The sequence below is a fragment of the Pseudomonas kitaguniensis genome (assembly GCF_009296165.1).
Classification (GTDB): domain Bacteria; phylum Pseudomonadota; class Gammaproteobacteria; order Pseudomonadales; family Pseudomonadaceae; genus Aquipseudomonas; species Aquipseudomonas kitaguniensis.
The window spans coordinates 1-55216 of record NZ_VUAZ01000014.1 but is presented as its reverse complement, the minus strand read 5'-3'; the positions used below and the strand labels follow the sequence as shown (position 1 = coordinate 55216).

Annotated in this window: 52 protein-coding genes, 5 tRNA genes and 3 pseudogenes; 42 read left to right on the top strand and 18 right to left on the bottom strand. The window is 59.6% G+C overall.

Annotation, left to right across the window (positions count from 1 at the left end; all coding sequences use genetic code 11):
* Window positions 1-146 precede the first annotated feature (146 nt).
* The 7 genes and pseudogenes from F0169_RS03160 (at window position 147) to F0169_RS03130 (ending at window position 4858) form a co-directional block, all read left to right on the top strand.
* On the top strand, window positions 147-704 hold the full coding sequence (locus tag F0169_RS03160; protein ID WP_003192538.1) for a CvpA family protein: 558 nt from the start codon (window positions 147-149) through the stop codon (window positions 702-704).
* 41 nt (window positions 705-745) lie between these two features.
* Window positions 746-2251, top strand: coding sequence for an amidophosphoribosyltransferase (gene purF, locus F0169_RS03155; RefSeq protein ID WP_058412139.1), 1506 nt, complete (start codon window positions 746-748; stop codon window positions 2249-2251).
* 63 nt (window positions 2252-2314) lie between these two features.
* On the top strand, window positions 2315-3526 hold the full coding sequence (locus F0169_RS03150) for an O-succinylhomoserine sulfhydrylase (RefSeq protein WP_058412138.1): 1212 nt from the start codon (window positions 2315-2317) through the stop codon (window positions 3524-3526).
* Between the two features lie 11 nt (window positions 3527-3537).
* A pseudogene (locus tag F0169_RS03145) lies at window positions 3538-4301 on the top strand (SDR family oxidoreductase).
* 168 nt (window positions 4302-4469) lie between these two features.
* A tRNA-Val gene (locus F0169_RS03140) sits at window positions 4470-4545 on the top strand.
* A gap of 56 nt (window positions 4546-4601) precedes the next feature.
* Window positions 4602-4678, top strand: a tRNA-Asp gene (locus F0169_RS03135).
* A gap of 103 nt (window positions 4679-4781) precedes the next feature.
* A tRNA-Asp gene (locus tag F0169_RS03130) sits at window positions 4782-4858 on the top strand.
* 220 nt (window positions 4859-5078) lie between these two features.
* Here F0169_RS03130 and F0169_RS03125 read toward each other — a convergent pair.
* Entirely contained in the window at window positions 5079-6362 is a 1284-nt protein-coding gene (locus F0169_RS03125) for an NAD(P)/FAD-dependent oxidoreductase (protein WP_152745475.1), read from the bottom strand.
* A 184-nt stretch (window positions 6363-6546) separates the two neighbouring features.
* Between F0169_RS03125 and F0169_RS03120 the strand changes: the two genes are divergently transcribed.
* The 6 genes from F0169_RS03120 to pcp all read left to right on the top strand — a co-directional run bounded on the left by F0169_RS03120 (window position 6547) and on the right by pcp (window position 10683).
* A tRNA-Val gene (locus tag F0169_RS03120) sits at window positions 6547-6623 on the top strand.
* 158 nt (window positions 6624-6781) lie between these two features.
* Window positions 6782-7219 carry a hypothetical protein gene (locus tag F0169_RS03115; protein WP_152745472.1) on the top strand — a complete coding sequence of 146 codons (438 nt, stop codon included), beginning with the start codon at window positions 6782-6784 and terminating at the stop codon, window positions 7217-7219.
* A 487-nt stretch (window positions 7220-7706) separates the two neighbouring features.
* Window positions 7707-8132, top strand: a complete 426-nt coding sequence (locus F0169_RS03105; RefSeq protein WP_152745468.1) for a GNAT family N-acetyltransferase — start codon at window positions 7707-7709, stop codon at window positions 8130-8132.
* A 241-nt stretch (window positions 8133-8373) separates the two neighbouring features.
* A complete protein-coding gene (locus tag F0169_RS03100; protein ID WP_122250437.1) occupies window positions 8374-9087 on the top strand; it encodes a DUF969 domain-containing protein in 714 nt (237 codons plus the stop codon).
* On the top strand, window positions 9084-10034 hold the full coding sequence (locus tag F0169_RS03095; protein WP_152745466.1) for a DUF979 domain-containing protein: 951 nt from the start codon (window positions 9084-9086) through the stop codon (window positions 10032-10034). Before F0169_RS03100 ends, F0169_RS03095 begins: the two co-directional genes overlap by 4 nt.
* A 7-nt stretch (window positions 10035-10041) precedes the next feature.
* On the top strand, window positions 10042-10683 hold the full coding sequence (gene pcp / locus F0169_RS03090) for a pyroglutamyl-peptidase I (RefSeq protein WP_058412132.1): 642 nt from the start codon (window positions 10042-10044) through the stop codon (window positions 10681-10683).
* 15 nt (window positions 10684-10698) lie between these two features.
* On the opposite strand, the gene F0169_RS03085 is transcribed toward pcp, so the two are convergent.
* The 3 genes from F0169_RS03085 to F0169_RS03075 form a co-directional block, all read right to left on the bottom strand.
* Entirely contained in the window at window positions 10699-10944 is a 246-nt protein-coding gene (locus F0169_RS03085; RefSeq protein ID WP_058412131.1) for a hypothetical protein, read from the bottom strand.
* A 212-nt stretch (window positions 10945-11156) separates the two neighbouring features.
* Window positions 11157-12557 carry a heavy metal sensor histidine kinase gene (locus tag F0169_RS03080; protein ID WP_152745464.1) on the bottom strand — a complete coding sequence of 467 codons (1401 nt, stop codon included), beginning with the start codon at window positions 12555-12557 and terminating at the stop codon, window positions 11157-11159.
* The gene (locus tag F0169_RS03075; RefSeq protein ID WP_058412129.1) at window positions 12554-13225 is read right to left on the bottom strand and encodes a heavy metal response regulator transcription factor; all 672 of its coding nucleotides are present in this window, start codon (window positions 13223-13225) and stop codon (window positions 12554-12556) included. Before F0169_RS03075 ends, F0169_RS03080 begins: the two co-directional genes overlap by 4 nt.
* A gap of 163 nt (window positions 13226-13388) precedes the next feature.
* Here F0169_RS03075 and F0169_RS03070 point away from each other — a divergent pair, with 163 nt between their 5' ends.
* Window positions 13389-14063: an HAD-IA family hydrolase gene (locus tag F0169_RS03070; RefSeq protein WP_172979312.1), complete on the top strand. Its 675-nt coding sequence runs from the start codon at window positions 13389-13391 to the stop codon at window positions 14061-14063.
* Here F0169_RS03070 and F0169_RS03065 read toward each other — a convergent pair.
* Both F0169_RS03065 and csrA read right to left on the bottom strand, forming a co-directional pair.
* Window positions 14055-14318: a hypothetical protein gene (locus F0169_RS03065; protein WP_058412127.1), complete on the bottom strand. Its 264-nt coding sequence runs from the start codon at window positions 14316-14318 to the stop codon at window positions 14055-14057. The genes F0169_RS03070 and F0169_RS03065 overlap by 9 nt on opposite strands.
* A 199-nt stretch (window positions 14319-14517) precedes the next feature.
* Entirely contained in the window at window positions 14518-14712 is a 195-nt protein-coding gene (gene csrA / locus F0169_RS03060) for a carbon storage regulator CsrA (protein WP_003192511.1), read from the bottom strand.
* Between the two features lie 247 nt (window positions 14713-14959).
* Between csrA and F0169_RS03055 the strand changes: the two genes are divergently transcribed.
* A complete protein-coding gene (locus F0169_RS03055; protein ID WP_082649002.1) occupies window positions 14960-15340 on the top strand; it encodes a penicillin-binding protein activator LpoB in 381 nt (126 codons plus the stop codon).
* A 47-nt stretch (window positions 15341-15387) separates the two neighbouring features.
* On the opposite strand, the gene F0169_RS03050 is transcribed toward F0169_RS03055, so the two are convergent.
* The 4 genes from F0169_RS03050 to F0169_RS03035 form a co-directional block, all read right to left on the bottom strand.
* Window positions 15388-18477 carry an efflux RND transporter permease subunit gene (locus F0169_RS03050; RefSeq protein ID WP_122250420.1) on the bottom strand — a complete coding sequence of 1030 codons (3090 nt, stop codon included), beginning with the start codon at window positions 18475-18477 and terminating at the stop codon, window positions 15388-15390.
* A 3-nt stretch (window positions 18478-18480) separates the two neighbouring features.
* Window positions 18481-19530 carry an efflux RND transporter periplasmic adaptor subunit gene (locus F0169_RS03045; RefSeq protein WP_241679038.1) on the bottom strand — a complete coding sequence of 350 codons (1050 nt, stop codon included), beginning with the start codon at window positions 19528-19530 and terminating at the stop codon, window positions 18481-18483.
* A gap of 37 nt (window positions 19531-19567) precedes the next feature.
* Window positions 19568-20956, bottom strand: coding sequence for an efflux transporter outer membrane subunit (locus tag F0169_RS03040; RefSeq protein WP_241679037.1), 1389 nt, complete (start codon window positions 20954-20956; stop codon window positions 19568-19570).
* A 197-nt stretch (window positions 20957-21153) separates the two neighbouring features.
* Window positions 21154-21879, bottom strand: a complete 726-nt coding sequence (locus F0169_RS03035; RefSeq protein WP_058412123.1) for a nitroreductase family protein — start codon at window positions 21877-21879, stop codon at window positions 21154-21156.
* Window positions 21880-21977: 98 nt separating this feature from the next.
* Here F0169_RS03035 and F0169_RS03030 point away from each other — a divergent pair, with 98 nt between their 5' ends.
* A complete protein-coding gene (locus F0169_RS03030) occupies window positions 21978-22601 on the top strand; it encodes a TetR/AcrR family transcriptional regulator (protein WP_058412122.1) in 624 nt (207 codons plus the stop codon).
* A gap of 131 nt (window positions 22602-22732) precedes the next feature.
* Window positions 22733-23098, top strand: a complete 366-nt coding sequence (locus tag F0169_RS03025; protein WP_058412121.1) for a histone-like nucleoid-structuring protein, MvaT/MvaU family — start codon at window positions 22733-22735, stop codon at window positions 23096-23098.
* 76 nt (window positions 23099-23174) lie between these two features.
* On the opposite strand, the gene F0169_RS03020 is transcribed toward F0169_RS03025, so the two are convergent.
* Window positions 23175-23426 (bottom strand): DUF1654 domain-containing protein, encoded by a 252-nt coding sequence (locus F0169_RS03020; protein ID WP_058412120.1) that lies wholly within the window; start codon window positions 23424-23426, stop codon window positions 23175-23177.
* A 125-nt stretch (window positions 23427-23551) separates the two neighbouring features.
* Window positions 23552-24639, bottom strand: a pseudogene (locus F0169_RS03015) (asparaginase).
* A 491-nt stretch (window positions 24640-25130) separates the two neighbouring features.
* On the opposite strand from F0169_RS03015, the gene F0169_RS03010 reads away from it, so the two are divergent.
* The 7 genes from F0169_RS03010 to F0169_RS02980 all read left to right on the top strand — a co-directional run bounded on the left by F0169_RS03010 (window position 25131) and on the right by F0169_RS02980 (window position 32096).
* Complete coding sequence (locus tag F0169_RS03010; RefSeq protein ID WP_152745456.1) at window positions 25131-26090, top strand: sugar ABC transporter substrate-binding protein; 960 nt, start codon at window positions 25131-25133, stop codon at window positions 26088-26090.
* A gap of 61 nt (window positions 26091-26151) precedes the next feature.
* On the top strand, window positions 26152-27699 hold the full coding sequence (locus F0169_RS03005) for an ATP-binding cassette domain-containing protein (RefSeq protein WP_172979314.1): 1548 nt from the start codon (window positions 26152-26154) through the stop codon (window positions 27697-27699).
* A complete protein-coding gene (locus F0169_RS03000; protein ID WP_058412116.1) occupies window positions 27696-28673 on the top strand; it encodes an ABC transporter permease in 978 nt (325 codons plus the stop codon). Before F0169_RS03005 ends, F0169_RS03000 begins: the two co-directional genes overlap by 4 nt.
* A 3-nt stretch (window positions 28674-28676) precedes the next feature.
* On the top strand, window positions 28677-29699 hold the full coding sequence (locus tag F0169_RS02995) for a LacI family DNA-binding transcriptional regulator (protein ID WP_058412115.1): 1023 nt from the start codon (window positions 28677-28679) through the stop codon (window positions 29697-29699).
* Between the two features lie 23 nt (window positions 29700-29722).
* A complete protein-coding gene (rbsK, locus tag F0169_RS02990; RefSeq protein ID WP_152745454.1) occupies window positions 29723-30640 on the top strand; it encodes a ribokinase in 918 nt (305 codons plus the stop codon).
* Window positions 30637-31041, top strand: coding sequence for a D-ribose pyranase (gene rbsD, locus F0169_RS02985; protein WP_122250427.1), 405 nt, complete (start codon window positions 30637-30639; stop codon window positions 31039-31041). The genes rbsK and rbsD overlap by 4 nt, the downstream gene beginning before the upstream one ends.
* Window positions 31042-31067: 26 nt before the next feature.
* A complete protein-coding gene (locus tag F0169_RS02980; protein ID WP_058412112.1) occupies window positions 31068-32096 on the top strand; it encodes a nucleoside hydrolase in 1029 nt (342 codons plus the stop codon).
* A gap of 33 nt (window positions 32097-32129) precedes the next feature.
* Here the strand turns inward: F0169_RS02980 and F0169_RS02975 are convergent, their stop codons facing one another.
* Window positions 32130-32342 carry a hypothetical protein gene (locus F0169_RS02975; RefSeq protein ID WP_058412111.1) on the bottom strand — a complete coding sequence of 71 codons (213 nt, stop codon included), beginning with the start codon at window positions 32340-32342 and terminating at the stop codon, window positions 32130-32132.
* Window positions 32343-32515: 173 nt separating this feature from the next.
* On the opposite strand from F0169_RS02975, the gene F0169_RS02970 reads away from it, so the two are divergent.
* Together F0169_RS02970 and F0169_RS02965 are read left to right on the top strand one after the other, a co-directional pair.
* On the top strand, window positions 32516-32824 hold the full coding sequence (locus tag F0169_RS02970) for a hypothetical protein (RefSeq protein ID WP_172979311.1): 309 nt from the start codon (window positions 32516-32518) through the stop codon (window positions 32822-32824).
* A gap of 144 nt (window positions 32825-32968) precedes the next feature.
* Window positions 32969-33289, top strand: a complete 321-nt coding sequence (locus tag F0169_RS02965) for an I78 family peptidase inhibitor (RefSeq protein ID WP_152745450.1) — start codon at window positions 32969-32971, stop codon at window positions 33287-33289.
* A gap of 73 nt (window positions 33290-33362) precedes the next feature.
* Here the strand turns inward: F0169_RS02965 and F0169_RS02960 are convergent, their stop codons facing one another.
* Together F0169_RS02960 and F0169_RS02955 are read right to left on the bottom strand one after the other, a co-directional pair.
* The gene (locus F0169_RS02960; protein ID WP_058412108.1) at window positions 33363-33575 is read right to left on the bottom strand and encodes a cold-shock protein; all 213 of its coding nucleotides are present in this window, start codon (window positions 33573-33575) and stop codon (window positions 33363-33365) included.
* Between the two features lie 289 nt (window positions 33576-33864).
* The gene (locus F0169_RS02955; protein WP_082649000.1) at window positions 33865-34179 is read right to left on the bottom strand and encodes a hypothetical protein; all 315 of its coding nucleotides are present in this window, start codon (window positions 34177-34179) and stop codon (window positions 33865-33867) included.
* Window positions 34180-34544: 365 nt separating this feature from the next.
* Between F0169_RS02955 and thrS the strand changes: the two genes are divergently transcribed.
* The 14 genes and pseudogenes from thrS (at window position 34545) to fecE (ending at window position 48540) form a co-directional block, all read left to right on the top strand.
* Window positions 34545-36467, top strand: a complete 1923-nt coding sequence (thrS, locus tag F0169_RS02950) for a threonine--tRNA ligase (protein ID WP_152745448.1) — start codon at window positions 34545-34547, stop codon at window positions 36465-36467.
* On the top strand, window positions 36467-37018 hold the full coding sequence (gene infC, locus F0169_RS02945) for a translation initiation factor IF-3 (RefSeq protein ID WP_172979313.1): 552 nt from the start codon (window positions 36467-36469) through the stop codon (window positions 37016-37018). Before thrS ends, infC begins: the two co-directional genes overlap by 1 nt.
* Before the next feature lie 60 nt (window positions 37019-37078).
* A complete protein-coding gene (gene rpmI, locus F0169_RS02940) occupies window positions 37079-37273 on the top strand; it encodes a 50S ribosomal protein L35 (RefSeq protein WP_002553160.1) in 195 nt (64 codons plus the stop codon).
* Window positions 37274-37302: 29 nt separating this feature from the next.
* A complete protein-coding gene (gene rplT / locus F0169_RS02935; protein ID WP_053257052.1) occupies window positions 37303-37659 on the top strand; it encodes a 50S ribosomal protein L20 in 357 nt (118 codons plus the stop codon).
* Window positions 37660-37768: 109 nt separating this feature from the next.
* Window positions 37769-38785 carry a phenylalanine--tRNA ligase subunit alpha gene (pheS, locus tag F0169_RS02930; protein WP_152745446.1) on the top strand — a complete coding sequence of 339 codons (1017 nt, stop codon included), beginning with the start codon at window positions 37769-37771 and terminating at the stop codon, window positions 38783-38785.
* A 26-nt stretch (window positions 38786-38811) separates the two neighbouring features.
* Window positions 38812-41189 (top strand): annotated as a pseudogene (gene pheT / locus F0169_RS02925) (phenylalanine--tRNA ligase subunit beta).
* A 3-nt stretch (window positions 41190-41192) separates the two neighbouring features.
* Complete coding sequence (gene ihfA / locus F0169_RS02920) at window positions 41193-41495, top strand: integration host factor subunit alpha (protein WP_002553164.1); 303 nt, start codon at window positions 41193-41195, stop codon at window positions 41493-41495.
* A complete protein-coding gene (locus F0169_RS02915; protein WP_003219935.1) occupies window positions 41476-41832 on the top strand; it encodes a MerR family transcriptional regulator in 357 nt (118 codons plus the stop codon). Before ihfA ends, F0169_RS02915 begins: the two co-directional genes overlap by 20 nt.
* 90 nt (window positions 41833-41922) lie before the next feature.
* Window positions 41923-41999: transfer RNA gene (locus tag F0169_RS02910), tRNA-Pro, on the top strand.
* Between the two features lie 242 nt (window positions 42000-42241).
* Window positions 42242-44647, top strand: coding sequence for a TonB-dependent receptor (locus F0169_RS02905; protein WP_152745444.1), 2406 nt, complete (start codon window positions 42242-42244; stop codon window positions 44645-44647).
* A 216-nt stretch (window positions 44648-44863) separates the two neighbouring features.
* Window positions 44864-45778: a Fe(3+) dicitrate ABC transporter substrate-binding protein FecB gene (locus F0169_RS02900; RefSeq protein WP_421555291.1), complete on the top strand. Its 915-nt coding sequence runs from the start codon at window positions 44864-44866 to the stop codon at window positions 45776-45778.
* Between the two features lie 2 nt (window positions 45779-45780).
* Complete coding sequence (gene fecC / locus F0169_RS02895; protein ID WP_172979310.1) at window positions 45781-46770, top strand: iron-dicitrate ABC transporter permease FecC; 990 nt, start codon at window positions 45781-45783, stop codon at window positions 46768-46770.
* A complete protein-coding gene (locus F0169_RS02890) occupies window positions 46767-47735 on the top strand; it encodes a FecCD family ABC transporter permease (protein WP_152745439.1) in 969 nt (322 codons plus the stop codon). The genes fecC and F0169_RS02890 overlap by 4 nt, the downstream gene beginning before the upstream one ends.
* A gap of 4 nt (window positions 47736-47739) precedes the next feature.
* On the top strand, window positions 47740-48540 hold the full coding sequence (fecE, locus tag F0169_RS02885; RefSeq protein WP_152745437.1) for a Fe(3+) dicitrate ABC transporter ATP-binding protein FecE: 801 nt from the start codon (window positions 47740-47742) through the stop codon (window positions 48538-48540).
* Window positions 48541-48660: 120 nt separating this feature from the next.
* Here fecE and F0169_RS02875 read toward each other — a convergent pair whose 3' ends face one another.
* The 3 genes from F0169_RS02875 to F0169_RS02865 are packed head-to-tail and all read right to left on the bottom strand — an operon-like array spanning window position 48661 to window position 53116.
* Window positions 48661-49593 carry a sulfonate ABC transporter substrate-binding protein gene (locus F0169_RS02875; protein WP_152745433.1) on the bottom strand — a complete coding sequence of 311 codons (933 nt, stop codon included), beginning with the start codon at window positions 49591-49593 and terminating at the stop codon, window positions 48661-48663.
* Window positions 49590-50921: an LLM class flavin-dependent oxidoreductase gene (locus F0169_RS02870; protein WP_152745431.1), complete on the bottom strand. Its 1332-nt coding sequence runs from the start codon at window positions 50919-50921 to the stop codon at window positions 49590-49592. The genes F0169_RS02875 and F0169_RS02870 overlap by 4 nt, the downstream gene beginning before the upstream one ends.
* A 2-nt stretch (window positions 50922-50923) precedes the next feature.
* A complete protein-coding gene (locus tag F0169_RS02865) occupies window positions 50924-53116 on the bottom strand; it encodes a TonB-dependent receptor (protein ID WP_152745429.1) in 2193 nt (730 codons plus the stop codon).
* 206 nt (window positions 53117-53322) lie between these two features.
* On the opposite strand from F0169_RS02865, the gene F0169_RS02860 reads away from it, so the two are divergent.
* Both F0169_RS02860 and F0169_RS02855 read left to right on the top strand, forming a co-directional pair.
* Window positions 53323-54363: a LacI family DNA-binding transcriptional regulator gene (locus F0169_RS02860; protein ID WP_152745427.1), complete on the top strand. Its 1041-nt coding sequence runs from the start codon at window positions 53323-53325 to the stop codon at window positions 54361-54363.
* A 65-nt stretch (window positions 54364-54428) separates the two neighbouring features.
* Complete coding sequence (locus tag F0169_RS02855) at window positions 54429-55079, top strand: TetR/AcrR family transcriptional regulator (RefSeq protein WP_058412095.1); 651 nt, start codon at window positions 54429-54431, stop codon at window positions 55077-55079.
* Window positions 55080-55216 lie beyond the last annotated feature (137 nt).

Sequence of the window (55216 nt, the reverse complement as noted above, 5' to 3'; positions counted from 1 at the left end):
TCGCTGACAGGCCGCTATCGGGAGCAAGCCCCCTCCCACATTAACGTGCTACAACCGATTGATTTGCAAAGCACCCACAAACACAGCTTACCGACAGCCCGACGCTCTGCTAAAATGCGCCGCCTTATCCGACCGTAGGCTGCACTGTGCCATTTACCTGGGTTGATTGGGCGATCGTTGCAATTGTCGCCATCTCCGCTTTGATCAGTCTAAGCCGCGGCTTCGTAAAAGAAGCACTGTCGTTGCTGACCTGGATCATCGCAGGGGTCGTCGCCTGGATGTTTGGGGGTTCACTCTCGGTTTACCTGGCCGGGTACATCGAAACACCTTCGGCTCGCGTTATCGCAGGCTGCGCCATCATGTTCATTGCCACGCTGCTGGTGGGCGCAATGGTCAATTATCTTATTGGCGAGTTGATACGTGTCACCGGCCTCTCCGGGACCGATCGATTTCTTGGCATGGCCTTCGGCGCCGCACGCGGTGCGTTGCTGGTGGTCGTGGCGGTCGGGCTGTTGAGCCTGGGGCCGGTACAGCAGGATTCGTGGTGGCAAGAGTCGGTACTCGTGCCAAAATTTCTATTGGTTGCCGACTGGTCCAAAAACCTCATTTTGGGGTGGAGCAGTCAGTGGCTGGCCAGCGGAATCAGCGTACCCGCTGATCTTCCGTTCAAGGAACACCTCTTGCCGGCCAAAACGCCTCAGTAAGTCGTGTTCAGTCAAGATTCATTAAGTAGGGGTTGCGTCGCATGTGTGGCATCGTCGGTATCGTCGGTAAGTCGAACGTGAATCAGGCGCTGTATGACGCGCTAACCGTCCTCCAGCACCGCGGCCAGGACGCTGCCGGTATTGTGACCAGCCATGATGGCCGGTTATTCCTGCGCAAGGACAATGGTCTGGTGCGTGACGTGTTCCATCAGCGTCACATGCAGCGCCTGGTCGGGCACATGGGCATTGGCCATGTACGTTACCCGACTGCCGGTAGCTCGACCTCGGCCGAAGCTCAACCGTTTTACGTCAACTCGCCTTACGGCATTACCCTGGCGCACAACGGTAACCTGACCAACGTTGAACAGCTGGCCAAGGAGATTTACGAATCCGACCTGCGCCACGTCAACACCAATTCCGATTCGGAAGTGCTGCTCAACGTGTTCGCTCACGAGCTGGCCCAGCGCGGCAAGCTGCAGCCGACCGAAGAAGATGTGTTCGCTGCCGTGACTGACGTGCACAACCGTTGCGTCGGTGGCTACGCGGTCGTGGCCATGATCACCGGTTATGGCATCGTCGGTTTCCGCGACCCGCATGGCATTCGCCCGATCGTGTTCGGCCAGCGTCACACCGACGAGGGCGTCGAGTACATGATTGCCTCCGAAAGCGTGTCGTTGGACGTGCTGGGCTTCACCCTTATTCGCGACCTGGCGCCAGGCGAAGCGGTCTACATCACTGAAGACGGCAAGCTGCACACGCGTCAATGCGCGGTTGCCCCGAAGCTCACCCCGTGCATCTTCGAACACGTCTACCTGGCGCGTCCGGATTCGATCATCGACGGCGTTTCGGTGTACAAGGCGCGTCTGCGCATGGGTGAGAAGCTCGCTGACAAGATCCTGCGCGAGCGCCCTGAGCATGATATCGACGTGGTCATTCCGATTCCGGACACCAGCCGTACCGCTGCGCTGGAACTGGCCAACCACTTGGGTGTGAAGTTTCGCGAAGGTTTCGTCAAGAACCGCTACATCGGCCGCACCTTTATCATGCCGGGCCAGGCGGCCCGCAAGAAGTCGGTACGCCAGAAGCTGAATGCCATCGAGCTGGAATTTCGCGGCAAGAACGTAATGCTGGTGGATGACTCCATCGTGCGCGGCACTACGTGCAAGCAGATCATTCAGATGGCCCGCGAAGCCGGTGCGAAGAACGTGTACTTCTGCTCCGCTGCGCCTGCCGTGCGGTACCCGAACGTGTACGGTATCGACATGCCGAGCGCCCACGAACTGATCGCCCACAACCGTTCGACCCAGGATGTGGCTGACCTGATCGGCGCCGACTGGCTGATCTATCAGGACCTGCCGGACCTGATCGAAGCGGTTGGCGGTGGCAAGATCAAGATCGAGCAGTTCGACTGTGCGGTATTCGACGGCAAGTACGTGACCGGTGACGTTGACGATGCCTACCTGAACAAGATCGAGCAGGCGCGCAACGACTCGTCGAAGATCAAGACCCAGGCGGTCAGCGCGATCATCGATCTGTACAACAACTGAGTAAACACCGGCCCTGAGGGGCGTTTTGTATCTTAAATAAAGCATTGAGTAAGGAGTCGCAGCATGAGTCAGGAATGGGATGCCGGTCGGTTGGACAGCGACCTCGATGGCGTAGCGTTCGATACCCTGGCCGTGCGCGCCGGGCAGCACCGTACCCCGGAAGGTGAGCACGGTGACCCGATGTTTTTCACCTCAAGCTATGTGTTCCGCACTGCCGCCGACGCCGCCGCGCGCTTTGCCGGTGAAGTGCCGGGCAACGTTTATTCGCGCTACACCAACCCGACCGTGCGCGCGTTCGAAGAGCGTATTGCGGCCCTGGAAGGTGCTGAGCAAGCGGTGGCCACGGCGACCGGCATGGCCGCCATCCTGGCCGTGGTGATGAGCCTGTGCAGCGCCGGCGACCACGTGCTGGTGTCGCGCAGCGTGTTCGGTTCGACCATCAGCCTGTTTGAGAAGTACTTCAAGCGCTTCGGTATCGAAGTCGACTACGTGCCCCTGGCGGACCTCTCCGGTTGGGATGCAGCGATCAAGGCCAACACCAAATTGTTGTTTGTCGAGTCGCCGTCCAACCCGCTGGCCGAGTTGGTGGACATCGCTGCGCTGGCCGGCGTGGCGCACGCCAAGGGCGCCATGTTGATCGTCGACAACTGCTTCTGCACGCCTGCGTTGCAGCAGCCGTTGAAGCTGGGCGCGGACATTGTGGTGCACTCGGCTACCAAGTTCATCGACGGCCAGGGCCGTTGCATGGGCGGGGTGGTTGCCGGGCGCAGCGAGCAGATGAAAGAAGTCGTGGGTTTCCTGCGCACCGCCGGGCCGACCCTGAGCCCGTTCAATGCATGGATCTTCCTCAAGGGCCTGGAGACACTCAGCCTGCGGATGAAGGCCCACTGCGCGAATGCCCAAACCCTGGCCGAATGGCTGGAGCAGCAGGACGGCATCGAGAAGGTGCATTACGCCGGCCTCAAGAGCCACCCGCAGCACGCGTTGGCTCAGCGCCAACAGCGCGGTTTCGGCGCCGTGGTGAGCTTCGAAGTGAAGGGCGGCAAAGAGGGCGCCTGGCGCTTTATCGATGCAACGCGGCTGATTTCCATCACTGCCAACCTGGGTGACAGCAAAACCACGATCACCCACCCGGCCACTACGTCCCACGGTCGCTTGGCACCGCAGGAGCGCGAAGCTGCCGGTATCCGTGACAGCCTGATCCGCGTTGCGGTGGGGCTTGAAGATGTGGCCGACTTGCAGGCTGACCTGGCCCGCGGGCTGGCGGCCTTGTGATCGAGTGGTCCATGGACGCTGCGCCCGCCGGTAACGGGCGCGTCGCGCTGGTCACCGGTGCCGCGCGCGGCATAGGCCTGGGGATTGCCGCGTGGCTGATCAGCGAAGGCTGGCAGGTGGTGTTGACCGACCTGGACCGCGAGCGCGGTTCCAAGGTGTCCAAGGTGCTGGGCGACAACGCCTGGTTTATCAGCATGGACGTGGCTGACGAGAAGCAAGTCGCGCAGGGCGTTGCCGAGGTGCTGGGGCAGTTCGGGCGCCTGGACGCGTTGGTGTGCAACGCGCAGTCGCTGACCCGCACAACATCACCCTGGAAAGCCTCGACCTGGCTCACTGGAATCGCGTGCTGGCGGTGAACCTCAGTGGGCCGATGTTACTGGCCAAGCACTGTGCGCCTTACCTGCGCGCCCACGGCGGTGCAATCGTCAACCTGGCGTCGACCCGGGCGCGTCAGTCAGAGCCGAACACCGAAGCCTATGCGGCGAGCAAGGGTGGCCTGCTGGCGCTGACACACGCGTTGGCCATCAGCCTGGGGCCGGAGGTGCGGGTCAATGCCGTCAGCCCTGGCTGGATCGATGCGCGTGACCCTGCGGCACGCCGTGCAGAGCCTCTGACCGACGCCGATCATGCGCAGCATCCGGCGGGCAGGGTGGGGGCGGTTGAAGATGTGGCGGCGATGGTGGCGTGGTTGCTGTCGCGCCAGGCGGGTTTTGTCACCGGGCAAGAGTTTGTCGTGGATGGCGGCATGAGCAAGAAGATGATTTACGAGCAGTGAGAGGCAGCTTCAAGCTTCAAGCTATAAGCTACAAGTGAAGGCGGATGGTGGTGGCTTTTCACTTGCGGCTTGGCGCTTGTAGCTTGTGGCTGTTTTTGAAAAAAACTCAATCCTGCTATTGACTTAGGTTCGCTACCTGCGTAAATTTCGCGGCCTCAACGAAGCAAAGGGTGATTAGCTCAGCTGGGAGAGCATCTGCCTTACAAGCAGAGGGTCGGCGGTTCGATCCCGTCATCACCCACCACTTCTTGAGAGTTTTGCCTTGGGGCAAGACGCAACGTTTAAAGGTTGCACCGACGCGCAGCGGTAGTTCAGTCGGTTAGAATACCGGCCTGTCACGCCGGGGGTCGCGGGTTCGAGTCCCGTCCGCTGCGCCATATTTTCCAGGTACGACGTGTCGGGCTTGAGATTGAACAGCCAAGGCTGATCGGTCAGATGTTTAAAGACGGTTGGGTTTAGGCTCCGCCGGTCAAGCGATACGCAGCGGTAGTTCAGTCGGTTAGAATACCGGCCTGTCACGCCGGGGGTCGCGGGTTCGAGTCCCGTCCGCTGCGCCATATCTGCCTCAAGGCCCACTGAACGCCTTGAAGCACAAAGAAAGCCCTGGGCTTCTTTGAACCGATAGCAAACAACCCTGGTCGAGAGACCGGGGTTTTTTGTGTCTGCAATTTGGCTTTATGTGGGAGCGGGCTTGCTCGCGAATGCGGTGGTTCAGTGAAAAGTGCTCTCGCTGACACACCGCATTCGCGAGCAAGCCCGCCACACAGTTGTATTGCCTCAGAACCCCAGCTTATCCCGCAGCCCGTAATACCAGGCGCCCAACGCCGCAAACGGCGTGCGTAATAGTTGCCCGCCCGGGAACGGATAATGCGGCAAGTCGGCAAACGCATCAAAACGCTCTGCCTGGCCTCGAAGGGCTTCCGCCAATACCTTGCCTGCCAGGTGCGTGTACGTCACGCCATGGCCGCTGCAACCTTGGGAATAATAGATGTTGTCGCCCAGGCGACCTACCTGTGGCAGGCGCGAAAGGGTCAGCAGGAAATTGCCGGTCCAGGCGTAATCGATTTTCACATCTTTGAGCTGCGGGAAGGCCTTGAGCATTTTAGGGCGGATGATCGCCTCGATATTGGCCGGGTCGCGCGCGCCATACACCACGCCGCCGCCGAAGATCAGGCGCTTGTCGCGGGTGAGGCGGTAGTAGTCCAGCAGGTAGTTGCAGTCTTCCACGCAGTAATCTTGCGGCAGTAATGTCTTGGCCAGTTCATCGCCAAGCGGCGCGGTGGTGATGACCTGAGTGCCGCACGGCATCGATTTGGCTGCCAGCTCCGGCACCAGGTTGCCGAGGTAGGCATTGCCTGCAACGATGATGAACTTGGCCCTGACCTTGCCCTCAGCGGTGTGTACCACGGGGTTGGGGCCGCGCTCGATACGCACCGCCGCCGACTGCTCGTAGATCGTGCCGCCAAGGGATTCCACCGCAGCCGCTTCACCCAGCGCCAAGTTGAGTGGGTGAATATGGCCGCCACTCATGTCCAGCAGGCCGCCTACATAGTTTTCACAGCCCACGACTTCGCGGATTCGACGCTGATCCAGCAACTCCAGTTGCGTATGGCCATAGCGCTCCCACAGGCGCTGCTGCGATTCCAGGTGGCCCATGTGCTTGCTGTTAAGCGCAGCGAACACACCGCCGTCTTTCAAGTCGCACTGGATCTGGTACTTGGCCACGCGCTCGCGAATAATCCTGCTGCCTTCGAACGCCATTTGCCCGAGCAACTGCGCCTGCTTGGGGCCGACGCTGCGCTCTATCACATCAATGTCGCGGCTGTAGCTGTTGACGATCTGCCCGCCATTGCGGCCCGACGCACCAAACCCGACTTTGGCGGCCTCCAGCACGGTGACGCGAAAACCGTTTTCCAGCAGAAACAGTGCGCTGGAGAGGCCGGTATAGCCGGCACCGATCACACAGACATCAGTGTCGACTTCACCTTGCAGCGCCGGTCGGGGCGGAACCGCGTTCGCGGACGCTGCATAATACGACTGGGGGTACGCGGTGTTCGCCATCCTGGAACCTCTGTTTTATATTTTTTACGAGTGCTCCGATCCTACCTGAGTTGAAAATTGCCTGCCAGCCAAGCGAAAACTACGCGAGCACTCTGCGCAAATAAATAATTCGCATATTCATAGGGTTAGCTGCAAAAAAGATGTTGACAGCCCTGCGCAATTCCGTAGAATGCCGCCTCACAGCAGGCACGTAGCTCAGTTGGTTAGAGCACCACCTTGACATGGTGGGGGTCGTTGGTTCGAGTCCAATCGCGCCTACCAAACAAAATCCGCTCTGCTGGGCGGTCTGGAAGGGCTCACCGAAAGGTGAGCCCTTTTTTGTTGTCTTGAATTATTCATTAATAAAAGTACACAGACGCCTAAAGTAATCGAATCAATGGCCGATGCCTCCTTTACCCCTTATTCATCGGACATCTGACATGCTTATCAATGTTAGCAATTCCACTGCCGTACCCAGCACTAAGGCCACTGCTGTAGCGGCTGATGCCACTGCAACTGAAAGCAAAAGTGCCATCAGCGCCTCTGCGGTCAATCCGAACGCTGACGCTAAAGCGGCTGGCGGGGCAGGTGACAGTGGTGGTTCGACGTCATCGAGCGCGAAGGAATCGGATAACGTCAAGCAGTTGAAAAAGCAGATCGCGCTGTTGCAAAAGCAGCTTGAACAGCAGCAGCAAGCCTTGCAAAAAGCCCAATCGAGCAACCAGAGCGCAGACGCCAAGGCTGCGGCTGTTGCGGCAGCTCAAGCGCAAGTGATGTCGACGTCGGCTGCATTGCAAACGACCACGTCGGCGCTGTTGCAAGCGGTTACCGAGGAAGGTAACAGCTCGTCCGGTTCACTCGTCAGCACCACGGCTTGAAATAGGCCCAACACATGGTTGGAGTGTGTAGGTGTGGCGCCTGAAATTCGGGCAAGTGTCAGCCTTGGCAATCAAGGCTGACATTCAGGGCGCAGGCGTTACTGATGAGTCAGCAGAACAGTGAAGCCACCGATAAAAAGCAGATGATCTGAACCACCCTCTGGCAGCGTATTTCACCGTTCGTTGTCGTCATACCCATTTGTCCGGGGTACATGGCGGCTAACCTCTTCGTCGGCACGGGTGCCGTGAGCGATGCGCAAAGCGCGCAACGACTGCCTGCAGTGTAGGCGCTCAACAGGATTCTTCACGGTCGAGCCGGCTGGGGCGATTGAGCACACTTTCTCCTGCGCCCCAAGCAGCGCGACCCGCGCGAACGCTGTCCTAAAACGCCCAGCGCAGTGAACGCTTTCATCACGTTGAGCGCTGCTTTAGCCGCAGTGGCCAAGGCATACTGACGGGCGACGGAACTCAACCGAGGGAGCAGGCGATGGAATTAGCAATTGAGGTGTCGTTCGACGTGACGGCGCAGGAGCGTGAGGCCATCCTTAAACCGTTGAGGGCGTATAACCTCAGCCATACGGGTGACATGGCGTTTGAAACGGTCGGGATTTTACTGCGCGATCCAGGCACTCAGGAGGTTGTCGGTGGCCTCTACGGAAAAATTTCCTACGGGTGGCTGTTCGTTGAACTCTTGAGCATTCCGGACTTGATGCGCACCCAAGGTACCGGCACACGGTTGATGCGTGCCGCTGAAGACTTGGCGCGCGAAAAGGGCTGCCAGGGGATCTGGCTGGACACCTTCAGCTTCCAGGCGCCGGGTTTTTATCGAAAGCTGGGGTTCAGTGAGTTTGGTCATATCGACGATTACCCGCCGGGGCACCAGCGGCACTTTTTCCAGAAACGCCTGGGTTAAATCCTCGTACAGCGCCGGATCAGCCGGCGCCCATCACCGACAAAGTTTATTGGTTTGCAGCAACAATTTTTCTTGTTGGACACCTCCCGCCCCCAAGCAGCAAAGTTGCCGCCACTGACGCTCGACCTTTAAGGTCAACAATAAAAACCGCGCCGGGCTGCACGTCACTTTCATGCTGTGGGCCGTTTGTTCACATCCTGCTGTAATGGCGCCGCAGCGCGCATTCAAGGACCTCATCGTCATGCAAACTGTTGTGAACCTATGGCCGTTGATCGGCGTACTTGTCATCGTGGTTGGCTTCGTCTTGCGCTTCAATCCGCTGCTGGTGGTCACCGCTGCCGCCATCGCCACCGGTTTGGCCGCAAACTTTCCGTTGGAAAAAATTCTCGCCAGCATGGGCGATGGTTTCCTCCAGACCCGCGCCCTGCAACTGATCCTGTTATTGCCCTTGGCGGTCATCGGCCTGCTGGAGCGCCATGGCTTGCGCTTGCATGCGCAGAACTGGATCGCGCGTTTCGAGCGTGCCACGGTCGGGCGCTTGTTGATCATGTACTTGTTTGTACGCGAGTCCACCGCGGCCATGGGCCTGACCAGCCTGGGCGGGCACCCGCAGATGGTGCGGCCGCTACTGGCGCCGATGGCCGAGGGTGCGGCGGAAAAACGCTACGGCAAGCTGCCGGACAAACTGCGTCACAAGGTATTAGCCATGTGTGCGGCGACCGACAATGTGGGGCTGTTTTTCGGCGAGGACATCTTTGTCGCCTTTGGCGCGATTGCGCTGATGCACACCTTCCTGCTCGGCTCGGGCATTGATGTGGAACCGCTGCATATTGCGGTGTGGGGCATCCCTACGGCCATCTGCGCGTTTATCATCCATGCCATTCGCTTGCATCGATTTGATCGAAAGCTAACCCGCGATATGACAGCCGCCGCCCAAGTGGAGGCTGCGCAATGATCATCTCGATTCAATACCTTTACTGGCTGGCCGGTGTGCTGTTGTTGATCACCGCCGGCATGATCCTGTTTGACCGAAGCCATCCCAAACGCTGGTCCAGCGCCTTGTTCTGGTTGTTGTTTGCTATCCCGTTCCTGATTGGAGAACGCCTGCCGTCGGTGGTTATCGGTGCGGGCGTGGTGGTGATGGCGCTGATTGCAGGCTTGGGTGGCGTTGGCCGTGGCAAGCATGCCGAGTTGCATGACAAGGAGTCGCGCGCTAGCGCCGGCCGTTTGGGGCATAAGTTATTTATACCGGCGCTGGCGATTCCGCTGACTACCGTGATCGGTTCGGTGCTGCTCAAGCACACCGAAATTGGCGGCGTGCCGCTGCTGGACCCGAAAAACACCACCTTCGTCTCCCTCGGCATTGGCTGCCTGATCGCACTCGGCCTGGCCTGTTGGCTGACCCGTGATACGCCGGTGCAAGCCTTGCGCGAATCGCGACGCCTGACCGAAGCGCTGGGCTGGGCCATGGTGTTGCCGCAGATGCTGGCAATGCTCGGGCTGTTGTTCAATGAAGCCGGGGTGGGCACGGCGGTTGCCCATGTGGTCACCACCTACATCAACCTGGATTTCAAGTGGGTGGCAGTGGTGGTCTATGTGCTGGGCATGGCGCTGTTTACGGTAATCATGGGCAACGGCTTCGCCGCGTTCCCGGTCATGACCGGCGGTGTCGGCGTGCCGGTGCTGGTCGGCATCTACGGCGCTAACCCGGCCGTGATGGCGGCGATCGGTATGTTCTCTGGTTATTGCGGCACGCTGATGACGCCCATGGCCGCCAACTTCAATATCGTCCCCGCCGCGTTGCTGGAGTTGCCGGACAAACACGCGGTGATCAAGGCTCAGTTTCCGACCGCGCTGATGATGCTGGCGGTCAATATTGTGCTGCTCTACGTGTTGATGTGAGGCTGAGATGCAAACTGTGCTGCTGACGGGCTTTGAGCCCTTTGACCACGACGTCATAAACCCCTCTTGGGAAGCCGTACGCCGTTTGGAGGGCGTGCAGTTGGGCGAGGGCGTGCAGATTGTTGCGCGTCGGCTGCCCTGTACGTTCGCCACGGCGGGGGAATGCCTTACCCGACTGATCGCCGAGCTGAACCCGGCGATGGTGATCGCCACAGGCCTTGCGCCCGGGCGCGGGGATATTTCGATTGAGCGGGTGGCGATCAACGTGAACGATGCACGCATCCCCGACAACCTTGGGGAGCAACCTATTGATAAACCGGTGGTGGCCGATGGCCCGGCGGCTTACTTCACCACGCTGCCGATCAAGGCGATGGTCAAGGCTGTGCGCGAGGCCGGTATAGCGGCTGCGGTCTCGCAGACAGCGGGTACGTTTGTGTGTAATCAGGTGTTTTACCTGTTGCAGCATGCGCTTGCGGGCACACCTGTTCGCAGTGGCTTTATTCACGTACCCAACCTGCCGGAGCAGGTGGCTGATACGCGGCAAGCGTCGATGCCGCTGGAAACGCTGGTTGAGGGCCTGCGCGTGGCAGTGCTCGCAGCATGGGTAACCAAGGTGGATGTGGTGCAAAGCGGCGGGCAGGTCAGCTGACCTGCCCGGGCTGCCTTAGCCACTCATCAGCCGGGTCAGGCCGAACGTTATGGCGCACACCAGGCCTGTCATCGCGAACGCCGTTGCTACGTACCATTTGATCAGGTTCAGCTCTGTGGTCGCCAGGTCTGCCCGGGTGGCGAAGTGCTTTTCAATGGTGGTGGAATGCCGTTCAATCGAGTCTGCTCTGCTCGAAACGACAAATAGCTTCTCTTTCATATCAGCCAGCCCCTTTTCCAGTAAACCCAAGCGTCTTTCCATACCAGAACCTCCGTCATTACCGCCACCGGCTCTGCCTTGAGCCGGGATGTTCACTGTGCTCGCTGCGCCGAATCGATACTGTCTTCTCTCCAAAGCATGACACCCGTTTCAAACAATGTGAGTGAATGATGAGGGGCAGAGTAGCGTTAGTCTGGCCTAGCCGTGACGTACAAACGTTTGCAAAATAACTCCAAGGCTCCGGCTTGCGATGCTCAGTGTTCCGCCCGGGGAAAGAACAGCTCAAAACAGGTCACACCCGCCATGCTGCTCACGCTGCAGCGCCCGTCATGCAATTGCATGATGGTCGCGACAATCGACAGCCCCAGCCCATTCGATTGCGCCGAACGTTCGCGCGATTGATCTACCCGGTAAAACCGTTCGAACAACCTGGGCAGATGCTCGGCGGGAATGGTTTCACCCTGGCTGCTCACGCTCAGGTTGATGCCGTCGGCACACGGCACCGCCTGAATCACCAACTGCGAACTCGGCGCAGCGTATTTGATGGCGTTGGCGCACAGGTTGGCCAGTGCCCGGCGCAGCAGCATCGGTTCTGCCCAGATCACGCCGTCACCCTGTGCGATAATGCGCATATCCACATCACTGGCCAGCCCTTCGAAGTAGTCTGCGATGCGCGCCACTTCATCCGCCGCACTCAGCTGTTGGCGTTGGCGCAGGGCGCTGGCCGGGTCGGTGCGGGCGAGGAACAGCATGTTGTCGAGCATCCGTGCCAGGCGTTCGAGTTCTTCGACATTGGAGGCCAGCAATTGCTGATAGCTCTCGATGCTGCGGCTCTGTTGCAACGCTACCTGGGTTTCCCCCAGCAGGTTGTTGATCGGGGTGCGCAGTTCGTGGGCCATGTCGGTGGATACTTGGCCCAGTTGCACAAAGCCCTTGGCCAGCCGCTCAAGCATGGTGTTGAACGACTCGATCAGCGGCAGCAGCTCTTTTGGCGCACCGTGGCTGTCGAGGCGTTCGGCCAGGTTGCCCACGTCGATACCTTGGGCGTGGTTGGCCAGGCGCCTTAAGGGCAGCAGCCCTCTGCGCACTAACAGGTAGCCGACCAGGGCGAGGATGATCGCGGCGAGGCTGGCCAGGATGTAAACACTTAAACGGTAGCTGGCGAGCACGGCGCTACGTTCGGTCATCAGGCGCCCGGTGGTGATGTGCAGGCTGCCGATGTCGCCGGAATCGATGGTGGCGGCCACGGTGGCGAAGGGCACGCCATTGATACCGGGCAAATGCTGCACGTCGGCGAGGCTCAACGTGTGGCCCTTTGGAACCGGCGGCACGGGTGGCAAGTCGATGTTGCCAGGGTTAACCAGCAGCAACGGCTTGTGCCCCGGCGCAGCGATGCTCAACACCGACTCGCGGTTACCCAGCATGTTCTGAAACAGCTCTGGTTTGGTCTTGATCAGGTCCAGGGTATTGCTGTCGTTCAGCAGGTTGCGCAGTTGCTCGACGCGGCCGATCAGCGCGGTGTCATCGCGCAGGATCAGTTCGCGCTCCAGCTCGCGGTACAGCGCAACCCCCAGCGTGGCCAGCAGGGCAAATGCGAGCAGGGCGAAGATCAACGCCAGGCGCAGCGTCAGTGAGTAAGGGCGGCGCGGGTTCATGGCTGGGTGTCGAAGCGGTAGCCGATGCCCCGCACGCTGTGGATCAACTTGAGCTGGAACGGGTCGTCGATTTTCAGGCGCAGGCGCCGCACGGCGACATCGACCACGTTGGTATCACTGTCGAAATTCATGTCCCACACCCGTGAGGCAATCATCGAGCGTGACAGCGCCTGGTCCTGGTGGGTGGCGAACAGGTGCAGCAGGGCGAATTCTTTATTGGTCAGGTTGATGCGCGTACCAGCACGGCTGACGCGGCGCTTGAGTACGTCGATTTGCAGGTCGGCGATCTGCAGTTGCGCCTCGTCACGGCTCGGGCCGCGGCGGGTCAGGGTGCGCAAACGTGCGACCAGTTCAGCGAAGGAAAACGGTTTGATCAAGTAATCATCGGCGCCCAGTTCCAGGCCCTTGATGCGGTCGGCAATATCATCGCGGGCGGTGAGGAACAGCACCGGCGTGTCGGCCTCTTTGCGCAGACGGCGCAGCACTTCCCAACCGTCCATTTTCGGCATCATTACGTCCAGCACAATCACGTCGAAAGGCGTTTCCAGCGCTTGGTGCAGGCCGTCTACCCCGTCACGCGCAAGGCTTACGGAGTAACCCAGCTCCTGCAGGCCGTTGAGCAGGTAATTGCCGGCCTTGGGTTCGTCTTCGACTACGAGGATGTTCATGGGAATTGCCTTGGTTCCATACGTGGCGCAAGTGTAGCCGGATCAAGGGTCATCGCTTGATTACAAACCTGTAATGCAATGGCGCGGGTAGCCGTGCGTAACGTTTACAAGCGGTGGGCTGATCCGTAGATTGCATCCGACCGATTAAAAGGAAAGCCCAGACGTGTCTATTTCAGGTTCAGCCGTATTCAATCAACGTTACCGCGCCTTCCTCTTCGATATGGACGGAACCCTGCTCAACTCGATTGCCGCCGCCGAGCGTGTATGGGGCATCTGGGCTGAACGCCACGGCCTGGATGTGGCGGCGTTCCTGAGCACTATTCACGGCGCGCGTGCGATTGACACCATCACGCGCCAAGCATTACCAGGCGTAGACCCCGAGGTTGAAGCGCAATGGATTACCCAAGCGGAGCTCGACGATGTTGAGGGCGTTGTGGCGATCTCCGGCGCCGTTGAGTTCTTGCGCAGCCTGCCCGGCGATCAATGGGCACTGGTTACGTCGGCACCCAAAGCGTTGGCGCTGCGCCGTCTGCAGGCTGCGGGCATCGCACCGCCTGCCGTGTTGGTAACGGCCGAAGATGTCGCCAATGGCAAACCCGATCCAGCGTGTTACGTGCTGGGTGCCCAGCGTTTGGGCGTGCCGGTAGAGGACTGCCTGGTGTTCGAGGATGCGACGGTGGGTATTCGAGCGGGGGAGGCGGCCGGGGCTGATGTGCTGGTCGTAACCGCCACGCACCTGACGCCTATGGTAACAACGCATGCCGCCATCGATGGGTATGAGCGGTTGCAGGTGCAGCGCGATGCTGACGGCTTGCTCGGTCTGCAACGCTTATCGTGAGGTATGCCGGCGTGAGCGCTGAGCGGCGTGTTGGCACAGTTTGCGCAAGACGACTTTTTGGATCGGCTTGATGCAGAATGCAAAAAGGTAGCCGAACAGAACGAGCGCCAGTTCCAGCGACGAACGTACGCCCGGATCGCCAATGCCTTCAACTTCGAACCCTAGCCCATACTCCAGCGCCAGGAAGGCCAGCCCTATCAGCACGGCTATTTTCCAGGATCTGGAAACAAGTGGCTTAGTTGCAGTAGGCCTCATCGACGTGCTCCTGAATGCACTCGGACGCGGGAGGGTATTCAGGGAATTCGGCTGCGAATGACGCAACAAGTTCCAGGCATCTGGGCAGTTTTCATCTGGCAATGAAGCTGAGGGCGCTGGTGGCGCGAAGGACGCGGGCAGACCGAAAACTCTTCGCCAGCCGTTACAGTGAACGAAAGGGCTGGCTACTGAGGGCGCTTCAAGGCGTCTGGTTTTTGTCCGGCGCAGTCAGCCCAGCCTGGATGCGCTGGTAAATTTCCTCGCGATGCACCGCAACATCTTTGGGCGCGTTGATACCGATTCGTACTTGCTGGCCGCTAACGCCCAGAATGGTGATCGTAATGTCATCACCGATGTTTATGCTTTCACCAACTTTGCGGGTGAGTATAAGCATGGACTTCTCCTTGATTACTTTTAAGGACACATGTTTCAGACAGGGCAGGTGTCAGATGTGTGTAGCTTACTGCTAAGCGCTTCCCTGTGACTGCCTCTTTTAGGACGCATAGAGGCGACATTAATTCCCATGGCGGCATCATACAGGTCTGCGATACATCATTCGCATTGTTTAAGCCAATGTTTATGACGGCCAGAATAGACAGTGAATGATAAAGTTGCCTCTTTATCCTTAAAGGAGCAGGGCTGTGCGTAAAGTAGCGATGGCAATTGCGGTGTTGGCATTGGCCGGCTGCGGTGAAGGTAAACCGGTCGAAGCCCCCAAGGCCAAGCCTTCCGTGATCGAAAGCCAGCCACAGCCCGGCGCGTTGGCCGCCCAGGAATGGGACGTGTGGGTCGGCCCGCCGGACCACAAGCTGCAGGCGCTCACCGACCTGACCGCCTGGTTGCTGGAACACGGTTTTAATTTTTATATCGTCAAAGAGGACGGCAAGGACCAGGTGTTGCTCGGGCCGTTCGCTACGCAGGCTGAAGCCGAAGCCAAGCAGGCACTGTTGACCGAAAAACTGGCGCGCGCCAAGAAAGGCGACACCGTGTCGCAGGTCATCGAACACAAGGCTGCGCAGTAACTTGCAGAATGGGCGGGAATACCGCCCATTTTTACCCACAGGCTTGTCTACCGGGCAGTGAGGTGTTTGGCGGCAGGTGCCTGCGGCTTCGACGAAAACCTTCGATGAAGCATGCGCTCAACGTCGTTGATGTAAGTGAACGCCACAGGCACCACCAGCAAGCTCAATGCAGTTGAGGTCACCAGCCCACCGATAACCGCGATGGCCATCGGCTGACGGAAACTCGCATCGGCCCCCAGGCCCAGCGCAATCGGCATCATCCCGGCGATCATCGCCAGGGTCGTCATGATGATCGGGCGTACCCGCTTATGGCAGGCGTTAATCAACGCCTCAACCACCGACAGCCCCTGTTTCTGGATACCCATCAACGCGTACTCGACGAGCAAGATCGAGTTTTTGGTGACGATGCCCATCAGCATCACCAAGCCAATCATCGACGGGAGGCTCAGCATGCCGCGTGTCATCAGCAATGCCACAAAGGCGCCGCCTACCGACAGGGGGATGGCAAACAAGATTGTCAGCGGCTGAAAAAAGTCGTGAAACAGCAGCACCAATACGCAATACACACAGACCAGGCCGATGACGATTGCCATGCTGAACCCGGTCATAAGCTCTGCCATGGTTTCTGCGTCGCCGGATTCGATCAGCTCGACACTCGACGGCATGGACTGGATGGCGGGCAGCGCTCTGGCTTTGGCGAGTGCTTGCCCAAGCGGTGTGTGCCCGAGGTCCGCGGTGACCGTCGCATAGCGGCGTCGATCGTAACGGTCAATCTGGGTCGGCCCGCTCTCGATCGCCAACTGCGCGACAGTCGATAGCGGAATCAGCCCGTCACGCCCGCGAACCCTTAAATTAGCCAATGTTTCAAAGTCCTGGCGCGAAGCGTCCGGTATGCGCACCTGAATGGCTATTTGCCGGTTGTCGAGGTTGAGCTTGCCCATCTTTGCATCGAAGTCGCCGTTGGTGGCAATGCGCACTGTTTCGCCAATAGTCTCGGTGCTCACGCCACGCTCGGCTGCCTGCCTGGCGTCAGGACGCACCACGATTTCCGGCCGCTCGATACTGGCAGTTGAGGTGATGTTGGCCAGGCCGGCGACTTCCCTCAACTGCCGCTCCAGCGCCTGAGCCGTCGCTTTGAGCGCGGCCTTGTCGTCACTCGCTAGAATCAGCGACAGCTTCTCGCCGAGCCCGCCGGAGCCCAACGAAAACCGTGCGCCTGGCACTTCCTTCAAGGCAACACGTACCTGGTTTTCGATGTCGGTTTGCCCTGGGCGCTCACCGCGCGCCGACAGCACGAGCGTCATGGTGGCCCGGCGTAGCTCTGCTGCCTGGGTTTGCCCGCGCCCGGCAGGCTGAGCGACGCCCACGGTGCTGAACACATGCTCGATGCCTGGCAGGTGGTTGATGGCGCGGCTAACCGCCTCGGTTGTCGCCCGTGTAGCCGACAAACTGCTGCCGGGTGGCAGCTCAAGGTTGATGTTGCTGTAGCCTTTGTCTGACGCTGGCATCAGTCCGGTTTCAAGCAGCGGAACCACCGCTACCGAAGCAGCGAAAACCACAGCCGTGCCCAACATCGTCAGGCGGCGATGGCTGAGGCACCAGGCCACGCTGTGCAAATACAGCTTCATCAGCCTGCCATCCGGCGTTTCCTTGCCCTCGGTATGCGTTTTGAGCAAGTAGGTGGCCATCATCGGAGTCAGAACCCGCGCCACCAACAGGGAAGAAAGCACCGCCACCACGGCCGTCCAGCCAAACTGCTTGAAGAACAGCCCTGGAACCCCGCTCATCATTGCCGTGGGCAGAAACACTACAACCAGCGTCAGGGTGGTGGCCATCACCGCCAAGGCGATTTCGGTCACCGCGTCGCCGGCTGCCTGATGGATCGGCTTGCCCATGCGGCGGTGGCGTTCAATGTTCTCGATCTCGACAATCGCGTCGTCTACAAGAATGCCGACGATCACCGCCAGCGCCAGAAGCGTCAGGGTGTTGAGGGAGTAACCGAGCCAGTTCATCACAAGAAAGGTAGGCAGTATCGACAGCGGTAAAGCCGAGGCGGAGATCAATGTGGCGCGCCAGTCGCGCAAGAACCACCAGACCACCAGCACCGCCAGTAACGCGCCTTCATAAAGCATGTGCATTGAGCCCTCATACTGCTCATGCGTGTAATCCACGGTACCGGAAACTTTTGTAAAGTTCAGGCTTGCGTCCGCCGCGTGAAGCTTGTCGAGCACCTGCTGCACACCTGCGGCGACACGCGTTTCGTCGAAACCCTTGGCCCGATAGATCCTGAAACCGACCACCGGCTGACCATCCAGCGTGGCGAGCTGCGTGCGGTCTGCATAGGTATCCTTGATCAAGGCAACCTGGTCCAGGTTCACGCGTCGACCATTGCTGAGCACCACGGGGAGATTTTTCAGCTCGTCGGCAGTGCGCACTGTAGCAATAGTGCGCACTGCCTGCTCCGCGCCATTCACCTGGCCACGTCCCCCGGAGGACTCTTGCTCGACACTCTTGAGCGCCCTGGACACTTCGGCGGCCGTGGTGCCTTGCGCCTCCAGGCTGGCCGGGTCGACTTCCACCACTACCTGGCGGCTAACCCCACCGACGCGCTCAAACTTGCCAATACCGGGCACGCCCAATATGGCCTTGTTGACCGCATCATCGACGAACCACGAGAGCGCCTCTTCATCCATTTTCGAAGAGGCAGCGGCGTAGATTAATGTTGCGTCGTCGCTGCCTACACGAATCGCGCTGATCGAAGGCTGCTCCAGATCGCTGGGTAAATCGGAGCGAACTTTATCGACGGCATCTTTGGATTCAATCAGCGCATCAGATAACTTCTTTTCAAGGATGAACTCGACGTTAATGGTTACGCGCCCATCAACAATCGAGGTGCTCATGTGTTTTATCCCGGACAGCGTGGCGAGGGAGTTCTCTACCTTGCGTGCTACCTCCGTCTCTAACTGCGCCGGGGAAGCACCGGGTTGCGTCAGCGAAATAACCACTGAGGGCAGATCGATGTCCGGCATGTTGGCGATCGGCAACGCCCGAAAGCTTAGTATTCCGGCCATGGACAACAGTACGAAAAGCAGGATGGAAGGGATTGGGTTGCGGATCGACCAGGTGGCGAAGTTCATGGCTTACTCCTTCGCTTCAGCAGGTGCTGTTACGATGTGTACCCGATCACCGTCATTCAAAAAGGCGGCACCTTGCTCTACCACGCTGTCTGCAACGTTGATACCCGAAACAATTTCGACCTGGTTGTTCTGCCGGCGCCCCACCGTCACCGCTTGTAAGCTGATTCGGTCGTTGTCGACCACGCGGGGCACGTAGCTACGCCCATCACGTATGACCACACTCGCGGCCGGTATCACCACGGCGGCGCGCACAGCCAAATTAACCAGCCCTTTGGCATACATGCCGGCCCGTGCCGTGCTGCCGGGTTCGATGTCAGCGTAGGCGATGCCCAAACGCGTCTCGGTGTTCAGGTCCGGCGCGAGTTCACGCACCACTGCAACGGCTGAAGAGTCGTCAGGTAACGCCAGTGTGATGCGTTGGCCGGGTGTGACGTGGGCCAACTGCAGCGCGTTCAATTCGCCGCGCCATTCCAGCCGGCCTTGCCGGATCATGCGGAACAACTCTTGGCCGTTACCGTAAACCGCGCCGACGGTTGCAGAGCGAGCGCTGATCAAACCGTCATCTGGCGCGATGACTTTGGCATAACGCAGTTGCAGTTGAGTGCCGGTGAGCAACGCTTTGGCCACGTCGGCTTGCGTCTCATACTGAAGCACGTCCTGATCACTGATGCCGCCCGTGCCCTTCAATTGCAATGCGCGCTTGCGGTTGGACTCCGCTTGCAACCAGTTTGCGTTAAGGCGCGTGGCGTCGGCTTCGAGCAAGGCCGCGTCGAACGAGGCGAGCAGTTGCCCTCGCTTCACCGCGTCACCGATGTTCACATAGAGCTGAACCAAGCGCAGGTTTGAAACCTGGGACCCGATGACCGCTTCTTCCCAAGGCGCGATTGAGCCACTTGCCTCAAGTTTGACGGGCCAACTCAAGGTGGTCGCGGTCGCGACCGTCACCGTCAGGGCGGAGGCCGGCTGGGTGTCTGTTTGAGTGGCTGAGCGGGTGGGCGCAGACATGAAAATGGCGGCGATAACCAAGCCGGCGACCAGCGCAACGACGGCCATTGACCGGCCGCCAACTATCATCCGCAAGCACAATAATTTATTCATGGGAGGTGTTATCCGGAGTTAGGGCGATAGCTCCGCCGGTGGCTTTTACCAGCGAGATCCAGGCCTGTGCCTGATCGCGGCGTGCAGAGATTTCGGCATCCTTTGCTGAAGCGAATTGCCGGCGGCTGTCTTCCAGCTCAAACAGGCTGACAGCGCCCGCCTTCCATTGCGCGTCTGAGGCTTGGAAGGTGGTGCGGGCGGCGGCTACGCCTTCCTTGGTAGAGGTCAGCCGGGATTTTGCCGATGCCTGATCCGCCAGCGCGTTTTCGACGTCTTGAACGGTGGTTCTCAGCGTGCTTTTCAAGGTGGCGGCGGCGCGCACGTAGCGGGCTTTTGCAGCCTCGACTTTGGCCTTGCCTGCACCGCCATCGAACAGCGTGCCACTGAGGCTCGGGCCGATAGACCAGGTGTCGAAGTTAATGCTGGAACCGGCCATGCGAATCCACTGCCCGGTCAGCGCTGCGGCGAGATCGATACGCGGCAAGCGATCTGCACGCGCTACCGCGATGTCGGCCCAAGCGGCTGCAGTCTCACGTTCAGCTGAAACAACGTCGGGATGCGAGGCCAATACCGTTGCGGGTAGTTGAGGCACCGCAGCGGGCGCCTGCGGCATGTAGGCCAGTTCGCTCTCAGAGGCTGACGGTTGTGTACCCACAAGGTGTGTGACGCTGCCTGCCTCTGCGCCGGTCAACGCCACCAGCGCATTAACCAGGCGCGCGCATTGGTCTGCTTGAGTGGCAAGATTGGTCTGCGAGGTCGCTAAGCCGGACAGGATGCGTGCTTCGTCAACCGGTGCAGCAAAACCTGAGTTCAGCCGCAGTTGCGTCAATGCCAGGGTCTTTTCCCGGGAGGCAATGTCATCGATTAAAACGCGTCGCGAACTTTCACAGGCACGCAGGGAAAGCACGTCATTGGCAACATCGGCGGCCAAGGTCAGGCGCGTGGACGCCGCGTCTGCGGTACGCGCATCCAGGTGGTTTTGGGCGGCTTCTACTGACTGGCGAACCCGCCCGAACAGGTCCAGTTCCCAACTGAAAGTCGGCCCGACAGCGGCGGAGGTACTCTGTACCGTCACCCCTGATCCGGCGGCGGAAGTATCGCGACTTTTTTGCCGTGTGAAGCTGGCGTCGACGCCGACGCCAGGCATCGTTGCCGCTGTATCAGCAGTCAGCGTCGCCTTGGCCTCGTCAACCCGTGTCACTGCCTGCAGCAAGGTCGGGTTGCCTGCGAATGCGGCCTCTACCAGGGTATCAATAGCCTTGTCACCCAAAGGCTGCCACCAGGCATCGCCCGGCAAGGGCGCATGGCGTTTAGCACTGGCGGCGTCTACAGACCAGGTTGTGGGTGTCGGCGGGGTCGGCGTCACATAGGCCGGTTGCAACGCGCACCCTGCGCATACCAGTAAAGCCGCCACAACAAGTGGGGGCGCTATCCATCGCGATTGCCTGCAGCCCTGTTCGCAGGGCTCAGAGAGGCCTGCTCGACATTCGATCTGAGAAGTCATCTTGGATTACCGAAGAAGGTAATAGCGCTCTGAAAAGCTTTGCCGCAGCCCTGAACGGGCCACGCAAAAGTGGTTCAGTGTGAAATAACGATGTTTTCCATCGGGTTGCGCCAGCGTTCTTCGATCCTGGCGTCGGGCGCGCGGTACCCGAGTGCGATCACCAGCGGGATCACAGACCCGCGCTGTATGCCTAGAAGTTTTGCAACTTTTGTTGCCGAAAACCCTTCCATCGGGCATGAATCGATGCCTTTGGCCGCAGCCCCGAGCATGATGGTTTGAGCCGCAAATATGGCGTTGCGCGCAGCCCATTGACGACCTCCGATCAGGCCCACAGGCAACAGCGAAAGCGTGGGGCGTACCAACGCCGCAAGGAACACCAGCGGCGACCACGCTGCGCTGGAACCCAACCCCAATACTTTTTTGAACATCGCAATCTGCTTGCGGTTATAGGCCTTTGAATCAGCGCTCAAGGCAGAGTGTTCGAGATGCTCAAGTTGCGCTTGGGCGGTACGTATCCCAAGTGCGGGGCTGGCCACGATCACCACGAACTCGGATGCCGATGCCGCTGCTTTTTGCCCATTGCAGGCTGCCGCCATGCTGGCTTTAAGCGCTGGGTCGCGGACGCGGTGAAACTCATAGGGCTGCATGTTTCCGCTTGACGGAGCGTGAGCGGCCTCCACCAGTAGCTCGTAGACGTCGCCATCCGGCAACGCTGCTGAACTGAATTTTCGGATGGCCCTGCGAAAGCGGTTCGCGGCCCGGAAGCTGTCCCAGCGTTGTTCCAAATCATGCGTATTCATGGCTGCAATAGTCTCGGTACGTGAGCAACGTTGTGTTCTCACGTCCAAAATAGTAAGTTAAAGCTTAGTTTTTAAAAGCTCATGTTCTTGAGGTGACCTTGAACAAAAGCCGTATGCCCGTCAGCCCCAGGAAAATGCCGTCCCAAGCACGTTCGCGGGCGACGGTCGATGCGATTATTCAAGCAGCGACTTACATTTTGACCCAGGTAGGTTGGGAGGGGCTGACCACCAACGCGATTGCAGAGCGTGCAGGCGTCAACATTGGGTCGCTTTACCAGTTTTTTCCTAATAAAGAGGCGATCATTGCGGAGCTGCAGCGGCGTCATGCCGATGCAACGCAAACTGATTTATTCAAGGTGTTGGAGGTTCTACCGAACCAGCGCTCTCTTCGGGAGGCGCTGACCATGATCGTGGAGATGATTGTTGCCGAACACCGCGTCGCGCCCGCGCTGCACAAAGCCATCCACGAGGAGCTACCCAGTACCGTCAGGCACATGGGTGACAATAACGATCAATTACAGCATCAGTTTGCAGAGGTACTCAGGCCGTTCATGAAGAACGTGCCGGACCCGGATCTTTCGATCTATTTGATGGGCATCGCCGTGCACGCCATCATTCACACCGTGACGGCTGACCGTCCTGCATTACTTGGCCAGCCAAGCTTCACCGTGGAGGTCGTGACGTTGCTGGAGAATTATCTGCACAGGCAAAATATTAATTAACGCAAAGAAATTACCGCCGTTTCACATTCAACTCGACGGCACTTCTGGGCAGGGGCTATTGTCCGATCAAGCAATCTAGCTAAATCTTGATTTGGCACAGATTTCACTGCTTACTCTAAGAGAGATTACCCATGTCCAAACTCGCAGAATTCCGCCAGCTCGAAAAACATCTTGCTGAACAACTCAAGGCACTCGAAGCGCTGAAGGGCGATGCCGGCCTTAAGAAAGAAATTGAATTTGAAACCAAGCTGCGTGATTTGCTCGCAAAATATGGCTACAGCCTCAAGGACGTGGTCAATCTGCTTGATCCACAGGCGGGTCGTCGTGCTCCCGTGGCCGCACCGAAGTCCGGCACCCGTAAAGCTCGCCAAGTGAAGGTTTACAAGAACCCGCACACCGGTGAAGTCATTGAAACGAAGGGTGGTAATCACAAAGGCTTGAAAGAGTGGAAAGCTGAACACGGTTCAGACACCGTCGAGTCCTGGCTGAACAAGTAAGCTTAAGTTGACTATAAAGGGCCAGTATTGGCCCTTTTTTATGGGTGTTGTTTTTGTTGCGCCGGCAGCGTTCAGGTCAATCTTCCTTCGGTACAACCCAGAAAATCTGCACACCGCCGTCATCCCGATAGGCGAGGGTGACGTTGTCGTTCTCTGCAATTTCTTCCAGCAAGCGTGCCCAGTCTTCCTCCGGCTCGTCCGGCAGACGGAAAATCAACGCTGTTTTGGATTTCTGGGCGTTGGTTGAATTGATGATTTTTTGCACACGAACGCCGAGGCGTGCGTAAGCATCCGGCGGAGTAGGCGCTGCGGAAGAAGACTTTGCCACGGAATATTCCTTAGTTTGCTGTACGTGCATACAGTATTTAACTGTAAGCAATTTCGCAACTGCTTAAAATTCACGTGCCGGCAGGCAGAGGCGGGTAACCCGCCTCTGCCCAGCGTTGTCAGGAATTAATATTCCCAGAAGATCCGTTGCAGCTCTTTGCTGTCCTGAGTCTTCGTCAGGGCAACCATGGCCAGGATTCGTGCTTTCTGCGGGTTCAGGTCATGCGCCGCAACCCAGTCATACTTGTCGTCCGGCTGTTCGGCATTGCGCAGAACGAAGCCGCCGGCATTCACGTGGGAAGACCGAATGATCTGCACGCCTTGCTTGCGCAGTTCTTGCAGGGCAGGCACGACCTTGGAGGACACCGAACCATTGCCGGTACCGGCATAGACGATTGCCTTGGCGCCAGCCTGGGCCAGCGCCTTGACGCTGGTGTCGCCGACGTTGCCATAACCGTAGGCGATTTCCACGTCCGGCAGGCTTTTGATGGTCTTGATGTCGAACTCTGAATCCTGAGTGTGGCGCTTGGCAGGCAGGCGGAACCAATAGGATTTGCCTTCAACCACCATGCCCAGCGGGCCCCATGCGCTCTTGAACGCTTCAGTCTTGATGTTGATCATCTTGCTGACGTCGCGGCCCGATTGGATTTCGTCGTTCATGGTGACCAGCACGCCTTTGCCGCGTGCTTCCTGACTGCTGGCCACCGCAACCGCGTTGTACAGGTTGAGCATACCGTCTGCCGACATCGCGGTGCCTGGGCGCATGGAGCCGACCACCACGATTGGCTTGTCGGTTTTTTCCACCAGGTTCAGGAAGTAAGCGGTTTCTTCAAGGGTGTCGGTGCCGTGGGTGATCACGATGCCGTCCACGTCCTTACTGTCGGCCAGTTCGGCAACGCGGCGCCCCAATTGCAGCAGGTTTTCGTTGTTGATGCTTTCGGAGGCGATTTGCAGGACTTGCTCGCCGCGTACATGGGCGATCTGGCCAAGCTCGGGAACGCCTGCGATCAGTTGCTCGATGCCGACTTTGGCTGCCTGATAGGTAGCGCTGTTGGCGCGCTCGCGCCAGCACCGGCAATGGTGCCGCCGGTGGCGAGAATGACTACGTTGGACAGTTTGGTCTTGGGTTCAGCGTCCTTTGCCTGGGCGGCAACGGGGAACAGCAGCAGTAGGGCTAGAGCGCCCGGAACAAAGGTCTTCAGTGCAGATTTCATTATTTTTCTCTCTGATTTTTGATGAGTGCTGATGCAGGTTCATCTAGAGCGCCCGGGCGGTTCTGAACGCCGCGAGGTGCTGAGAAAGAGCAGGATTTGTACCAAGCTGATTGTGTCTGCGGTTATAAATTAACGTATTGATTTAAAACAACTTATGTTTAATTTTTAGATGAGTTGGGGTGGCGCTTGTCCGGCTTTCCGAACAATGAAGGGGCGTGCGTTCGGTTGTCCGAAAACCATGATGGAGTATCGACGGCGCACATAACGCATGCGCGCTACAGTCGGTCGTTTTAGAGAACGACTGGGGGAGGGCGATGTTTAATCAAATCAACCGTGTGACCTGGGGTCTGAACCTCGCATGCTTGAATGAACGGCGTTTTTCTTCCGTTGACAAATCCCGACAAGGTTCTCATAGTTTGACTAACGCAAACGTTTGCGAGATGCTTCACGGCAAGCGTTGCTTACAATAATCATAAGATCGGAGTGAACCCATGAAGCTGCCATTCGCTGCACGTCTTCTTGCTGTCGCTGTGCTTGCTGCCGCATCCGCTGCTCTACCCCTTTCCTCTGCCTTTGCTGAAGACACCGCCGCCAAACCCAAGGTCGGCCTGGTGATGAAGTCCCTTGCCAACGAATTTTTCGTCACCATGCAAGAGGGCGCCAAGTCTTATCAGAAGGAGCACGCTGCTGACTTCGACATGATCACCAACGGTATCAAGAACGAAACCGATACCAGCGCGCAGATCGATATTGTCAACCAGATGATCCTCGCCAAAGTAAACGCCATCGTCATCGCCCCGGCCGACTCCAAGGCGTTGGTCACCGTGCTGAAAAAGGCTTCCGATGCCGGCATCAAGGTCGTCAACATCGACAACCGCCTTGACCCGGACGTGCTGAAAAGCAAAAACCTCGACATCCCGTTCGTGGGTCCGGACAACCGCAAAGGCTCCAAGCTGGTCGGTGACTACCTGGCCAAGCAGCTGGCCGCGGGTGACAAAGTCGGCATCATCGAAGGCGTACCAACCACCACCAACGCCCAGCAGCGAACCGCAGGCTTCAAGGATGCGATGGACGCCGCCGGCATGAAAATCGTGTCTACCCAATCGGGTAACTGGGAAATCGACCAGGGCCAAAAAGTCGCTTCCGCGATGCTGAGCGAATACCCGGACCTCAAGGCTCTGTTGGCCGGTAACGACAACATGGCGCTTGGCGCTGTCTCGGCCGTACGTGCCGCAGGCAAGGCCGGCAAAGTGCTGGTCGTGGGCTACGACAATATCGAAGCGGTCAAGCCGATGCTCAAAGACGGCCGCATCCTGGCGACCGCCGATCAGGCCGCCGCCCAGCAAGCCGTGTTCGGTATCCAGAACGCGCTGAAGCTGGTCAAGGGTGAGAAAGTCGACGCCAAAGACGGCGTGATTGAAACGCCGGTCGAACTCGTCCTCAAGCAATAATCCTGGCAGCACCCAACAGCGCCCGCTCGTCCTGAGCGGGCGCCTGGAGATTTCCTATGTCATCTTCCGCCCCGAACGCTGTCCTCTCGTCAGCGGTATCGGCAAAACCTATGCCCAACCGGTTCTGTCCGACATCACCCTGACGCTTAATCGCGGGGAAGTGCTGGCGCTGACCGGTGAGAACGGCGCAGGTAAAAGCACGTTGTCGAAGATTATCGGCGGGCTGGTCACGCCGACTGACGGGCACATGCAGTTCAATGGTCAGGATTACCGCCCCGGCAGCCGTACCCACGCCGAAGGGCTGGGCGTGCGCATGGTCATGCAGGAACTCAACCTGTTGCCCACCCTCACGGTCGCCGAAAACCTGTTCCTCGATAACCTGCCCAGCAACTGCGGTTGGATCAGCCGCAAGCAATTGCGCAAAGCCGCGATCGAAGCCATGGCGCAAGTCGGCCTCGATGCGATCGACCCGGACACCCTCGTCGGCAGCCTCGGCATCGGCCATCAACAAATGGTCGAAATCGCCCGCAACCTGATCGGCGACTGCCATGTCCTGATTCTCGACGAACCCACGGCCATGCTCACCGCGCGTGAAGTCGAGATGCTGTTTGAACAAATCACCCGCCTGCAAGCGCGCGGTGTGGCGATTATTTATATTTCTCACCGGCTCGAAGAGCTGGCCCGCGTCGCACAGCGCATTGCGGTATTGCGCGACGGCAAGCTGGTCTGCGTCGAGCCGATGGCCAACTACAACAGCGAGCAGTTGGTGACCTTGATGGTCGGTCGCGAGTTAGGCGAACAGATCGACTTGGGCCCGCGCACCCTCGGCGGCCCGGCCTTGACGGTGAAAGGGCTGACCCGTTCGGACAAGGTTCGCGACGTGTCTTTTGAGGTGCGCGCCGGTGAAATCTATGGCATCTCGGGCCTGATCGGTGCCGGTCGTACCGAACTGTTGCGGCTGATCTTTGGTGCCGACCTGGCCGACAGCGGCACGGTGGCGCTGGGCTCGCCAGCGCAGGTTGTGAGCATTCGTTCGCCGGTGGATGCGGTCGGTCATGGCATCGCCCTGATCACCGAAGACCGCAAGGGCGAAGGCCTGCTATTGACCCAGTCCATCAGCGCCAATATTGCCTTGGGCAACATGCCGGAAATTTCCGCTGGCGGCGTGGTGAATAGCCGTGACGAAACCGCCCTGGCCAAGCGCCAGATCGATGCGATGCGCATCCGCAGCTCAAGCCCGGCGCAGTTGGTGTCCGAGTTGTCGGGCGGCAACCAGCAAAAGGTCGTGATTGGTCGTTGGCTGGAGCGCGATTGCGCGGTGATGCTGTTCGATGAGCCGACGCGTGGCATCGACGTCGGCGCCAAATTCGATATTTATGCGCTGCTCGGCGACCTGACTCGCCAGGGCAAAGCGCTGGTCGTGGTGTCCAGCGACCTGCGTGAACTGATGTTGATCTGCGACCGAATTGGCGTGCTCTCCGCCGGGCGCCTGATCGATACGTTCGAGCGTGACAGCTGGACCCAGGACGAATTGCTCGCCGCCGCGTTTGCCGGCTATAAAAAACGTGATGCGCTGCTCAACGACGCAGTGCTTAGGGATACCCCATGAAAACTACACATTCGCCCGGTAAAACCGCTGGCAACTTCTATGGCCTCGGCACCTACCTGGGGCTGGCGGGCGCCTTGTTGGCGATGATCGCGCTGTTCTCGGTGTTGAGCGATCACTTCCTGTCCTACGACACCTTCAGCACCTTGGCCAACCAGATCCCCGACCTGATGGTGCTGGCGGTGGGCATGACCTTTATCCTGATCATCGGCGGTATCGACCTGTCGGTGGGCTCGGTGCTGGCACTGGCCGCGTCGGCGGTCAGCGTGGCGATTCTCGGCTGGGGCTGGAGCGTGTTGCCAGCGGCCTTGCTCGGCATGGGTTGTGCGGCGTTGGCCGGCACCATTACTGGCTCGATCACTGTGGCCTGGCGCATTCCTTCGTTTATCGTGTCCCTCGGCGTGCTTGAAATGGCGCGCGGCGTGGCGTATCAGATGACCGGCTCGCGCACCGCCTACATCGGTGACTCGTTCGCCTGGCTGTCGAACCCGATTGCCTTCGGTATTTCGCCATCGTTTATCATTGCGCTGCTGGTGATTATCGTCGCCCAACTGGTGTTGACGCGTACCGTGTTTGGTCGCTACCTGATCGGTATCGGCACCAACGAAGAGGCCGTGCGGCTGGCCGGCATCAACCCCAAGCCCTACAAGATCCTGGTATTCAGCCTGATGGGCCTGTTGGCCGGTGTGGCGGCGTTGTTCCAGATCTCGCGCCTGGAAGCGGCAGACCCGAACGCCGGCTCCGGCCTGGAGTTGCAGGTGATTGCGGCCGTGGTAATCGGCGGCACCAGCCTGATGGGCGGGCGCGGCTCAGTTATCAGTACGTTCTTCGGCGTGCTGATTATTTCGGTATTGGCGGCGGGCCTGGCGCAGATCGGTGCTACGGAGCCGACCAAACGCATCATCACCGGTGCGGTAATCGTGATTGCCGTGGTCCTCGACACCTATCGTAGCCAGCGCGCCAGTCGGCGGGGCTAAACCATGGCAACGATCAAGGATGTGGCAGCGCTTGCGGGTATTTCCTACACCACCGTGTCACATGTGGTGAACAAGTCGCGGCCGGTCAGCGAGCCTGTGCGGGTCAAGGTCGAGGCGGCGATCAAGCAACTGGACTACGTACCGAGTGCGGTCGCGCGCTCGCTCAAGGCCAAGACCACCGCCACCATCGGCCTGCTCGTGCCCAACAGCCTCAACCCGTATTTCGCGGAGTTGGCGCGAGGCATCGAGGATTATTGCGAGCGTAATGGCTATTGCGTAATCCTGTGCAACTCCGACGATAACGCCGAGAAGCAGCGCAGCTACTTGCGGGTGTTGCTCGAGAAGCGCATCGACGGCTTGATCGTGACCTCGGTGGGCGGCGACGACAGTGGCCTTGCCGCCGGCTTGAACGCGGTGCGCACGCCGATGGTGATTGTCGACCGCGCGCTGGACGGTATAGATGTCGACCTGGTGCGTATCGATCACGAGCAGGGCGCCTACTTGGCGACCCGGCATTTGCTTGAGCTGGGCCACCGCGACATCGCCTGTATCGGCGGCCCCGGCCACACCCGCGTGGCGCAAATGCGGTTGGCCGGGTATCACCGCGCACTGCATGAGGCGGGCGTGGAGGTGGCGGCCAGTCGGACGCAGGCGAGTGATTTTACCAGCACCGGCGGTTATGCCGCAGCGGTGCAATTGCTCTCGGAAAACCCGCCCAGCGCGATTTTCGCCAGCAATGACATGATTGGTTTCGGCGTATTGCGCGCCGCGGCCGAGCGTAATATCCGCGTGCCGGGTGAGCTGTCGGTCATCGGTTTTGATGATATTCAAATGGGCCGTTACGTGTACCCGGCGCTGACCACGGTGGGGCAGTCGATCGTGCAATTGGGCGAGACGGCCGCCGAACTTTTACTGCGACGAATTGCGACACCCCAACTGCCGATCGATCAACGCATCGTGACGCCGAGTATTGTTTTGCGTGAGTCGACGGCACCGTTTGCCGGTGTGTTCGCCCATTACCGCTGAACCGAATTGATGAGAATTGATGTATGCCAGCAAAAGTAGTGGTAGTAGGCAGCTTGAACATGGACCTGGTCACCCGCGCCAGCCGCTTGCCGCGCGCCGGTGAAACCTTGATCGGCCAAACCTTTGCAACCGTCCCCGGCGGCAAGGGCGCCAACCAGGCCGTGGCGTCGGCGCGCCTGGGAGCTGAGGTGGCGATGATCGGCTGCGTCGGCACCGACGCCTATGGCAGCCAATTGCGCGATGCGCTGCAGGTAGAGGGCATCGATTGCCAGGCCGTGAGCAGCGTGGACGGTTCCAGCGGCGTGGCGTTGATTGTGGTAGATGACAGCAGCCAGAACGCGATTGTGATCGTGGCCGGCAGCAACGCTGAACTGAGCCCCGCGTCGTTGCACGCCGCTGACGCTGTGTTGCAGGCGGCCGACGTGATCATCTGCCAGTTGGAAGTGCCGATGAACACCGTGGGGCACGCCCTGAAGCGCGGTCGTGAACTGGGCAAGACGGTGATCCTCAACCCGGCGCCGGCCAGTGGCCCGTTGCCGGCTGAGTGGTACGCCTCGATCGATTATCTGATTCCCAACGAAAGTGAAGCCAGCGCATTAAGTGGCGTGCAGGTTGACTGCCTGGACACCGCCAAGCTCGCGGCAACGCAACTGATCAACGCGGGCGCCGGCAAGGTCATCATTACCCTCGGCGCCCAGGGCGCGCTGTTTGCCGATGGCAAAAATTTCGAGCATTTAGTGGCGCCCAAAGTCAAGGCGGTGGACACCACGGCCGCCGGTGACACCTTCGTCGGAGGCTTTGCCGCAGCGCTTGCCAACGGCAAAACCGAAGCCGAGGCCATCCGTTTTGGCCAGGTGGCAGCGGCGTTGTCGGTGACTCGCGCCGGTGCGCAACCTTCTATCCCTACGCTGCATGACGTTCAAGGTTTTGTGCCCTCATGAAAAAGACACCTCTGCTCAATATTGCCCTGTCACGCGTGATCGCATCGTTGGGGCACGGCGATATTCTGGTGATCGGCGACGCTGGCCTGCCGGTGCCGCCGGGCGTCGAGTTAATTGACTTGGCGCTGACTCAGGGCATTCCGGATTTCATCAGCACCCTGCGTATTGTGCTGAGCGAGATGCAGGTGGAAAGCCACGTGTTGGCGGAAGAAATTCTGCTCAAGCAGCCGCCGGCGCTGGCGGCACTTAACACCTTGACCGCGCAGGCAGCGCTCGGCGAGCGACGCCTGCTCAGCCACGAAGAATTCAAGCAGCTCAGCCGTAAGGCCCGCGCCGTGGTGCGCACTGGTGAGTGCCAGCCTTACTGTAATATCGCGCTGGTATCCGGCGTCACCTTCTAGCGTTTTCCCAAGACAAGGAGAGTTTCATGCAACGTGGTCTTCCCACCCTGAAAAACCTGTTTCGGAGTGTTTTGCTTTTGTCCGCGCTCACTGCAGCCAACGCCCACGCGGCGGAAAAAATCGACCTGATCATCGACACCGACCCGGGTGCCGATGACGTGGTGGCCTTGCTGTTCGCGATGGCCTCCCCAGAGGAATTGAGCATTCGTGCGCTAACCACCGTTGCGGGTAATGTGCGGCTCGACAAAACCTCCCGCAACGCGCGCCTGGCGCGCGAGTGGGCAGGGCGTGAGGACATCCCGGTGTACGCCGGTGCACCAAAACCGCTGCTGCGCACGCCGATTTATGCCGAGAATATTCACGGCAAGGAAGGTATCTCCGGCGTCACCGTGCACGAGCCGAAAAAAGCCCTGGCCGAAGGCAATGCGGTTGATTACTTGATCAAAACCCTGAGCACCGCCAAGCCGCACAGCATCACCATCGCCATGCTCGGCCCGCAGACCAACCTCGCACTGGCACTCACCCAAGCGCCGGAAATCACCCAAGGCATCAAGGAAGTGGTGGTGATGGGCGGCGCGCACTTCAATGGCGGCAATATCACGCCGGTGGCCGAGTTTAATCTGTTCGCTGACCCGGTTGCGGCCGAGATCGTGCTGAAAAGTGGCGTCAAGCTGACCTACCTGCCACTGGACGTGACCCATAAGGTGCTGACCAGTGACGCGCGCCTGAAAAAGATCGCCGACCTCAATAACAACGCCAGCAAGGTCGTCAGCAGTATTCTCAATGAATACGTAAAAGGCGATATGGAACACTACGGCATCCCCGGCGGCCCGGTACACGATGCCACTGTGATTGCCTACCTGCTCAAGCCTGAGCTGTTCAGCGGCCGTGAAGTTAACGTGGTCGTCGACAGCCGCGAAGGCCCGACCTTCGGCCAGACCATCGTGGATTGGTACGATGGCCTGAAACAACCGAAGAACGCGTTCTGGGTTGAGAACGGCAATGCTCAAGGCTTCTTCGATCTGCTGACCGAGCGCCTCGCGCGTCTGAAGTAATGTGCTTGCCGGTCGGCGTTCGCCGGCCGGTTCTTATTCGCGCTCGGGGTTGTGTGCGCCCATATGATCGGCCGGGTATTTCTCGAATACCTGGCCGATGAAGGCCTGCGCGGCTTGGGTGCCCATCTCTTTGACCAGCAAGTCGATGCCAATGATTGCCAACTCTTCCGGGCTTCCAGGGCTGTAAGAGCCCTGTCCTTGAGGCCACTTGGCTTTGATGTCGGCTTGCAGGGTTACGGTGCTCATGGTGTGGGCTCGCGGGGCTGAATTACTGTGTAGTGCGCTGAAACGCGGTTCTTGCCGCCGCAGTTAAGCATTTTTGCGGTGTGTTTGGCACTGCTACTTAGGCCGCAGGTGCTTCGAAATGAGGCACACGCTGTGCGACACTGTCCGCCATCTTAATTGCCGGGGACCACCGCGTGCAGATCGACTTGAACAACCCCGATGGCCTGACGCTGGAGGCTGTTCGTCAATTGCTCGCCAGTGCGAGTGACGACGAACACACCCAATTACGCGTGACCAAGGCCGGTATCGCCTTTATATCCTCCGGCAAAGCCGTAGGCGGTGTGGACATCGATGGCCTGCTTTTTCGCCTGGAAACCTGGGCTAAAGGCTCTGGTTATGTGGGCAACGTAGCGGCCAGCGATGAAGTCTGGGTGATGCAGATTTTTAATGCGCTCAAGCAAAACTGGCCAGACCCGCCGTTTGACTACATCGACGTCTACTGAATACGTTCATATCTGGTGACGATTGCCTGGGCGAATGCGCGTCTTGAGTCAGGCAGACTGGCCGCTTGGCGATTTACGTCTTGAAACCTATCCGCCTTGCTGCTGTCGCACGATCTCTGTCCATTTTTTTACATAGGAGGCTTCATGCCTTGGAAGCTCGCATCATTCGGTACTCTGTTGGCTGCACTCGCGTTGGCGGGTTGCAGCACTCCGGGCGCTCCAGCGCAAGGCAAAGAGGCCGCCGTTGCTGACCCAGCCTATAGCCGCTGTGAATCGAAAGCCGCCGAGTTCGCCGTAGGCCAGAAGGCCTCGCCCCAATTGCTGGATCAGGCGCGTACGCGTGCCGGTGCGCAGAACGCAAGAATCCTCAAGCCCAACGATATGGTCACGCTGGAATACCGCTCCGACCGCCTGAACCTGAACACCGACGACGACCTGGTGATTACGCGAGTCAATTGCGGCTGATAGCCCGCCGGCTTTTCTAATGCGCATAAAAAACCCCGTCACATGGACGGGGTTTTTTTTAGCTCAGCGCAGATTACTCAGCGCGAACCTGTGCAGCTTGCATACCCTTTTGGCCTTTCTCAGCCACGAAGGAAACGGTTTGGCCTTCTTTCAGGCTTTTGAAACCGTCGCTTTCGATAGCTTTGAAGTGTACGAACAGGTCGTCACCGCCACCTGTAGGAGTGATGAAGCCGAAGCCTTTTTCATCGTTGAACCATTTAACGGTGCCGTTTTGGCGATTAGACATGGTGTATCTCCAAGAAACATATATTTTCAGTAGTGCTGTGCTGCTCAGGCCAACTGGGCACACCGGGGTATCATAGTCGAAATGTTCGACTTGGGAGCCCCCCCTAGGCACTGTTTGCTAATCAATAGCGTTGCGTTTAGTTCTTCGGCTGGCTGAAAGCCCCGATCTACGGGGCTTTGGCACGAAATATCAGCTGATAAAAAAAGCCGTAAAAGCTGCGTAATTTGTGAGAAATAGCAGTTTTAACCGCGTTTTTCACGCAATCCGGCGGTCGGATCAGCGGCCTTCATTACTTTTTCTTCACGACTTTGCAGGAAGAAATCGCCGTGACCGCTTTGGTCTTGAGCTCTTGGCTGGCATTCTGGTTGGTCATGAGCTCTTTGATCTCTGCAGTGCTCAATTCAGCGTTGATCTTGTCGGCGCCGCATTCACAGTGATCTTTGGCAGTTTTGGCGTCAACGTTCTGGCTGGCGGCCGCACTGCAATCTTTGACGAAGCTGTCACGGGCGCCGTCCGGCCAGTTCGATGGCGCAGCAGCTTGGGCGCCGAGGGACAGGAATGCCAGGGAAGCGGCGAGAGCGAGGGTCGAGGTAAAACGCATCATGTGGATGCTCCTTTGGGTCGAGGACGAACGGCGATTCTCGGTGCGTTTGAGGCGTGGCGTACAGCCCAAGTTCACTTTCGCCGCTATAAAAGCGTGAATTTGTATTTACGCGTGCCGGCACCGGCGCGATGACCGTTCATCTGTGCTAGCATCCTGCGCTTGGCTTTTTCCAGGCGCGCCAATTGCCGCCTTGCCATCTTTTTGATTTCACTCCAGTCACTCTGGTTCGATTATCGGTTGGCCGAAAGGCTCCTGCCGCTGTAAGGCAGGCGTTCAGCATTGAACGGCCTGGTATTGGATCTTGTACTGGCTCATCCCAACCCACGTGACCTTTGGTAGGGGTCACCACTAGGAGAGGAGGCGCCATGCCAACTATTACTCTTCCCGATGGCAGTCAACGTTCATTCGATCATTCGGTTTCTGTAGCCGAGGTCGCCGCATCCATTGGTGCAGGCCTGGCCAAAGCCACCGTGGCCGGCAAGGTCGACGGCAAGCTGGTTGACGCCAGTGACCTGATCACCGGTGACGCCAGCCTGCAAATCATCACGCCCAAGGATCAAGAGGGGCTCGAGATCATTCGCCACTCCTGCGCGCACCTGATTGGCCACGCGGTCAAACAGTTGTACCCGACGGCGAAAATGGTGATCGGCCCGGTCATTGATGAAGGCTTCTATTACGATATCGCCTATGAGCGTCCTTTTACTCCGGACGACATGGCCGCTATCGAGGCGCGCATGCACGCGCTGATCGAAAAAGATTACGACGTCATCAAGAAGGTCACGCCGCGCGCTGAAGTGATCGACGTGTTCACCGCGCGTGGTGAAGACTACAAATTGCGCCTGGTCGAAGACATGCCGGACGAGCACGCCATGGGCCTGTATTACCACGAAGAATACGTCGACATGTGCCGTGGCCCGCACGTGCCGAATACGCGCTTCCTCAAGTCGTTCAAGCTGACCAAGTTGTCCGGTGCCTACTGGCGCGGCGACGCGAAGAACGAGCAGTTGCAGCGGATCTACGGCACTGCCTGGGCGGATAAAAAGCAACTGGCTGCTTATGTGCAGCGCATCGAAGAAGCCGAAAAGCGCGACCACCGTAAAATCGGCAAGCGCCTGAACCTGTTCCACCTTCAGGAAGAAGCGCCGGGCATGGTGTTCTGGCACCCGAATGGCTGGACCCTGTACCAAGTGCTTGAGCAGTACATGCGCAAGGTTCAGCGCGACAACGGCTACCTGGAGATCAAAACTCCGCAGGTTGTTGACCGCAGCCTTTGGGAGAAATCCGGGCACTGGGCCAACTACGCCGACAACATGTTCACCACCCAGTCGGAAAACCGCGACTACGCCATCAAGCCGATGAACTGCCCGTGCCACGTGCAGGTATTCAATCAGGGCTTGAAGAGCTACCGCGAGTTGCCGCTGCGTCTGGCCGAGTTCGGTGCCTGCCACCGTAACGAGCCGTCCGGTGCACTGCACGGCATCATGCGTGTGCGTGGCTTTACGCAGGATGACGCCCACATCTTCTGCACAGAAGAGCAGATGCAGGCCGAGTCCGCTGCGTTTATCAAACTGACCATGGACGTGTACCGCGATTTCGGCTTCACCGAAGTCGAAATGAAGCTGTCCACTCGTCCGGAAAAACGTGTCGGTTCCGACGAGCTATGGGATCGCGCCGAAGCTGCATTGGCCGCAGCGCTTGATAGCGCGGGCCTTGCGTACGATCTGCAGCCGGGCGAGGGCGCCTTCTACGGTCCGAAAATCGAGTTCTCGCTGAAAGATTGTCTTGGTCGTGTCTGGCAATGTGGTACTTTGCAGCTCGATTTTAACCTGCCGATCCGTTTGGGGGCCGAATACGTCTCCGAAGATAACAGCCGTAAGCACCCGGTTATGCTGCATCGGGCGATCCTTGGCTCGTTTGAACGGTTCGTCGGTATCCTGATCGAGCACTACGAGGGTGCATTCCCTGCGTGGCTTGCTCCGACCCAGGCAGTGATCATGAATATCACTGATAAACAGGCAGATTTTGCGGCTGAAGTTGAAAAAACTCTCAACGAAAGCGGTTTTCGTGCCAAGTCCGACTTGAGAAATGAAAAGATCGGCTTTAAAATCCGTGAGCATACTTTGCTCAAGGTTCCCTATCTTTTGGTTATCGGAGATCGGGAAGTCGAGATGCAGACTGTCGCTGTGCGTACTCGTGAAGGTGCTGACCTGGGCTCTATGCCCGTCGCCCAGTTCGCTGAGTTCCTCGCGCAAGCGGTTTCCCGGCGTGGTCGCCCAGATTCGGAGTAATTATTATTAAGCGTGAAATGAGACAAGATAAACGAGCTGCACCGAAAGCCCCGATCAACGAGAATATCTCGGCACGCGAGGTTCGGTTAATTGGCGCTGACGGCGAGCAGATTGGCATCGTCTCGATTGATGAAGCGCTTCGTATTGCTGAAGAGTCCAAATTGGACCTGGTGGAAATTTCCGCCGATGCAATCCCACCTGTTTGTCGGGTGATGGACTACGGCAAATCGATCTTCGAAAAGAAGAAACAGGTTGCCGCAGCGAAGAAGAACCAGAAGCAGATTCAAGTAAAAGAAATCAAGTTTCGTCCAGGGACGGAGGAAGGGGATTACCAGGTAAAACTGCGCAACCTGGTACGTTTCCTGAGTGATGGGGACAGGGCCAAGGTATCCTTGCGATTCCGCGGCCGTGAGATGGCCCACCAGGAGCTGGGGATGGAACTCCTCAAGCGGGTTGAAGGTGACCTGCTCGAGTACGGTTCGGTCGAACAGCATCCTAAGATGGAAGGACGCCAGCTGATTATGGTCATCGCCCCGAAAAAGAAGAAGTAATCATCAGGGCACGGCAGGCCTTCTGATTATGTTTATCAACTGAATGCGGAGTATCCGAACATGCCAAAGATGAAGACTAAAAGTGGTGCTGCTAAGCGGTTTCTGAAAACTGCTAACGGTATCAAGCACAAGCACGCTTTCAAGAGCCACATCCTGACCAAAATGTCGACCAAGCGTAAGCGTCAACTGCGCGGTAGCAGCTTGCTGCATCCGTCTGACGTGGCAAAAGTCGAGCGCATGCTGCGCCTTCGTTAATTTTTGGATCAAGATAGAGGAAGTAACTCATGGCTCGTGTAAAGCGTGGCGTCATTGCCCGTAAACGTCACAAAAAAATTCTGAAACTCGCTAAAGGCTACTACGGCGCACGCTCACGCGTATTCCGTGTTGCCAAGCAAGCGGTAATCAAGGCAGGCCAATACGCCTACCGTGACCGTCGTCAGAAAAAACGTCAGTTCCGCGCTCTGTGGATCGCTCGTATCAACGCTGGTGCACGTGTTAACGGTCTGTCCTACAGCCGTTTCATCGCTGGCCTGAAAAAAGCGTCCATCGAAATCGACCGTAAGGTTCTGGCTGAACTGGCCGTGAACGATAAAGCGGTGTTTGCTGCGATTGTCGAGAAAGCTAAAGCCACCTTGGCTTAAGTACCCCCGACAGTCACCGTGGGCTGCTCCTGTAGCCCACGGTGGTAAACGTCATAAATAGGGGAAGAGCCTTCAAGCTCTTCCCCTATTTTGTATCTGGAGTCTGTACATGGAAAACCTCGACGCGCTCGTCGCTCAAGCCCTTGAGGCTGTGCAAAGCGCTGAAGATATCAATGCCCTGGAGCAAATCCGGGTTCACTACCTTGGCAAAAAGGGTGAATTGACTCAGGTGATGAAGACCCTGGGGAATTTGCCGGCCGATGAGCGCCCGCAAGTCGGCGCGCTGATCAACGTCGCCAAGGAGCGTGTCACAGAGGTTCTTAATGCGCGCAAGGCGTCGCTCGAGGAGGCCGATCTTGCGGCCAAGCTCGCCGCCGAGTCCATTGACGTGACCCTGCCTGGCCGCGGCCAAGCCTCGGGCGGCCTGCATCCGATCACTCGGACGCTGGAGCGTATCGAGCAGTTCTTCACCCACATTGGCTACGGCATTGCCGAAGGCCCTGAGGTCGAAGACGACTATCACAACTTCGAGGCGCTCAACATCCCAGGCCATCACCCGGCCCGGTCGATGCACGACACCTTCTATTTCAACGCCAACATGTTATTGCGCACCCATACCTCGCCGGTACAGGTTCGCACCATGGAAGCGAACAAGCCGCCGATCCGCATCGTCTGCCCAGGCCGTGTGTACCGTAGCGACTCCGATATTACCCACTCGCCGATGTTCCATCAGGTTGAAGGCCTGCTGGTTGATCGCGACATCAACTTCGCTGACCTCAAAGGCACCATCGAAGAGTTCCTGCGGGTGTTCTTCGAGAAAGAGCTGGCGGTGCGTTTTCGTCCCTCGTTCTTCCCGTTCACCGAGCCTTCCGCTGAAGTCGATATGGAATGCGTGATGTGCAGCGGTAAAGGCTGCCGCGTCTGCAAACAGACCGGCTGGCTGGAAGTGATGGGTTGCGGCATGGTTCACCCCAACGTGTTGCGTATGTCCGGGATCGACCCGGAAGAATTCTCGGGCTTTGCCTTCGGCATGGGCGTTGAGCGTCTGGCCATGCTGCGTTACGGCGTGAACGACTTGCGTCTGTTCTTCGACAACGACTTGCGGTTCCTCGCGCAATTTCGCTAGTCGTAACGAATCTTTAGGAGAGCAGGATGAAATTCAGTGAACAATGGCTGCGTGGCTGGGTAAGCCCGCAGGTAAGTCGCGACGAGCTGGTTGCGCGTCTGTCGATGGCCGGCCTTGAGGTCGATAGCGTGACGCCGGCCGCCGGTGTTTTCAGTGGCGTGGTAGTGGGCGAGGTGCTGAGCACCGAGCAGCACCCGGATGCCGATAAATTGCGCGTATGCCAGGTCAGCAACGGCGCGGAGACCTTTCAGGTCGTGTGCGGAGCGCCCAACGTGCGCCCGGGCCTGAAAATCCCGTTCGCAATGATCGGTGCCGAGCTGCCGGGCGACTTCAAAATCAAGAAGGCCAAGCTGCGCGGCGTCGAGTCCAATGGCATGCTGTGTTCCCAGGCCGAGCTGCAGGTGGGCGAGGGCAATGATGGCCTGATGGAACTGCCGGCCGACGCGCCAGTGGGCCAGGACATCCGCGTTTACCTGGAACTGGAAGACGCGAGCATTGAGGTTGACCTGACCCCGAACCGCGGCGATTGCCTGTCCCTGGCGGGCCTGGCGCGTGAAGTCGGTGCGTTGTACGACGCTCCGGTTACGCGCCCGGTGGTTGCCGCGGTGGCTGCGGTGCACGATGAAGTGCGCCCGGTCGACGTGCTGGCGCCCAACGCTTGCCCACGTTACTTGGGCCGTGTGATCCGAAATGTCGACCTGACCCAGCCAACCCCGCTGTGGATGGTTGAGCGTCTGCGTCGCGCGGACGTGCGCAGCATTGACGCCGCTGTCGACATCACCAACTACGTGATGCTGGAGCTGGGCCAACCGCTGCACGCCTTTGATCTCGCCGAAATCAACGGCGGTATCCGCGTACGCATGGCCGAGGAAGGCGAAAAGCTGGTGCTGCTCGACGGCCAGGAAGTCAGCCTGCGCGCCGACACCTTGGTGATCGCTGACCATTCCCGCGCCTTGGCGATTGCCGGCGTGATGGGTGGCGAGCACAGCGGCGTGTCCGCAACCACCCGTGACATCTTTCTCGAAAGCGCGTTCTTCGATCAAATCGCCATCGCCGGCAAGGCCCGCTCCTACGGCCTGCACACCGACGCTTCGCACCGCTACGAGCGTGGCGTGGACTGGCAATTGGCCCGTGAAGCCATGGAGCGCGCCACTGGCCTGCTGCTGGAAATCACCGGTGGTGAAGCCGGCCCGATCAGCGAAACCGTCAACGAGCAGTACCTGCCGTCGGTTGCACCGATCACCTGCGTGCCAAAGCCGTTGAGCAAATGCTTGGCCTGGTCATCGCGCCTGCGGAAATCGAGCAACTGCTGTCGGCACTCGGCCTCGGCATTTCTGCTGACGGCGCCGGGCAATGGCACGTTGAAGTGCCAAGCCATCGCTTCGATATCAGCCTGGAAGTCGACCTGATCGAAGAGCTGGCCCGCCTGTACGGCTACAACCGTTTGCCGGTCCGTTACCCGCAAGCGCGCCTGGCGCCGCAACCCAAAGCAGAAGCGCGTGCGCACCTGCCGGAACTGCGTCGCCTGCTGGTTGCGCGTGGTTACCAGGAAGCGGTGACCTACAGCTTCATCGATCCGAAGCAGTTCGAGCTGTTCAACCCCGGCGTTGAGCCGCTGCTGTTGGCCAACCCGATCTCCAACGACATGGCGGCCATGCGTTCGTCGCTGTGGCCAGGCTTGGTCAAAGCACTTTCGCACAACCTGAACCGTCAGCAAGATCGCGTGCGCATGTTCGAAAGCGGCCTGCGTTTCGTCGGCCAACTCGACGGCTTGCAGCAAGAACCGATGCTGGCTGGCGTGGTGTGCGGTAGCCGCCTGCCCGAAGGCTGGGCTCAGGGTCGCGATGCGGTGGACTTCTTCGACGTTAAAGCTGACGTGGAAGCGGTATTGGGTTTTGCCGGTGCACTGCATGACTTCACGTTTGTGCCGGGCAGCCACCCCGCCTTGCACCCAGGCCAGACCGCGCGTATCGAACGCGAAGGTCGCCTGGTGGGCTTCGTCGGCGCCATTCACCCGGAGCTGTCGAAAACCCTCGGTCTGGACCGTCCGGTGTTCGTGTTTGAGCTGGTATTGGCTGAAGTTGCTTCGGGCAAGATGCCTAAATTCAGCGAGTTGTCGCGCTTTCCGGAAGTGCGTCGCGACCTGGCCCTGATCGCCGACCGTGACGTCGCCGCCACTGCTGTTCTGGAGGTAATCCGTGAAAATGCAGGGGAATGGCTGACAGACCTCAGGCTATTTGACGTCTATCAGGGTAAAGGCATTGATCCGCATAGAAAAAGCCTTGCAGTCGGCTTGACCTGGCAGCATCCATCGCGCACTCTTAACGACGATGAGGTGAATACCACGACGCAAAATATCCTCACCTCGCTCGAACAAAGGTTAAACGCCACGTTAAGGAAGTGACGTATGGGGGCTTTGACGAAAGCTGAGATGGCGGAACGTCTGTACGAAGAGCTGGGTCTGAACAAACGCGAAGCCAAGGAATTGGTCGAGCTGTTTTTTGAAGAAATCAGGCACGCTCTGGAAGACAACGAACAGGTCAAATTGTCCGGTTTCGGCAATTTTGACCTGCGGGACAAACGCCAGCGGCCTGGCCGCAATCCAAAAACGGGAGAAGAAATCCCGATCACGGCTCGCCGTGTGGTCACCTTTCGTCCAGGGCAGAAGTTGAAGGCCCGAGTTGAGGCTTATGCTGGAACCAAGTCATAACGACGAGCTACCCGTCATCCCGGGCAAACGCTACTTCACCATTGGTGAAGTCAGCGAGCTGTGTGCGGTAAAACCGCACGTGCTGCGCTACTGGGAGCAGGAGTTTCCTCAACTCAACCCCGTCAAACGTACCGGGAACCGTCGGTATTATCAGCGCCAGGATGTGCTGATGATCCGACAGATCCGCGCGTTGTTGTACGACCAGGGTTTTACCATCAGCGGCGCACGCCAGCGTATGTCCGGTGATGAAGCCAAAGACGACACCACCCAATACAAACAAATGATCCGTCAGATGATCTCCGAACTCGAAGATGTGCTGGTGGTTCTGAAGAAATAACGGCAGCTTTTAAAATACTTCCACATTTCAAAAGCTTGCGGTATATTCCGGTTCGCTTCGTTGCGAAGCAAACCCAGTAACACGCCTAGTCGGGGCGTAGCGCAGTCCGGTAGCGCACTAGCATGGGGTGCTAGGGGTCGAGTGTTCGAATCACTCCGTCCCGACCATATAATTCAATGACTTAGCCCAATCTGAAAAGGTTGGGCTTTTTCATGTGGCAAGCTTTTAACGGAGTCAGCCTTATGCCGCTGACCGCCCGGCTATTTGCTGCGCGCCGTGCTCCAAGTGAATGGGTATGTACGTATCGGTAGCGCATTTTTAATGCCTCAAAATAAACGTCGAAGCCTGTCCCTTTTTTTCATCTCGCCGGTCATTCCAGGTAAGTGAATAAATTCGAGAGCTTCCTCCTATGTCCGCAGTTCCACCTTTGCGCTTGCGCCCGTTGCTGAACCTCAGCCTGATGCTAAGCCTCAGCGCCTGCCCGTTGTTCGTGCCCGTCAGTTATGCCGAAGACAGCGCCGCGCGCCGTAGCTACCAAGTGCCGGCCGGCAGCTTGAGTGCGGCATTGACTCGTTTTGCCGGGTTGGCAGGCGTCAATTTGTCGGTGGACCCGGCGTTGGTCAGCGGGCGCAGCAGCAGTGGTTTGTCTGGCGAGTACGCGGTGGAGGAGGGCTTTGCCCGTTTGCTGCAAGGCTCCGGCCTGCAATTGCAACCGGTCGGAGAGCAGGCGTACATGCTGATACCGGCCCCGGAGGGCGGCAGCCTGCAGTTGGCACCGACTTCAATCGTCGGCACTTCGGGGCTGGAGGGCGGCGATACCTACGCCGGTGGGCAAGTGGCGCGCCGGGGCTCGCAAGGCCTGTTGGGCTCGCGGGATTTTATGGACACGCCGTTCAGCATGACTACCTACACCGCCGATGCGGTGAAGAACCAGCAGGCGCGCACCCTTGGTGACCTGATCGCCAGCGACCCGTCGGTCCGCGCGACCAACCCGGCCGGTGGGCGTTATGAGCAGTTCACGATTCGCGGGTTCAGCCTGTTCAACAGCGATGTGGCCTACAACGGCCTCTACGGCGTGTTGCCGACTTACACCATCGACATGGAAATGGCCGAGCGCGTCGATGTGCTAAAAGGCCCGAACCAGTTGATCAACGGCATCTCGCCGCGCGGCAGTGTAGGCGGTGGAATCAACGTGGTGCCCAAGCGCGCCACCGACAAAGACATCAACTCGTTCACCGGCACCTGGGCGTCTGACAGCCAGGCCGGTGGCGCAGTGGATGTGGGCCGGCGTTTTGGCGAGGACAACCAGTTCGGCATTCGCTTTAACGGCGTCAAGCAGGCTGGCGATACTGAATGGGACCACCAGAGCGTCGACCGTGAGATGGCGGTCATCGGCCTGGATTTTCGCGGCGAGCGCTTGCGCCTCTCCACTGATATTGGCCACACCGAGCGCGACACCGATGCGCCGCAAGAGCGCGTGCAGGTCGGCGCGAATGCCAAGGTGCCGAGTGCCAATGAGGTGCACCGCAATTACGCGCAAAGTTGGAGCAAGGCCAGCACCAACGACACGTTCGGCACGCTTAACGGCGAGTTCGACCTCAGTGACAGCGTGATGCTGTATGGCGGCGTGGGCGCACGCGAGAGTCATCACGACTTCCTGCGCCATGCGGTGTCGGTCACCAATGACGCAGGTGATTTCAGCGTGCTGCCGCGTGATTTCACCCGCGACGAAAACGTGCGCACCGCCACGGCGGGCGTGCGCAGTTGGTTCCACACCGGGCCAGTCAGCCACGAGGTCAACCTGGCCGCCAGCTACTTCTACATGGACTTTGAAAACGGCGGCGCTCGCTACGCTGCGGCGCCGAGCAATTTGTACAACCCGGTGCAAACCCCGACGCCGTCGCGGCTTACGCGTTTCGATTCGAAGGTTTATACCGAGAACATGTTCAGTGGTGTGGCGCTCTCCGACACCTTGGGCTTTTTCGACGACCGCCTGCTGCTGACCTTGGGCGCGCGCTGGCAGCGTGTGAAAGTCGATGACTGGACCGATAACGTCAAAGGCGACACCGCCTATGACGAGGAAAAAGTCTCGCCCTCCGGCGGCATTCTATTCAAGGCCACCGACCGCTTGTCGCTGTACGCCAACTACATGGAAGGCTTGAGCCAGGGCAAGGTCGCACCGTCTACGTCGGTCAATGAAGATGAAATCTTCCCGCCGTTTATCAGCCGTCAGGTCGAGGTCGGCGCCAAGTATGATGCAGGCGCCTTCGCCGTGACCGCTGCGGTGTTTCGTATCAAACAGCCTGCTTATGAAACCAACGCCACCACGCGGGTGTTCGGGCCTAACGGCAAGCGACAAAACGATGGCGTGGAACTCAGCGTGTTTGGCGAACCGCTCAAGGGCGTGCGGCTGCTCGGAGGTGTGATGTACATCGACAGCGAACTGACCCACACCACCAACGGCACCTTCGACGGCAACCGCGCACCGGCCACACCCAAGTACAACGTCAACCTGGGTGCCGAATGGGACGTGCCGACCGTCGAAGGCCTGACGCTGACCAGCCGCGGCATCTACTCAAGCGCGCAGTACCTGGACACTGCCAACGTCAAAGAAATCGATGCCTGGAACCGCATCGACGTCGGCGCGCGCTACGCCTTCAAGGTCGACGACAAGCAGATTACCCTGCGCGCCAATGTCGAGAACGTCGCCGACAAGCGTTACTGGAGTTCGGCCGGGGCGTCGGATGACAGTGAGCCAGGTTTGACCCTGTCCACGCCGCGCACCTATTTACTCTCGGCCACTGTCGATTTCTAGAAGCCGCCCGAATGTGACAGTCGATCGCTCCCACGCGCTGCGTGGGAATGCATCCCGTTACGCTGCGCGTCACCTTGCATAACCCCTGCGACCGCAGCTGATCGGCGACGTGAATAGGAATGTTTTTTGATTGCTCCGCGCCGATATGGAATAGTACCCGCCGTTTTCCCAGGCCTGTCGCGCTTGGGTGTTTCAACGCCGAGGTTGTTCATGCGAATGCTGCGCTCCATCCCCACTCTTGCCGCCTGCCTTCTGGCGTTGTGTTCCAGCGTATTGAGCGCTGCGCCTATCGACCTCAATGACGGCCAACACGCGGTGCATCTGCCGGATGCGCCCAAGCGCGTGGTGGTGCTGGAGTTCTCCTTTCTCGACAGCTTGGCCGCGGTTGACGTAACGCCGGTAGGCGCCGCCGACGATGGCGATGCGAACCGGGTGTTGCCGCGCGTGCGCCAAGCCATCGGCGAGTGGAAGTCCGTGGGCCTGCGCTCGCAGCCGAGCATCGAGGAAATAGCCCGGCTTAAACCGGACTTGATTATTGCCGACCTCAATCGCCACCAGGCGTTGTACAGCGACTTGGCGAGTATTGCGCCGACCTTGTTGCTGCCCTCGCGGGGAGAGGATTACCAGGGCAGCCTGAAATCCGCCGAGCTGATCGGCCAGGCCGTGGGCAAAAGCGCGCAGATGCAGGCGCGCATCGCACAGAACCGTGAGCACCTGAAGAGCATTGCGCAGCAGATCCCGGCCGGTGCCAGCGTGTTGTTCGGTGTGGCGCGCGAAGACAGCTTTTCGGTGCACGGCCCCGACTCTTATGCCGGCAGCGTGCTCGAAGCCATTGGTCTGAAAGTACCGTCTGTGCGTGCCAAAGCTGCGCCGACTGAGTTCGTCAGCCTGGAACAATTGCTCGCGCTGGATCCGGGTTGGTTGCTGGTTGGTCACTACCGCCGCCCAAGCATCGTCGACACTTGGAGCAAGCAGCCGTTGTGGCAAGTGCTCGGCGCGGTGCGCAACCAGCACGTGGCCGAGGTCGATGGCGACAGTTGGGCGCGCAACCGGGGCGTGTTGGCCTCGGAGCAAATCGCAGAAGACGCGCTGGCGATTCTTAAAGGCGGCAAAGCCGTATTGAGCCAGTAACCGTGCAGCGCAGTTTCGCCGCAGCAGGCATTGTGCTGCTGGGGGCCGTGTTGTTCTGGTACTCGCTGTTCAGTTGGTCGCCGTTTGTGATCACCCCGGCGGATGCCTGGAATGGCTTGATTCACCAAGGCCACGAAGGCGGCAATATGGCTTATATCGTCGCCCAATTACGCGTGCCGCGTGCGCTGTGCGCAGGCTTGGTGGGCGCCTGCCTGGGGCTGGCCGGCGCGCTGATGCAAGGCATTACCCGCAACCGCCTGGCATCGCCTTCTTTATTTGGCGTGACGGCAGGGGCGGCGTTGGGATTGGCGTTGTTTTCGACCGGCCTGGTGGCGCCACCCTTTGCCGGTGGTGCGCTGTTGATGACCTGCGTGGGCGGCGCGCTGGCCTGGGTCACGGTGTTCAGCCTCGGCGGCGCCTGGTCGCCGACCACCGCCCAAGGCCGTTTGGTATTGGCCGGTGTGGCGGTTGCCGCATTGTGCGCGGCATTGACCCGGCTCAGCGTGATTCTGGTCGAGGCGCAGGCACAAAGCGTGCTGAACTGGCTGGCCGGCTCGCTGGCCAACGTCGGTGCAGCGCAGGTGCAATTGCTCTGGCCCTGCACCTTGATCGGCGGTTTGTGGGCGCTCTGGTGTGCGCCGCGCCTGAACCTGATCAACCTCGGTGAAGACGCCGCGCGCTCGCTGGGCGTCGGCATCGCCAGCCTGCGTTTGCAGGTGTTTGTCGCCAGCTTGTTGCTGGTCGGCGCCAGTGTCTGCGCGGTCGGGCCGATTGGGTTCGTCGGGCTGATTGCGCCGAATATCCTGCGCCAGTTTCTGGGTAACGACTACCGCTGGCTGATCCCGCTGAGTGCGGCGCTGGGCGCGGTAATCGTGCTGGCCGCCGACCTGCTCAGTCGCGCCGTGGCCTTCCCGGTGGAGACACCGGCCGGTGTGGTGACTGCACTGATCGGCGCGCCGTTCTTTCTGTTTCTTGCCAGGCGCGCGTTATGAGCCGGCCACGCTTGCGCTTATGGCTGCTGCTCGGTCTGTTGCTGGTGGCGACCTTTGTCAGCCTCAGCGCCGGCACGCTGTGGCTCAAACCTGCAACGGTGCTGGAGCGCCTGTTGGCGCATGACGCGCTCGACTTTGAAGTGTGGAACCATCGCCTGCCGCGTAGCGTGATTGCGATTCTCGCCGGCTGCGCTTTCGGCCTGGCCGGGGCGATTGTGCAGGGAGTGATTCGTAACCCGCTGGCCTCACCGGAAATTCTCGGTGTGAGCCAAGGCGCAGGGCTGGCGCTGACCGTGGCGATCATCAGTTGGCCGCAGTTGCCGATTGCCTGGCTGCCACTGGTGGCCTGCCTCGGCGGCGCCGGTGGGGCGTTACTGCTGGTGTTGTATAACAGCGGCGTGAGTTTCTCCGGTGTGCGTTTTGCGCTGTCGGGGGTGGCGATTGCGGTGACCTTGTCCAGCGTCACCGAGTTTCTGATTTTGTCGCACCCACTGGACATCAACACCGCGTTGCTCGCGCTGACCGGCAGCCTGTGGAGCCGCAATTGGCAGCATGTGGTGCTGGTGCTGCCGTTTCTGCTGCTGATTCCGTTGGGGCTGTGCCTGGCCAAGCCGCTGAACCTGATCGCCCTTGGCGACGAAGCGGCCCACAGCTTGGGTACCGCGCTGAGCCGCACACGCTGGCTGGCGATGGCCTGCGCGGTGCTGCTCACCAGCTTGGGCGTGGGCGTGATCGGGCCGATTGGTTTTATTGGCCTGGTTGCGCCGCACATGGCACGCCGCCTGGTAGGCGGGCATCACCAGTACTTGCTGCCGGCCGCCATGCTGATTGGCGCGTTGTTGCTGGTACTCGCCGACACCCTTGGGCGCACGTTGATCGCGCCCAGCGAAATCCCTGCGGGGGTGCTCACGGCGGTGATTGGTGCGCCGTATTTTCTTTGGTTGCTGGCACGGTTCAAGGGCTGATGACATGAGTATTCTAAAGGCGCATCAACTCGACATTGGCTACGGCGCCACGCGCATCGTGCAAGGTTTGTCGTTTGCGCCGCCGCCGGGGCAAGTCACTGCGTTGATCGGGCCGAACGGGTGCGGCAAGTCGACCTTGCTCAAGGCGTTCGCGCGCATTCTAAAGCCCACGCAGGGCGAACTGACCCTGCAAGGTCAAGCTTACGCCAGCCTGTCGGCCCGCCAGTTAGCCCAGCAGATTGCGTTTTTGCCGCAGGTGCTGCCCGTGCCCGAAGGTGTCAGCGTGCGCCAGTTGGTCGCGTACGGCCGCAGCCCGCATAACTCATTGTGGGGGCGCCTGAGTGGCAGTGATCAAGCCCATGTGACCCAAGCCATGCAGCGCCTGGAGCTGGACACGCTGGCCGACCGGGCGCTGGCGGACTTGTCCGGTGGCCAGCGCCAGCGCGCGTGGCTGGCGATGGTATTGGCGCAGAATGCGCCGGTGGTGTTGCTCGATGAACCGACCACGTACCTCGACATCAGCCACCAGGTTGAACTGCTCGACCTGATGCGCGAACTGGCCGCCGAAGGCAAAACCGTGATTACCGTGTTGCACGACATTAACCAGGCCTGCCGCTACGCCGACCACCTGGCAGTGATGCACGCCGGCAAGCTGGTCGCCGATGGCGCACCGGCGGCGGTGATCAGTGCCGAGCTGATGCGTCAGGTATTCGATGTGCAGGTGCGGATCATGCTTGAACCGGTGGCCGGCACCCCGATGTGCCTCGTAGAGAAAAGCACCCGACCGCAGGCCGAACACTGTTAAGTGGTTGGATCAAAAGCGCTTTTTGTGGGAACGGGCTTGCTCGCGATGGCGGTGTGTCAGTTGAAAAATACTTATCTGACACACCGCTATCGCGAGCAAGCCCACTCCCACCGTTGAATCTCAGTTGCCCTGGGCTCTCCACACCGCCTTTTTCACCTCGATCTGCTTGGGCAGTAACCGGTTCTGGTAAAACAGATCGGCCGTCGCCTGTTGCGCCTGGATGATCGTGTCGTCAATCGGCAGGATCGGCGATGGCGGGCGGTTATCCATATAGCGCGCAATGACCTCGGCGGGCAGGCCCATAAACCCTGTGAGTACCTTGAGGCTGTCGTCACGCTGGCTACGCGTGAGGGCTTCAGCGGCGCTGAGTTCATCCAGCACGTCGTGGATAAATACGCCATTGGCCTGGGCATACTCGCGCCGTGCGGTATACACCGGCCCCGACAACCCCAAGCCTTCGCCATTGGCCAGCACACGGCTCGGGCTTTGGCTCAAGGCGAGTGACGAATAGGGCTCCCAGATCGCCCAGGCATCGACGCTGCCTTGCTCAAACGCGGCCCGTGCATCCGCGGGCGGCAAGTACACCGGCTGAATATCCTTGTAACTCAGGCCAGCTTTATTCAGCGCCCGCAGGATCACGTTGTGGGAGCTGGAGCCTTTCTGAAAAGCGACTTTTTTGCCCTTAAGGTCCGCGACCGAATGCAGCGGGCTGTCGTTGCGCACCAGTATCGTTTCCGCAGTCGGTTTGGGCGGTTCGGCGCCGATGTACACAAGGTCGGCACCGGCGGCTTGGGCGAACAGGGGAGGGATGTCGCCGGTCGAGCCCACATCCAGCGCGCCCACGTTGAGGGCTTCGAGCATCTGTGGACCGGCGGGGAATTCAACCCATTTCACCGCGGTCTGCGGGAAGCGTTTTTCCAGCAGGCCATGTTCCTTGGCGAGCACCAAGGCGATTGAGCCTTTCTGGTAGCCGATACGCAGGGCGGCCGGGTCGGCCGCGAGTGCGGTGTGCGTCACGGCCAGCAGGGCCAGCAACAGCGCGGGGATTTTCATGGCTGTACCTCTTTAAAACGATTTTTCGGGCGCGCCAAACCGAGGTTTTCGCGCAGCGTGCTGCCGGTGTATTCGGTGCGGAACAGGCCGCGGCGTTGTAATTCGGGCACCACCCACTGCGCAAAGTCCTCAAGCCCGCCCGGCAGGTGCGGCACGAGGATATTGAAGCCATCGGCGGCGCCGTTTTCAAACCAGCGCTGCAACTCGTCGGCGATCTGCGCAGGCGTGCCAATCAGGCTGTAATGCCCGCGCCCGCCGGCAATCCGCCGACCCAATTGCGCCAGCGTCAGTTGCTCGCGGTCCGCCAACTCGCTGAGCAGTTGTTGGCGGCTGCGCTGGCCGCTGTCGGTCAATGGCAGCGCCGGCAGCGGCCCGTCGAGCGGGTAGCCGGACAGGTCAAAATTGCCCAGCATGCGGCCCAGCAAGGCCACGCCCACTGCGGGCTCCACCAGTTGCTGGAACGCGTCGAACTTTGCCTGTGCCTGTGCCTCGGTGTGCCCGACCACGACAAACACGCCGGGCATTATTTTCAGCGAATCGGCCTCACGCCCGTACTGGCCCAGACGGCCCTTGATGTCGGCGTAAAACGCCTGCGCGTTGGCCAACGAGGTTTGCGCGGTAAACACCACTTCGGCGGTCTGCGCCGCCAACTCACGGCCGGCTTCTGAAGAACCGGCCTGCACGATCACCGGCTGGCCCTGCGGCGAGCGCGCGACGTTCAGCGGGCCTTTGACCCGGAAGTGTTCGCCGACGTGATCCAGCACATGCCGTTTCGCCGGGTCGTAGTAGCGGCCGCTGGCCTTGTCGCGCACAAACGCGTCGTCTTGCCAACTGTCCCACAGCCCCGTCACCACCTGATGAAATTCCCGCGCGCGGGTGTAGCGTTCGCCGTGGCCGAGGTGTTCATCGCGGCCAAAATTCTGCGCTTCGGCGGCGTTGTCCGAGGTCACCAGGTTCCAGCCCGCGCGCCCGCCGGACAAGTGATCCAGCGAGGCGAATTTGCGCGCCACGTGGTAGGGCTCGTTGTAGGTGGTGGTGGCGGTGGCGATCAGGCCGATGTGGTCCGTCACCGCGCTGAGCGCCGAGAGCAAGGTGAGCGGCTCAAAGTGGTCCGAGCGCGCCATGTGGCTGGCGACGTCGCCGGTGGCGGCGGCGATGCTGTCAGCCACGAACAGCGCATCAAACCTGGCCGCTTCGGCGACGTGCGCCAAGTGCTTGTAGTGGGCGAAATCCAACCCGGCATTCGCCGGCACGTCCGGGTGGCGCCAGGCGGCGACGTGGTGCCCGGTGGCCATCAGAAAGGCGCCGAGTTTCAGTTGACGGCTCATGCTTAAAAATCCTTGCGCAGTTGCACGCCGAAGTAACGCTCATCGTCACGCGGTACGGCGCGGTAGATAGAGTTGCCGCCGGTGGCCAGCATGGGTGAGTAGGACTTGTCGGCGAGGTTCTTCGCCAGCAGCGCCACACGCCAGCCATTGTTGTAGTCGGCCAGGGCCACGCTGGCATTCCAGATGCCGTAGGCGCCTTGTTGGGTGTCCAGGTTCTGGCTGATGTCGTATTGCACCTCGCTCTGCCAGCTGTAGTCGGTGCCCAGTTCGATGTCCAGGCCGTTATCCAGCGGGATACTGTAGTCGGCGCGCACGTAGCTTTTCCAGTCCGGGCTGTAGGGCAGCGGCTTGCCATTCACGTTGCACGTAGACGCCGCGCCTGGCGGGCAGGCGAACTCGTCGATGCGCGCACGGGTGTAGGCAAGGGCGCCGGAGAGCTTGAGTTGCTGGGTGGCCTGCAACGCGTAATCCAGCTCGACGCCTTCAGTGCTGACGCTGCCGGCGTTGATCAGGCGCGTCACCACTTGGCCGGCGACGGTGTCGAAAAAGTTGGCCTGGTAGTTGTCGTAGTCGCTGTGGAATACCGCAAGGTTGGTGGTCAGGCGATTGTTCCAGGCGGTGGCTTTGATGCCGGCTTCCCAGGTGTTGGAAGTCTCTGGCTTGAGCGCGTCGGTGTCGCGCGGCTGCATGTTGAAAAACACGTTGTACGCAGGGCCTTTGTAGCCGCGCGAATAGGTCAGGTAGCTGGTGATGGTGTCGCTGATGTCATATTGCACGCCGAGTCGGCCCGACCAGCCGTCTTCATCCACCGAGCCCGAGCTGCTGGTGGCCGGTTGAATGCCGCTGACCGTGGTGGCGGAGGTAGATACGCGGCTGTGGTCGTATTTCAGGTCATCGTGGGTATAGCGCAGGCCGGCGATGCCGCGAAAGCGCGAGGTGAAATTCAGCGTGGTCTCGCCGAACGCGGCGTAACTGTCGCTGGTGGTGCTGTAGTCGGCAATGCCACGGTCGGTGCGCGTGGTGGTAGTGAGCGTGCGCTGGTAGGTTTCCTGGTCCTTGCCGTGCATGTAGAACAGGCCACCGACGTATTCCAGAAACTCACCTTTGGGCGACGCCAGGCGCACTTCCTGGGAGTACTGGTCGAACGCCAAATCACCCTTGTCGGCGGTGCCGGGGAAGGCTGCGGTCACGCTGCCGAGACGGTCGCCGTCCTGGTACTGCGTGTTGTCCCAGCCCCGCCAGGCGGTGATCGAGGTCAGGGTGTAGTCACCGAGGTTCCAGTCAAGCTGGGCGGACAAGCCCTTGTTGGTGTCTTCGACATGGCTACGCGTGTCGGTGTTGATAGCGCGGTTGTCGCTGGACGCCCGCACCGGGCTCAGTGCGTTGCTGAACGCCGGGCTCAGCGACTTGCTGACCACACCGTTCGGTGCGTCGTCGTGCGACTGCATGTAGTCGGCGATCAGGGTCAGCTTCACGTCGTCATTGGGGGTGAATTCCAATTTGCCGCGGATACCCTTGTGGTTGTAGCCGTTGACCTCCTGGCCGTTGTTTTTGTTGTCGACATTGCCGTCATAGCTGCCGAACAAGGTGCTGATCGAGCCCTTGAGCACGTCCGGCACCAAGCTGCCGCCGATGCCGAAACGGGTACGGCTTTCATTGCCGCTGTAGTACGACTGGTCGATATAACCATGGGTCTCGGCGGTAGGCGCTTTGCTGGTGATGTTCAGCACACCGGCCGACGCGTTCTTGCCGAACAGTGTGCCTTGCGGGCCACGCAATACTTCGATGCGTTCCAGGTCCAGCAGGTCGAGGGTGGCCTGGCCGGGGCGCGCATACACCACGCCGTCGATCACGGTGGCCACGGTCGGCTCGACGCCGGGGGAGGTGGAAATGGTGCCCACGCCGCGCACGAACAACGACGTGTCCTTGTTCGACGCGCCGGTGCGAAAATTTAGCGACGGCACCTGTTGCGCGATGCTCGCCACGCCGGTGCGGTTGTCGCGCTCCAGTTGTTCGCCATCGAGTACCGACACCGCCACCGGCACTTTTTGCAGCGACTCTTCGCGGCGGGTGGCCGTGACGGTGACCGGCTTGAGCGTGAGTTCCGGCTCATCGGCGGCAAATGCGCCCGGCAGCGGGAGTGCGGTCAGGCCGGCCAGAAGCAATAAATGAGTGTGACGTGGAAAATTGTGCATGCTGTGCCCGTTCAAAAAATGCCCTGATCCGCTGCGGTTCTGCGACCGTCAGCGCCTGTGTGACTGTCTTGGGCATTCGCTCGAGCGAGTAGCAGACAACGCGCTTTGTTAGCGCTAACATCGGCATTATTGGTAGGTCTGGTTTAGAGCGTCAAATACTAAAAAATTAGTCCTATATTCTTTTTTGTTTCTAGCAGGACTGTCCCTTGAGCGAAGACAAACCGCGCAAACGCCGTGGCGCAGGCCGTGTCACCCTCAGCACCGTGGCGCGGCAGGCCGGCGTGTCGGCGATCACCGTGTCGCGCTACTTCAACCAGCCGGAGCAGGTCTCGCCGCAGCGGCGCCAACGCATTGCGGCCGTGGTCGCCGAGCTGGGTTATGTGCCCAACCTGGTGGCCGGTGGGCTGGCGTCGGCGCGCGGCAGAATCGTCGCGATGGTGATCCCGAACATTTCCGGGCCGATCTTTGCCAACACGCTTCAGGGTTTCAGCGACACGCTCAGCCGCCATGGCTATCAATTGCTGTTGGCTTCGAGCTACTTCAGCGTCGAGCAGGAAGAAAGCGCGGTGCGCGCGTTCCTCGGTTGGTCGCCTGCGGCGCTGGTACTCACTAGCCGCTTCCACAGCGCCGGCACTGAAAAGATGATCGCAGAAGTGGATATTCCGGTGGTCGAAACCTGGGACTACGTGCCCGAGCGTGAGCCACTGCAGATCGGTTTTTCGCATTATGAGGTGGGCGTCACCGCCGCGCGTTATCTGCATGGCAAGGGCTACCGGCGCATCGCTTTCGTGCAGAACAGCGTGGCCGGCGACTTCAGCGCGCTGGAGCGGCGTGATGGTTATGCCGCGACCGTTACCGCGCTGGGTTTGCAGCCTTGGGTATTCGTGCCAAACGCCGAGCACGCGCCGTTCGAAGCGGGCAAACAAGCGATGCAAGCGTTGATGGCCGATGCCACGCCGCCGGATGCAATCATCTTCGCCAACGACAACCTGGCGGCCGGTGGCTTGCTGGCCGGGCAGCGTGCCGGGCTGAACATCCCGCAAGACTGCGCGGTGCTCGGCTTTGGTGATTACCCGTTTGCCGAAATGCTCCTGCCGAGCCTCAGCACCATCAAGCCGCCTGCGCTGGAGATCGGTGTGCTCGCGGCAACCCGCGTGCTGCAAAGCCTTGGCGTATTGCCGCTGCAGGATGACGTGCAGCGCTTGAACCTGCTCGAATGCCGCTTGATCGAGCGCGAGAGCACCTGAGGTTTATTTGCGGCGCTTGGTCAATTTGGATACGGTGCAGGCCTGCCCCAAAAAAGGACTTTTCCATGACCGATCCACTCGCGCCTGCGCCGATCAAGACTCGCCGTGCGCCCAAAGGTGAAAAACGCCGCGAAGAGCTGCTGGACGCAGCCTTGCAGGTCTTTTCCCTCGAAGGTTACAGCGGTGCGTCAGTGGCCCAAGTGGCGGCCATTGCCGGCATTTCCGTGGCCGGCCTGCTGCATCATTTTCCAAGCAAAATTTCATTACTGATGGGCGTGCTGCAACGTCGCGACGAAGTTAATCAACGCATTGCCGATCAAGTGCGGGCCGAGAAGTCACTGACAGGGTTGCTGGGCAGCCTGCGCGCGATCAACCGCTCAAACGCAACCGCGCCGGGGGTGGTGCGGGCCTTCACGATTTTAAACGCCGAAAGCTTGCTCGACACCCAACCTGCCTGGGCCTGGTTTCAGGAACGTTATGCGGGCATTCAGCGGCGCCTGCGCGGGCAGTTCGCTGACTTGGTGGCGATGGGCGAAGTACGCGGGGATGTTGACTTGGCGGGGCTGGTCGAGGAGATCCTCGCCATGATGGATGGCTTGCAGATCCAGTGGCTGCGGTTTCCCGAGCAGGTAGACCTGGTGGCGCGGTTTGATACGTATCTGGCGCGGGTCGAGGCGGCGATCAGAACCCAACCACCTGAGCCGAATACGGCGTGAAAAAAGGGTTCTTCACGCAATTTCGGCGAAGACGCAAACTGGAACGCCGATTTGATTGATGCTGTTCGTGCGAGCAAATACCTCAAAAAAACCGGCGTTCTGTGTGGGTTCAGATCATCGAATCAATATCAAACGGG

Excerpts from the sequence above, each read along its gene's own strand:
- purF (WP_058412139.1), top strand. The coding sequence starts at position 746 with ATGTGTGGCATCGTCGGTATCGTCGGTAAGTCGAACGTGAATCAGGCG.
- F0169_RS03150 (WP_058412138.1), top strand. The coding sequence starts at position 2,315 with ATGAGTCAGGAATGGGATGCCGGTCGGTTGGACAGCGACCTCGATGGC.
- F0169_RS03125 (WP_152745475.1), bottom strand. The coding sequence starts at position 6,362 with ATGGCGAACACCGCGTACCCCCAGTCGTATTATGCAGCGTCCGCGAAC.
- F0169_RS03115 (WP_152745472.1), top strand. The coding sequence starts at position 6,782 with ATGCTTATCAATGTTAGCAATTCCACTGCCGTACCCAGCACTAAGGCC.
- F0169_RS03105 (WP_152745468.1), top strand. The coding sequence starts at position 7,707 with ATGGAATTAGCAATTGAGGTGTCGTTCGACGTGACGGCGCAGGAGCGT.
- F0169_RS03100 (WP_122250437.1), top strand. The coding sequence starts at position 8,374 with ATGCAAACTGTTGTGAACCTATGGCCGTTGATCGGCGTACTTGTCATC.
- F0169_RS03095 (WP_152745466.1), top strand. The coding sequence starts at position 9,084 with ATGATCATCTCGATTCAATACCTTTACTGGCTGGCCGGTGTGCTGTTG.
- pcp (WP_058412132.1), top strand. The coding sequence starts at position 10,042 with ATGCAAACTGTGCTGCTGACGGGCTTTGAGCCCTTTGACCACGACGTC.
- F0169_RS03085 (WP_058412131.1), bottom strand. The coding sequence starts at position 10,944 with ATGGAAAGACGCTTGGGTTTACTGGAAAAGGGGCTGGCTGATATGAAA.
- F0169_RS03080 (WP_152745464.1), bottom strand. The coding sequence starts at position 12,557 with ATGAACCCGCGCCGCCCTTACTCACTGACGCTGCGCCTGGCGTTGATC.
- F0169_RS03075 (WP_058412129.1), bottom strand. The coding sequence starts at position 13,225 with ATGAACATCCTCGTAGTCGAAGACGAACCCAAGGCCGGCAATTACCTG.
- F0169_RS03065 (WP_058412127.1), bottom strand. The coding sequence starts at position 14,318 with ATGAGGCCTACTGCAACTAAGCCACTTGTTTCCAGATCCTGGAAAATA.
- csrA (WP_003192511.1), bottom strand. The coding sequence starts at position 14,712 with ATGCTTATACTCACCCGCAAAGTTGGTGAAAGCATAAACATCGGTGAT.
- F0169_RS03050 (WP_122250420.1), bottom strand. The coding sequence starts at position 18,477 with ATGAACTTCGCCACCTGGTCGATCCGCAACCCAATCCCTTCCATCCTG.
- F0169_RS03045 (WP_241679038.1), bottom strand. The coding sequence starts at position 19,530 with ATGGCCGTCGTTGCGCTGGTCGCCGGCTTGGTTATCGCCGCCATTTTC.
- F0169_RS03035 (WP_058412123.1), bottom strand. The coding sequence starts at position 21,879 with ATGAATACGCATGATTTGGAACAACGCTGGGACAGCTTCCGGGCCGCG.
- F0169_RS03025 (WP_058412121.1), top strand. The coding sequence starts at position 22,733 with ATGTCCAAACTCGCAGAATTCCGCCAGCTCGAAAAACATCTTGCTGAA.
- F0169_RS03010 (WP_152745456.1), top strand. The coding sequence starts at position 25,131 with ATGAAGCTGCCATTCGCTGCACGTCTTCTTGCTGTCGCTGTGCTTGCT.
- F0169_RS03000 (WP_058412116.1), top strand. The coding sequence starts at position 27,696 with ATGAAAACTACACATTCGCCCGGTAAAACCGCTGGCAACTTCTATGGC.
- F0169_RS02995 (WP_058412115.1), top strand. The coding sequence starts at position 28,677 with ATGGCAACGATCAAGGATGTGGCAGCGCTTGCGGGTATTTCCTACACC.
- rbsK (WP_152745454.1), top strand. The coding sequence starts at position 29,723 with ATGCCAGCAAAAGTAGTGGTAGTAGGCAGCTTGAACATGGACCTGGTC.
- rbsD (WP_122250427.1), top strand. The coding sequence starts at position 30,637 with ATGAAAAAGACACCTCTGCTCAATATTGCCCTGTCACGCGTGATCGCA.
- F0169_RS02980 (WP_058412112.1), top strand. The coding sequence starts at position 31,068 with ATGCAACGTGGTCTTCCCACCCTGAAAAACCTGTTTCGGAGTGTTTTG.
- F0169_RS02975 (WP_058412111.1), bottom strand. The coding sequence starts at position 32,342 with ATGAGCACCGTAACCCTGCAAGCCGACATCAAAGCCAAGTGGCCTCAA.
- F0169_RS02965 (WP_152745450.1), top strand. The coding sequence starts at position 32,969 with ATGCCTTGGAAGCTCGCATCATTCGGTACTCTGTTGGCTGCACTCGCG.
- F0169_RS02960 (WP_058412108.1), bottom strand. The coding sequence starts at position 33,575 with ATGTCTAATCGCCAAAACGGCACCGTTAAATGGTTCAACGATGAAAAA.
- F0169_RS02955 (WP_082649000.1), bottom strand. The coding sequence starts at position 34,179 with ATGATGCGTTTTACCTCGACCCTCGCTCTCGCCGCTTCCCTGGCATTC.
- thrS (WP_152745448.1), top strand. The coding sequence starts at position 34,545 with ATGCCAACTATTACTCTTCCCGATGGCAGTCAACGTTCATTCGATCAT.
- rpmI (WP_002553160.1), top strand. The coding sequence starts at position 37,079 with ATGCCAAAGATGAAGACTAAAAGTGGTGCTGCTAAGCGGTTTCTGAAA.
- rplT (WP_053257052.1), top strand. The coding sequence starts at position 37,303 with ATGGCTCGTGTAAAGCGTGGCGTCATTGCCCGTAAACGTCACAAAAAA.
- pheS (WP_152745446.1), top strand. The coding sequence starts at position 37,769 with ATGGAAAACCTCGACGCGCTCGTCGCTCAAGCCCTTGAGGCTGTGCAA.
- ihfA (WP_002553164.1), top strand. The coding sequence starts at position 41,193 with ATGGGGGCTTTGACGAAAGCTGAGATGGCGGAACGTCTGTACGAAGAG.
- F0169_RS02915 (WP_003219935.1), top strand. The coding sequence starts at position 41,476 with ATGCTGGAACCAAGTCATAACGACGAGCTACCCGTCATCCCGGGCAAA.
- F0169_RS02905 (WP_152745444.1), top strand. The coding sequence starts at position 42,242 with ATGTCCGCAGTTCCACCTTTGCGCTTGCGCCCGTTGCTGAACCTCAGC.
- F0169_RS02900 (WP_421555291.1), top strand. The coding sequence starts at position 44,864 with ATGCTGCGCTCCATCCCCACTCTTGCCGCCTGCCTTCTGGCGTTGTGT.
- F0169_RS02890 (WP_152745439.1), top strand. The coding sequence starts at position 46,767 with ATGAGCCGGCCACGCTTGCGCTTATGGCTGCTGCTCGGTCTGTTGCTG.
- fecE (WP_152745437.1), top strand. The coding sequence starts at position 47,740 with ATGAGTATTCTAAAGGCGCATCAACTCGACATTGGCTACGGCGCCACG.
- F0169_RS02875 (WP_152745433.1), bottom strand. The coding sequence starts at position 49,593 with ATGAAAATCCCCGCGCTGTTGCTGGCCCTGCTGGCCGTGACGCACACC.
- F0169_RS02870 (WP_152745431.1), bottom strand. The coding sequence starts at position 50,921 with ATGAGCCGTCAACTGAAACTCGGCGCCTTTCTGATGGCCACCGGGCAC.
- F0169_RS02865 (WP_152745429.1), bottom strand. The coding sequence starts at position 53,116 with ATGCACAATTTTCCACGTCACACTCATTTATTGCTTCTGGCCGGCCTG.
- F0169_RS02855 (WP_058412095.1), top strand. The coding sequence starts at position 54,429 with ATGACCGATCCACTCGCGCCTGCGCCGATCAAGACTCGCCGTGCGCCC.